Here is a 57,671-nt window from a genome sequence, read left to right on the forward strand (position 1 = left end):
AAGAATAAATGGCATCCTTAAACACGAATACCTGAACCAATACAGAATCAACAATATAACAGATGCAAGAGAGTGCCTGCGATCTTCAGTCGAACTATACAACAATGAAAGACCGCACTTTAGCATTGGCCTGCTAACACCAGAACTTGTACATTCACAAGAACTGAATGTTGAAAGATTATGGAAAAACTATTATACAAAAAATACTAAAATTGTAAACCCATTACAGGACAATGAAAAAACTGTAAATCAATATCAGGATTAAATAAAAAACTGTAAACTTTTTTTAGGACGATACAACTCATCTCTGTAGTTACGTCATTCCCGTGCATACGGGAATCGTAATGCGATGGGAAGGAACGAGGATTAATAATAACTGTGCAATCGCATTACGATGCCCTCCCGATAGCTATCGGGACAAGCTGAGCATGACGAACTAGATGTGTTAGGGAACTTTGCACCCCCTATTTTTACAAAAAACATAAAAAACTAATCCCCAATAAAAATTAGATTTGCCCTGTACCCGATTATGGCAAAGAAAATAAATACAATACCCGTAGAAAACATTACGTTTAAGGAACGACTCTCCTCCTTGAGGAATTTGCCAAGTCTATTTAAACTCGTTTGGCAAAGCAGTCCAAGTAAAACCATCATCAGTTTTACATTGAGGATCTTACGTTCGGCCATGCCTGTTGCCTTGCTCTATGTAGGTAAACTGATTATAGATGAGGTTGTGGTATTGCATACCAGCGCCTCAGGAGGTAACATGAACAGACTTTGGGAATTGGTAGGCCTTCAGTTCTTTCTAGCGATCATGAACGATGCGCTGAGCAGGATGATTAACCTGACAGATAGCCTTTTGGGAGATCAGTTTTCAAATTATACCTCCATAAAAATAATGGAGCATGCCGCTACCCTCGACCTAGAGCAATTTGAAGATTCTGTATTTTATGATAAGCTGGAACGTGCCAGGCAACAGACCGTTGGTAGAAGTGTGATGCTTTCGCAAGTGATGAGCCAAATACAAGACTTAATCTCAATGGCCTTTCTGTTAACAGGCTTAATTGCCTTTAACCCCTGGTTGATTCTTTTATTGGTGCTTGCCATTATTCCTTCATTCTTGGGCGAATCTTATTTTAACAGCAAGAATTATGCTTTGTCTCGTAGCCAGACCCCAGAACGCAGGGAACTTGACTATGTACGCTATTTGGGTGCTAGCGACGAAACGGCAAAGGAAGTGAAGATTTTTGGCCTTTCAGATTTCATTGTAAACAGGTTTAAGACCCTGTCGGGTAAATTTTATAGGGATAATAGCAAATTGGCCATACGTAGATCAATTTGGGGCACATTTTTTTCCATCTTAGGCACCATAGGCTATTACGCAGCATACGGATTTATTGTATACGAAACCGTTACCGGGAAATCAACCGTTGGTAACTTGACCTTTTTGGCAGGTTCATTTCGTCAATTGAGCAGCCTGATGGAGACTATGCTTTCTAGGTTTACGATGGTTTCTCAAGGTGCCATTTACCTGCAAGATTTTATTGATTTTTTTGAGATACAGCCAAAGATCACTAAACCAAAAGATGCCTTGCCTTTCCCAAATCCCATCAAATCGGGATTTGTATTCGAAAATGTAGGTTTCCAATACCACAATAGTGAGAGGTGGGCCAACAGGAATTTAAGCTTTGAACTAAAACCTGGAGAGAAGTTGGCCCTTGTAGGCGAGAATGGTGCAGGTAAAACTACTTTGGTCAAACTCCTTGCCCGCTTGTATGATCCAAACGAGGGTCGTATTTTGCTAGACGGAAAGGATTTAAAGTCTTATGATTTAGATGACCTGAGGCATAACCTTGGTATCATCTTCCAAGATTACATCCGCTACCAGATGACTTTTTATCAAAACATAGCTGTGGGCAATATCAAGGAAATTGATAACGAGGAATTAGTTAAGGCTGCAGCTGAATTGAGCTTGGCAGATGAGCTTGCCCAAAAACTACCAGGTGCTTACCAGCAATGGTTGGGCAGGAAATTTAATGATGGAATTGAGCTTTCTGGTGGCGAATGGCAAAAGGTTGCCTTGGCTAGGGCATACATGAAGGATGCACAGGTATTGATTTTAGATGAGCCTACTTCGGCACTTGATGCCAGGGCAGAGTACGAGGTTTTTCAACGTTTTGCACAACTCACCACTGGAAAATCTGCTGTTTTGATCTCGCATCGCTTCTCTACCGCACGCTTGGCTGATCGGATTTTAGTTTTGGAAAAGGGAACACTATTGGAATCGGGAACACATGAGCAACTCTTAGCAGCCGGTGGCAAATACGCGGAGCTATTTAACCTACAGGCAAAAGGTTATAAATAGTTTGCCAATAGCTGTGCAATCGCATTACGATGCCCTCCCGATAGCTATCGGGACGAGCTGAGCATTGTATCGATCCCTCTTTAGTTCACGTCATTCCCACGCAGGTGGGAATCGTAATGCAATAGAAAGGAGCGCAAAGTTAATAAATAGCTGTGCAGACGCATTACGATGCCCTCCCGATAGCTATCGGGACGAGCTGAGCATGACGACTCTCGCTTGACCTAAATTAATCCCCAAGCACTTTTTCCATTTCAATCAAACTAATAGCCTCCACCTTAGGATCACCGAACCTGCCTTCTATCTCATCAAATGCAATGGAACCTCCAGTGGGCAAATAGCCATGGCGACCGTACCAGTTAATCAGTTCAACTCGGGTGCTGATGACAGAAATGACAATCTTAGCGCAATTATTTTCGAGCGCATGATCCTCTGCTGCCATTAAAAGCGACTTGCCCATGCCATTGCCCTGAGAAAGTGGTGATACGGCAAACATACCAAGGTGCAGCTCGTTTGGTTCTACCTCCAAGCAAACCGTACCCAGGATCTTACCATTGCCATCGATAACCTTTAGGATCGTTAACCCTGGCTTTGCCAACATAATCTCCAATGCCTTTTCATCGATCCTAATCCCATCAAGTATTTCGGCCTCGGTTGTCCAGCCCTTTTTTGAATCCTCGCCACGGTAGGCAGAGTTTACCAGTTTGTCTAGTTCCTTAACGTCGGCAAGGTTAGCTCGGGTTATTTCCATCTGATTGTTTGAGTGGCAAAAATAAGAAATTAGCTTTACCTTACAATGCGACGTTGAGTTTGTTTGTCGTTTTCATTGGGTAAAACAACCAAGACGGTGGGCGATGGACAAGCTTAGGCACAAGTCACGCTTCGCTTAAGACTTGCACTAGACAGGGCACTGAACCAGCCATTTTGCTAAACTGCTATTATATCTGATGCATTTTTAAAACATTCTTAGTGCCTTGTCAGCACCTGCTTTTATACCCTTACTTTCCATTTTACCTATCAATTCCTTCATTTCTTTTCGCTCTTTCTCTAGATTAAAAGGTTGCCTATTTTTATCCAATATTTTCCCGCCTAAGCGTGTTTGACAATACTCAACTGCTTTAAACATGAGTTCAAATACATGCTGTGGGTCGGCACTTCTAGGGACAGAGAAGCCAAAAACCAAATCATTAGGATTCATGTTCCCGTTCTTAACTTCTTCTGGCAAGAAGTATCCCGGCTCAGTGCTAGTCCAAACACTAAAATGTTGGTCGTCCCCATAATCTTTATGGTTACTCCAATGAAACAAGTCGCCATCTCCCCAATTTAATCCAACACTTTGCAGCGCATCCCACATTTTAATGCCGTTAAATTGCTTATCGCTCTGTAATACAATTATAGCATCTTGGTTAAATTCATGATACAATTGTACAAGAACTTTAGCCTTCTGAATAGCTTTCTCAATAGACTCCTGATGTGCAAGCCTTATTTTAGCAGGGTATTTTTTGATTCTTTTTTCAAGTTCAATGAGATATCGCTCCAGTTTTTTCGGGTCGTAATTAGGCTTTTCATCATTAAATACATCTTGAACATCAATTGCAACCTGAAGCTTACTGTATAGATCCGGAGCGTCTCCCGCATCAGCAAATGTCCATCTGTTTTCTTCAATTGAAAACCCGTATATGGTCGATTCGAAATTACTTCTCCAGTCGTAATCAAACATTTTGGAAATATCGTCCTTTTTGAAATTCTCGCCATTTACAGGTATCAAATCAATAACCCAATCTTTGTCGGGATCAGCCTGGTATGCCGCATTTGCAGTTTCTCTTTTTAGGTTTGGAAATGATAGTTTAGTGGTATCCAATAGATAGGAAGCATCTTCAGAAGCTTTGTCGAGACCCAAATTTTGTATCCTTTCATTGCTTTCAGATTGGGTAGAGATAAAATAGTTTGCTGTAGACGAAGGCTGTTTCAGCCTAAATAATAAATAGGCCACAAGACCAACCATTAAAAGTCCTGCAACGATGTATATTGTCATTCTGTTCATGTTTGTTCGGCTTCTGCTTTGTATTACAATGTTTTTTCGGCTTGGTGACGGGATGGGGATTCTTTAACAACAATCTCTTAAGCTACCGCTAAATTTATTCAAAGCCAAAAAGTTTCTTTAACCATGTCTGTCTAGCTTTTGGCAAGGTGCTTTGAGCGACTGGGCTTTCTTCTTTGTTTGCATTGTATTCAAGCCTATGCCTGATAAAGTCATTAAGTAGGCTCAGTTCCTCTGGATCCGTTGATTTTGATTTTAGTTGATCAAAATAAGCTAATAATTCTTTTGCAGTTTGCGTTGAAATTGTCAGTATCCCTGACCTCATTCCTGTGTCCATTGAATGAGAAGCACCACGAATATAGTCAAGCAAATAGTCTGTTCCGCCACGTTTCAAAAGTTCGTCTGCAAAAAGATGAAATTTTAAGTAAACACCAAATGTCATTGGTGAAGTTTTGCCTGTCTCACAATATAAATCACGAATCAAGCCAAGTTTTACCTTCTCAATTTGCGGAACAACAAACTCGCAAACTTGTATACGGAAATCGTAATTGTCGTCTATAAAATCTTGCCCATACTTGCCATTCCAAATAAGTTTAATTCGGTCAAAGTCTACCGTTGAATAGTTGTCAATAAATACCTGCAATTCTTCGTCTGTCATAGTTTTGGGTCTTGCCATCAAATCTTAAATATACGTAAGTTTTTCATCGCTTCTAGGTATTACTTGGTTCGCCACTGAGTCGTATCTGAATCGCTACTGCGTCGTAACAGAAATGCAATGAGTCCAATATGAGTCCAATATAAGTCCAATATGTGTCCAACTATTTACATAAAAACTTGGACTTGCTATACTTATATTTTAGATTCATTATTTTAACATTACGATTCTGTTACGACACAGAACTTAACCAGTAGCGATGACGTCTACACTGTGTTACGAACAATAGACAAAGGAAAAGGGAACGATAAAGGGAAAATGGGTAGAAGATCTGATACGAGTTTTCCTTTACAGAAACTAATGCCTCCCCCCTGCCTACCGGCAGGCAGGCTTACCCCTCCGAATGGTCGGAGCAGGCTCTCGGAGAGGGTGACAGCATAGTTCAAGAACAGCAGGATGTAAAACCAATAAGAAAATAAATTGTGCTACTTGATATCAACCAAAAAAAGCCCCACATGAAGTGGGGCCTTTCTATTTTATAATTTGAATATAGACAAGAGCAAGTAGCTTAGTTTGCTGTCTTGATATCGATCACAACTGTTCTGTTATAAAAACGTTCCTCAGGTTTTCCGTTTCCAAAAGGAGAACGATCTTCGGCTTCTCCCAAACCAGTGGTTTCAAACTTAACATTCCTTTTCCCAGCTTTTGCAAGTGCAGCTTCTAGAATTTGTTGTGTCTCTTGAGCTCTCCTTTTAGATAGCTCTAAATTGTACGTTTCGCTGCCAATTATATCTGTATGACCATGAATGTTAACTGTCGAATTTTCGCTGATTAAAGGAGCTACTTCTTCTGTAAGGAATTTGGCATAGGTTGCAATGGTATTGGCTTTGTTAAAGTTGTATAGAATGCTATAACGTGTACCATTTTCTGTTTGCTCTTGCGTAGCAACAATGTCTACTGTGCTTTCTTTTTTAATGGTATTACCCATTTTTGTAGTACCAGTCATCACTACCTTATAGCTACCAGGGGTACCATTACCTAAAATGGTGTTTCCTGCAATGTGTTCTTCATTTTTAGTAAATGGACCATATTGTTTTGTTACCCCGTTTGGACTAGTTACATCAATCATATAAGAACTTAACACTTCATTTGCTTTGCCTACGTAGAAAATAACATCACCATCAGTACCATTTGACTGTGTGGTGTTAATGTATACAGGTTTCATGATTCCAGATCCAAGTTCCATCATTAGTGCGTTAGAATTACTTAGGATATCTACCCTGCGGTCACCTTCTCTCAATAGATTTAGCTCTTTTTTGCCACCTTTTTGTTCTGAAGGATTGATTGGCTTGATTCTTCCGTTTGTTGCAATTCTATTTTCGTTGATGTTAAATACATTTACTAAATACTTTTTAATTTCTGTAGCAAATAGGTTTCCTTCTTTAGCACCAGCTAATGATGCTCCAGATAAAGTAATATCTACCGCGGGATTTGCCCTCATTCTATCGCCTAAAATGTTAAGTACATTATAATACACATTCAATTGTCTTTGAGAGCGGATGTTCATGCTCTCAGCAGGTTCTTGTTGTAAATCTTCTTGTTTAAATGTAGCTGCCTGAGAAGGAGATAACATGACATACCTTGATGGTATTGCTGTTGAACCCTCATCAAAGAATACATAATTAAGCAATGGTAAGGTTTCATTTACTTTACGTTTCATTACCACAGCTTTTGGTGCCCTAACACTAAAGCTAACTTCTGCTAATGGTATAGGTGTTGATGTGGTTTCTTGCTTAGCTATAAGCTTAGCCTTACCAAATTTTAATGCAACACCCACTCTAACGGTTGACATAGACCAGCTCTCAATTTCCCTAACATCTTGTCCAAAATAAGGATGAAATGATACAAAAGGAGAAACAACAAATTTACTGGTACTTGTAGGTGCCGACATGTCGATATCGTAACCTGCACCTACTTGTGCAGAGATTACACTTTTACGCACCTCACTTAATTCACCTGAAGTATTTGGCTGCTTAAGTTGTGTGTAGTCGAAATCTTTTTGCAGGTTAAAGGCAAACCTAGGGCCTGTAAAAAAATACAGGTTACCACCCCAAGGGTTTACACGTAATGTAGGTTCGATTGTGATATAACTTACATTAGTAGCCAAGGTTGCAGGGCAATCACATGGTGCAATTACATCATCAAATTTTCCGCCCCTGCCATCATAGCCAATGTTAAGTGAACCACCCCATATTGGTGTAGGGCGATATTCTACTAGCACAGATCCGAATGGACGAATCCCCTTACCTTTATGGAATGCACTAGGCACAATCAATCCATTATTTAGGCGCTGTGTTGTACCATCAAAAAAGTTAGCATTAGCTCCTGCGGCTGCACCAAACCACCATTTAGGTGATGTGGTTTGAGCCGAGGTTGTGGTTTGCAAAAACAGTAGTATTAAGCAACACCCTACTGTTTTTTGGATTATTTTATTTAGAGATAACATAGTTTTATTTTTAATTGATAAATTAATTTGAGTATCCGTTTTTACCGGTGATAGGATAACTACCATTATTGCGGTACATTAATCGTAGTGTTAACCATTGTAACCGATGCAACTAAAGAAATTGCTCTGCCGTTAAGGACAGTTTGCACTGCATTACCTGCTGTAGAGAAAGTTATTCCAGCGGTAGAGATAATGTTACCTGTCATGATACCACCACCAGCAGCATTGATTGTTGCCGAACTACCCACATACCAATATACATTTTTAGCCAAGCCGCCATTGATCAGGGTTACGCTTCTAGCACCTGCTGGGCCCGCAACACCTACTGTTAAGCCTGCGGCAGTCTGGAAAATCCACTCTGCATTAGGATTGCCTTGTGCATCTAATGTTAGATTGCCATTTGTGATTTTAAATGTACCACTTGCCGATTTATAAATACCTGGAGCTAAAGTTAAGCCACCAAGTTCTCCAGCACCTGGATCAGATCCTCCTGGTTTAGCAGCAGGCGAAATGCTATTATAGGCAACAGTTGCATCAGCAAGCCCTTGAGTGGCCATGGCAAATGAGATTGCGTTTCCTGGTGCAGGTGGCGCCGTGTAAATCCTACCTGTAACATTACCTTTATTTAATGGTGTTTCGGTATAGATATCAGCAGTAGTACCATCATGAAAACCAGTTATTAAAGTAGAGGCGGCAGTTGTGCCAATACTTCCGTTGTTAATTACCGTATTTAAGCCCATATTGGTGATACCAGCGTTACCGCCAAATGCACCAAATAAACTTACACTACCTAAAATATTAAGAGGAACAATAGCTGTAAAATTAGCCGTAATATTTTTATTTGCCGTCATTAAAACGGTTAATGGATTGGTAGAACCAGTTGCATCACCTGTCCATGATGAAAATACATAACCTGGGTTGGCAACAGCAGTAAGCACAACGGTAGACCCATGATTATAAGTTGCTGTATTTGGAGTTTTAACAACTGTTCCGTTAACAGCAGTAACGTTTAAGGTATAGGTATTGAGAATGAAATTTGCTATAAAACTTCTATTTGCAGCTAAGGCAAATGTATAGCTTGCACTGGTAGAAACAATCGTTCCATTGGCTTTATCGATCCAGTTAACAAAGGTATAACCTATGTTTCTAGTAGCAGAAATTGTTACCGAAGTTCCGCTTGGATATGATCCTTCGCCATCGGTAGTACCTCCACTTAATGGATTTGATGCCAGTGTTACTGCAAATTGAGAAGCAGGAACCGCCCTATAATTTGCTACCAATGATCTGCTAGCCGTTACCACAAGTTGGAAACTAGCACTTGTAGATACAATATTTCCATTTTCTGTCCAGTTCAAGAAGGTGTATCCAGTATTTGCCGCAGCAGTTACCGTAACAACCGAACCTGCTACATAAGATCCAGAACCACTGTTTATTCCACCTGCTGCAGGGTTTGATGATAAATTAACAGCAAAGCTGCCTGGGGGAATGGGAGCAAAATTAGCAATCAATGTTTTATTTCCAGCAACTACAAACTGATAACTTGAGCTTGTAGAAACAACTACACCGTTTTCTGTCCAATTGGCAAAGGTGAAACCCGTACTTGGTGTTGCTGAAACAGTTGTTGTAGATGACTGTGCAAATTGCCCAGCACCCGCCACTGTTCCACCAACTGTTGGGTTAGCCGATAATGTAATTAATGGGATGGTTGTAAACGACCAAGTAAAGTCTTTCACCATGGCCGTATTAAATGTATCCTTTACAGCAGCTGTAATCGTGCCTGTATAAACCGCAAAAGGGTTAAGGGGTACATCTGGCTTAAAAGTATAGACCTTTAAATCTGCAGTAGCAGCTATTTTTCCTGAAATTAACGTTCCGGCCTGTTTGATGGTAAAGGTAGAGGCATTAATGGAAGTAGCATCCATGTTGGTGTTAAAAGTAATGGTGATCAATTTATCCAATACCACATCTACAGCTTTATCCATGGGATCTGTGGAGGTAACTACTGGACAAAGACCAACGAGTTCGTCTTTAAAGTCATCTTTTTTACAGCCTAGCATTGACATTGCAATCAATACAATAGCTAAGGAGAGATAACTGATGCTTTTAACATAGCGCAGGGATGGGCGCAACAGGGTAATGCCCTCTGTTGGAGTAGATTTTTTCATGATAAATATTGTTTAATTGGGATAGATGAGGCCTAACAATAACAGTTTATTGTTGATATAATTAGAATTTTATAATTAAGCCATAAGTTACCACCTAACTTGCAAAGCAAGTGCCACCAAATAAAACGTACCAAAACTAAAGGTTTGGGATTCCAGTTGATAACATTAATATTACATTTAAGGAGTAGCGATGCCTTTTAATTAAAAAATCAAGTCGGAAAAGGCATTGAAATTAAAAAAAATCAGGAAATACCTTAATGCTCTGTTTAAAGGATTTATTGTAAGATTTTAACTAAAAAGCAAAATACCCATAGGTATCTCAGCCTAACTTGACTTATGGAAAAGCCTAATGATGCCCCTAAAACATACACTCGTCAGTGGCTAACCAAGGCAAGCTATGAGCGTGGGAAGTAGACATCATAAAACACAAAATAGCTATCAACTCGCTCCCGAAGATCCCGATAGCTATCGGGACGGGACAGGTGCACTACGTTCATTGTCACGCCATTCTGCACTAACCATAAATACTAAGTAAGATAAGCCATGTAACAAAACCTACTGGCACCAGTACAGCCGCACTTATAAAAAAGGATTTAACCAACTCTCGCCTACCCATTATTAATAAGACAATACCAACAACTACGTTCAGCATGACTTGTATAAAGATGCATAAGCCCATACCAATGGCAATACTAAAGCCCATATTTGCCATGGAGGTGTTTAGGATAATGAGCAAGCCATAGATCACAAATACTAACAGATTTATACCTAAGATTTTTAACATCGCTTAAATTTTAATGAGTATGGAATTTTTGAAGCTATACCATGATAATAAGTTCAAAACCGTTGAAAAAGTTTTGATAATTCATCTATTTTATAGTACAAGTCTTTAGAGCACCCCCTGCTTGTAACGCTTTATTTATTTTAACCCCAAGTCGCTTCTGTCTCAAACACCTCTTTTTTTGTCCCAACAAGTCCTTACAGCTATTGGCGTAATCATTTATATTTGATTAACAAAACTACCATTATGAGAAATGTAATTTATGGGATGAACATCAGTATTGATGGCAATTGCGACCATACCAAAGCTAATCCTGATGAGGAGCTTTATGATTATTTTACCCATCAAATGGATGATGTTGACTTGATTGTTTATGGGCGTAAAACCTATGAGTTGATGGTGCCTTACTGGCCAGATGTGGCAAAAGCACAATCGGGTACAAAAGCAGCCAATGAATTTGCAGAAAGACACAATGCCATCAACAAGATTGTTTTTTCCCGAACCTTAAAAAACGCTGATGGAAATACAAGGATCATTCGCAATAACCTCGAGGCTGAGATCATGAAACTGAAGCAAGAACCTGGTAAAAAGATTTCTATCGGGGGGGTAAGCCTACGTTCGCAGTTAATGGCATTAGGCTTAATAGATGAGTATTATTTTGTGGTACATCCCATTATTGCGGGTAATGGAAAACGCTTGTTGGAAGATATTACCCTCCAAGAAAACATCAACTTAAAACTGGTTAACGTGAAGGTTTTTAAATCGGGATGTGTGGGTTTGCATTATTTGAAAGAGGAGTTGGGATTATAGATTGGTACATGATGAATCATATCGTGCGGACAAAAATTCGAAAATCTGTCGTCATTCCCGTGCAAACGGGAACCTTAAATCGCTATACCTACCAATTCGACTTTCTACAGCATTAGGATTGCCTTCCGATAGCTATCGGAACGAGCTGGCAATGACGACCTAAATGCGGAGAAAAAAGACCACAACCGAAACGACTTGATCCATCTGCTGTCAAAGCCTATTCGATTTATCTTCCGCTAACCCTGTCTGCCGGCAGGCAGGCAAGGCAAGCTGGAGCGTGGGGCAAATGCAATGATGAAAAAACAGATATCTCCTCGCTGCGCTTCGTTCGACATGACGGTTCTTCTCGAGTTCACGTCATTCCCACGCAGGTGGGAATCGTAAAGCAAAGGGAAGGTGCGAAGATTTAACAAACAGCTGTGCAGTCGAGCTGAGCATGACGAACGTTGAGTGATAGAGTTCACGTCATTCCCACGCAGGTGGGAACCCCGAAGGGCTCAGCACAGCTAATCGTAATGCAAAGGGAAGGTGCGAAGATTTAACAAACAGCTGTGCAGTCGAGCTGAGCATGACGAACGTTGAGTGATAGAGTTCACGTCATTCCCACGCAGGTGGGAACCCCGAAGGGCTCAGCACAGCTAATCGTAATGCAAAGGGAAGGTGCGAAGATTTAACAAACAGCTGTGCAATCGCATTAGGATGCCCTCCCGATAGCTATCTGGACGAACTGAGCATGACGACTCCCGTTTAAAACCAACGAAAACTTAACCTTTACCGAGATTACAATTAACATCCACTTAATATCACTACCCTAATTTTGGAACATGATCAGAAGAGATTTTTTCAAAAAAGGTTCATTGGCCGTATTAGGCACTTCCCTATTAAGCCCATTAAGTTCGGCCGCAGAAATACTTACGCCAACAGAAGAAAAAGCATGGGGTACTGCCACAAACATTATTTTCATGGTAAGCGACGGCATGAGTACAGGCACCTTGAACATGGCAAACTTACTTTTAGAAAGGAAAGAAGGTCGTGAGAGCAAATGGATTTCCTTATACAGGGAAAACAAAGTGGTAAGAGCTTTTATGGATACCGCTTCTGCAAATGCCATGGTAACCGATTCAGCTGCCTCAAGCTCTGCCTGGGGAGGTGGTGTAAGGGTTAATAATGGGAAACTCAATGCCAATGCTGATGGTAGTTTTAACACCCCTATTTTACAGAAATTTAAAAACGCAGGTAAAAAAGTAGGTTGTGTTACCACGGTTCCAATTACTCACGCCACACCTGCCGGCTTTTGTATCACCAACAATTCAAGGGGCGACCAAAGCGAAATAGCCTTACAATATTTACCCCTTCAGTTTGATGTGATGATGGGTGGTGGCAACCAATATTTTAACCCCACAAAAAGAAAGGATAAAGTTGATGTATACGCCAAATTTGAGGAGGCAGGTTATCAACTGGTACGCACAAAAGCAGAAATGCTTAAACTAAGCAACAAAAAACCAATTCTTGGCGTGTTTGATGATGATGCTCTTCCTTTTAGTGTTGACCATGCAAATGATGTTGCACTTCAAGATCGCGTACCAACCTTGGCAGAGATGACAGTTAAGGCAATAGACCTGATGAAAGACAGCAAGAATGGCTTTGTTTTGCAAGTAGAAGGCGGAAAAGTAGATTGGGCAGCACACTCAAACGATGCACCAGGATTGCTTTACGATCAAATTGCATTCGACTTAGCTGTAGAAAAAGCAATTGCATTTGCAGAGACTGATAAAAATACATTGGTTATCGTTACAACAGACCATGGCAATGGTAATCCCGGACTTTTTGGAGACACCGATAGCAACAAAAAGTTCGACACGCTACAGCATTTCAAGCATAGCAATGATTGGGTGCTCAATTCAATCAAACCAGGTTTCAGTACAACGAAGCTAATAGATGTGATAGCTGCAGCACAGGGTTATGTAATTACAGCTGATGAGGCTAAAAGTTTACTGGCACATTATGAAAAACTAGATGGTGGCGGCATTTATAATAACCGTAAACTCCCATTCGAATTATTGGGACAGCTACAGGAAAACTATACCGCTATTGGTTGGGGTTCCATGGAACACTCGGCAGATTATGTAGAACTGGCGGCTTACGGGCCAGGCAGCACTTTAATGAAACCATTTGTTCGCAATACAGAACTGCACAACCTGATGTTAAATGCTACTGGGGTTAAAGTTTAAATAGAGAAAATTCCTTTTTAAACCCAAAGGCCTAACAAGCACATATTACGCTTTACGATTAGCTTTGCTGAGCCCTTCTGGGTTTCTCCGAAGTCGGATCCTATGTCCGTAAAATTTGCAAAAAGGAGGTCACCACAACCAACGCAAGATTGGGATCGCACTGACACATCGTTTGTAGAAATTTGAGGCTTAGTTGTGTATAAAGCTACCTGATCAATTGCCCATATATTTTTAAACCCAAGATCAAAGGTTTATCTTTTTCATTTACTTAGTGTATAAAAGGAAGTATTTTTTGGTTGAGTCAAGATATCTTTTAAACCTTAGTTATAAGACAAGTTAAAATCGTGCATCTTCTTGTTAATCTCTTTTATGGCTATATTATTTATTGATGCAAAAATAACATATGGGTATCATTAGGTAAAAACAAAGAACGAACAAGGCTGACTTAGTGTTTATTTCTTAACAGACATTAAAGTGTAAAATAAGTTTTACCAGTGTGTGGTATTGATCTTGCCAATGAGGGTTGTATTTAACCCCCATTCAATGAAAAAGGTATGCTTAATAGGTTGTCTCCTTATGCTAAGTATTTTAACAAAGGCGCAAACTCCTGGATGCTTGTATGGTAATGAGTTGTATACTACGTTGGCGCCTGGTGGCAAATATGGAAACAATTCTTCTTATGGCGCAAAGATCACGCCGTCTGCCGATCAATGTTTTTATACCACAAACCCCTCTCCAAATGCGTGTACCATATGTGTGTATGGGGTAAATCCAGCTGGTAACTGTAGGTCTGGGCTGGCACCAGTTGCCTATAGCGGCCTGGAGGCAAGCTATGCTTTGGTGTCTTGTCCAATTGATGATTATATTCCTTTTTTAACCATCCTTATAAGTGGAATGGGTTTTTTCTACTTACGTAAACGGATGACAGGTTTTTGTCATGCCTAGTTTGATGCGGGTAGAAATCTTATCTTTCAATCCCGCTAAAGGTTATTCTTTGCAATAACGCTCCAGTCGTCTGTACCATGCCCTTTTGCAATCCAATTGTCCATCTCTGCAGCTACAGCAGGCAATACAGTTAGCTTAATTCCTTTTTCACTGGCAGCGTCCATCATCAATCCCGCATCCTTACGGGCCATGTCTAATTCCCATGATGGCTTGCTGAACTCACCAGCCCTTAACTTATCCAATCTTGCAGGTGCACCTGCTCCCGGGTTCCATGAAGCAAACAGTTCTGCAATATTTGCAGCATCAATGCTTAACGCCTTTGCCAGTGCAAGTGCGTCTGACAAGCCCGCAGTCATCGAGATTAAAAAAAGGTTACCAATCAGTTTTATGCCTGCGGCTTTGCCTTCTTCTGAGCCAAAGTTGATCAGCTTGCCGGTCATCTTAGCCAATTCTGCTTCTACGCTTTTGATTACTTGCTGATCACCAGACACCAGCATGTTACCGCTACTTTCTAGCGCATTAGGTGGCCCCATGAATACTGGTGCGTGTAGATAGGTAAATCCCATGGCCTTCCATTTGGCAGTTCTTTCCACTGCGCCATCGGCAGAGGTGGTGGTATGGTCAATGATCGTTACCCCGGGTTCAAACCCCGAACTTGCAGCGGCTAATACCTCATTTACTGCAGCATCGTCTTTTAACGTCAAGTGGATCAGCTTCGCTCCCCTTACTGCGTCAATTATGTTTTCGAACGCTTTTGCGCCATCAGTTTCAAGCGCCTTGGCCTTTGATGCCGTTCTGTTCCATACCTGAACCTGATCTCCCCTACGGAGCATCGCTTTTACAAAATTAGCGCCCAAAAGGCCTGTTCCTACAAATGCTTTCATGAAATGATTTTATAATTTAAAGGTAAGGATCAGACAGCGTGTTTCGCAACAAAAGAAATAGGCCAAACAAGCTCTTCTCAGCTCAGCTAAAGGTTTGATTCTATTAACAGTTTAAAAGCCAACAGGCGATCTAGCAAAGGTTGGTTAATGCTTGTGATGGGGGTATCTCGCAGTGGAGAGAAATGACTTTCGAGAAAATAGTTTACGTCATTAATTTTTGTGGCTGGGTTTAAATATAAGGGTGCAGCTGGAAGTTCTACACTTTTAAACCATTGCTCTAGTTCTGGGATTGTCATGGCACAAAATTAAGGATTTATTGAAGCACTAGGAACTAAATCTATTAACAAGAAGCAAAAAGGCTCTTTGTCAATCTGATATATTTAAGCCGCCAAGTTGTACTGGTCGAACAATTCCGCATCATCAGTTTCATGTTCCCTACCCATTGTTCTAATGGTATGCCTAACGTGGTAAAAACGAAATCGCTAAAGCTAATAACCCCATCAATACCATAGCAATAATTAATTCGCACCAAGGGGAAATTGCCTTGTTTTCTTTTGAAACTAGCAGAGAGAACATGGTTAATGTATTTTTTAATTTTAATAAAAGCAATTAATACCCCTATGTTAACTACAGCAGGTAGCGGTGCAGTGGGCAAAAGTTAACCATGACCATGACTTTCATAAAAGTGCTTACAAAAAAGATGCTACCAAAAAAACAAGCCCAAATAGCATTGCATCTAAAACCAATTCGTTCAAGTTACTTAGTCCATTTTGATTGGGTACAAGTGGAGAAAAAATGTCTGATAAGGCGTCCTTTAGTTTATGCATTTGATTGTATTTGGTTTTTATGGGCAATAAAGGCCATCAGCCTTCGCAAAGAAGAAATTTCCAGTAATAACAAGACAACACGATTATTGTAATTCTGATAATTAGATGCGACCAACCATAAATATTCCTGTATTGCTTGGGCAATAGCAAGGCATAAATATTAGTGAGTGTATTCATCAACCGTTTCATATTAATCGTTGCTTATCTTTTAAACAATAGGGATGATTAAAATATGCCTATCCATATCCCGATCATTAATTGTGAAGAGGATAATACAACAGCAGTGCCGATTCTTTAAAAAAGTGTAAATGACTTAATTATTAACAAGTTAAGCCACCACATCAATACCAAATGCACATATAGGTAAACCTGCACCTAATGCACCATTGGCAATAACAGTATTTAATGGAATCATTATGCGCAGCAATCTCAACAAAACGAGCTATTTTTACCCAACTTCCCCAATCCGATAATGCCCATTCATGGGCTTTACTAAGTATTAACCCTTTGGTACGATATTTCTAATAACGATAGCTTAAACTAACCATTTATTATAAAAATTAACCATGGGTAAATTTGTAATCACAAAAAGGAAAAACGGAGAGTTCCAATTTAACCTTAAGGCCGGTAATGGCCAAGTAATTTTAGCTAGCGAGGGCTATAAAACAAAGGCTAGCTGCGAAAATGGCATTTCATCTGTTAGCAACAATGCAGCCGACCTTGACAAATACGAACGTAATACTTCAAAAAATGGCAAGGCTTATTTTAACTTAAAGGCTAGCAATGGGCAAATTATTGGCACAAGTGAAATGTATGAAAGTGAAGCAGCTAGAGATAAGGGTATTGAGTCTGTAAAGAACAATGCACCTGATGCCACTATAGAAGACGAAACGATTTAGTAATTGTTCGTAATTATTGGGTGGGTTTAGTTCGTGTGTACCTAACCTGCCCAAATTTATGGCCTACACCTTAATAATTTTAGGCGCCTATCCTTGTTCATTTTTATAAGCAATAAGATTAAATAATTTTGGCAAAGAAGCCAAAAACCCATAAAATTTACGTTAATGCAGCATTTTTAATAAAGCACTCTTTTTTTCTCAAACGCTCTAAAACAATCAGTTATTTGGCAGGTGGCATATATGTTGCAATAAACCAAGTGACAATAAATATTTAGCAGTGGCCCATGAGACAGAAAATTTTAATTATTGAAGACGAGTTTTTGATGTTGTCATTTTTACAACAGCGCTTACAGAAAGAAGATTTAGCCGTATCAATAGCTAGTGATGGCGACCAAGCAATGGAGCTCATCAACACAAACAAGTACGATTGTATCTTAGTTGACCTTATGCTGCCATTTATTTCTGGTTTTGAGCTCATTTCTCATATAAGAGCAAACACAATAAACCAAGCCACACCCATCATCGTACTTTCTGCATTGGGTAATGAAAAAACAATTGTAGAAGCCATTTCAATTGGCGCTAACGATTTCCTAAAAAAACCATTTGCCTTAAATGTTTTGGTAATTAAGTTGAAACTGTTACTTAAAGGGCACTTTATTTCACATACCGCGTAATGTTAGCTCAAGATCAAAATGTATTGTTTTTATTTGATCGATCGTTCGATCATTTCCCTCTATTTATTCAAATAGCTATCATGATCATTTTACTATCGGTGTTTTTATTTCTGACAGGCATTAGCTATTTATTTCTAAACCGCACCATATCAAAACACGTAGAACTAAGGTTAAAGAGCATAAGGGATTTAGTTGCAGGGCAATTAATGGTCGACTTGCTTAATGACAAAGAGTTATCAACCCATGAGTTAAATAGTTGGGCAAGTAAAATCATATCGCTATCGCGAAAAAAAAGGGGGTATAATCAAATTTTGATTGACCAGATTATTTTTTATCATCACAACTTTACGGGTCATACCACGATAATGCTTAAAAGCCTTTTCAATAAACTCAAGCTTGCAGCGTATGCTGAGCGAAAGTTAAAGAAAAATAATTGGGTACTGAAAGCAAAAGGTTTAAGGGAGATACAAGAAATGACACCTATAACTAAAGAAGATATGCTGAAACCCTTAATCAATCATAAAAACGATGACCTGAGGATAGAGGCACAAGCCACATACATCAGGCTAAACCAAACAAATCCGTTTGATTTTTTTGAGCATATTAACGAGGAACTCTCGGTATGGCATCAAATTCTATTATTTGAAACCGTAACCAATACGCCAAATTTAGCAATACCTAGATTTAGCCAATTCTTAGGTGTAAAAAATCCTTCGCTAGTTTCCTTTTATTTAAAATTAATAGCCCATTACCATCAGCTAGATGCCGTAATGGCCCTCATCAATTTACTAAATCTATCAAGTGCACTGAGGTTTTCGAATTTAGCATAAGAACTGTCTAAATATTTAATGGCAATATTTCCTTTTCCAGAATTTAACATTCCATTATATTGCGCAAGCATGGTGTTAACATCAAGCCTTAGTTTAGATGTTCCATTATCTTTCTTTTGCTTACAGGCAGCAAATAAAGCTATTGCAATGAATATGTGAATTAAATAAGTTATATGTATGCGTTTCTGCATCTAAAAGGGATCAAATAATACTTTGCAATATATAGAGGAGCTCATGATAAGCTAAAACCATTAGGTTTCTTTTAATGCTTATATATTAATTACAAATTAAATATAATGTTTTGCTGTTGCAACTCATATAAAATATTAGTTAAATGGTGAATGATCAAAAATAAATTGCCACATCCAAATGAGCAAGTAGACTGAACACGATAATGAGACAAGGGATAAGCTCACTTTCAAAAACCCCTAAAGCCATGAGTATTGAAAATAGATTCTTTCCAGAAGATTCGGGGTCTATGGCGTGCATAATTCGAGCCATTTTATTGACTAATTGATTGAAATTTTGAGGTTTACGAAAATTTAAACGAATAGCATGCACTTGAGTATTGTATCTATTTACTGATAACCAGTCTATACGGTATTACAAATTTCATCACATTTATCCCACATTCTGTCACATTTCCCATTTCACTTCATCCATCCAGACTATATTGCTTCACATTCAAAAATTAATAATAACAAGGGATAAAATTCCTTAAATTAAAACGATGAAATTATATTTATTTATTTCCTTCTTCTGTTTAAGTAGCAGATTATTTGGTCAAACCGATCCTGATTCTACTCAAGTAACAGAATTCACCACAGAAAATGTCAAGTTTAAAAGTGCTGGTATCATCCTTAGCGGAACCATCTTCAAACCTAAACATCCCGAGGCATCTTTAGTGCTGGTACATGGCTCTGGTCAGGAAAAAAGAATGACAAAAATGGCTACTCTTTTAGCTGCGAGGGGCATTGCTGTATTAACTTATGATAAACGAGGTGTTGGGGAGTCAGGTGGGATTTATGCCGGGCCTGAAGTTGGCACAAACAACATTGATTCAGCAAACTTGAACCTATTGGCTTTAGATGCGAGTGAAGCATGTAATACACTATTGGCACACTTGTCAGGCAAACATGGTAAAATAGGGCTAATGGGATTTAGCCAGGCAGGATGGGTAATTCCTCTCGCCGCAGCAAAAAACCAAAAAATTAAATTTATGTTGATATTTAGCGGACCAGTGGTGTCTACGCTTGAACAACTCCGTTTCCAGTTTTATACTCAAGGTAATTCAAAGTTCTGGGAGACCCACACTGAAGCCGAGGCTCGAGCACACATGCGTAACGACCCAGACAAGTACAAATTTGAACCTACCGACCCTCGAGATGCGCTTTCAAAGCTATCCATCCCAGGTCTATGGATCTTTGGAGGAAGAGATATTCAGGCTCCAGTAGGCCTGTCAATTGAACATCTTGATGAACTTAAAGCGAAGGGCAAGCCTTATGCGCACCAATTGTTTCCAGAGTTTGGACATAATACTGCGTTTTCAAAATCACCCGAACCCGTCAATTTTGCTGTCCGATGGATAAAAACTTCTGCTAGCCAAAAGAAACGAAAATAATTTAAAATCCTTAAAGGCAATAGCGGTGGGTGTGAACGCATTGATTGAAATAGGAGGTTTTTTTCGAAAATTTTGGAAGAATAACAACCAACATATAATTGAAAGAAAGAATGCAGTTTGGTACCGATTAACGGTTATAGTTAAAGATTTTTCCCATAGAATATTGTAAGTTTTTTTACGATTTGAGATACATATTCTGGAGTATCATACAGTGCCACATGTGTAGCTCCTTCAATAGTATATAGTTCTTTCGGTTCCTGGGCCTGAGCATATGCCTGCTGACTGTAATAATAGGTATCTGCTATACTTCCGGCAATGAGTAATAGCGGGCGTGGAGAGATTAGTTCAACATGGTCAAGAGCTGTAAAGCCAATGAGTTTATCCAGACTTGTAAAAAGATATTTATTGGTTGAGTTGGGATGCTGTCCTCTTTTTGTGCGGTAATACTCATAACCTTCCTGATACATAACAGGAGCGTTAGCAGGAATATCCTGAAGAGAGTTTGGAACATAATTCATGTACCTTATTTCTCCACCATTCGCTTCCTTAGTTCGTTGTTTGGCTACGTCATCCAAACGTTGCTGAACCTGGGCTTTCATTGTCCCATTAAGACCATCCCTGCGAAGCTGCCCAAGATCAGCCATGCTAATGGTTGCCACTGCCTTGAGGCGATGTTCGGTTTCGGCTGCCTTTATAGCGAAACCTCCTCCTGCACAGATACCCAGTAAACCAATTTTAGTCGGATCAACAGAAGGATGGATACTTAGGTAATCCGTAGCGGCACGGAAATCTTCTACACGTACGGCAGGATCTTCCAAAAATCGGGGTTCTCCCCCACTCTCACCCTGATAGGATGCGTCAAATGCCAGTGCAATATATCCTTGTTCTGCTAGTTTTTGTGCATACAATCCGGCAGTTTGCTCTTTTACACCTCCAGCCGGATGCCCGACCAATATGGTGGGATACTTTTTATTCTTATCAAATGCTTTCGGCAAATAAAGATTTCCAACAAGGATAACGTTTCTATTGGGAAAGGTTACCCTTTGTATCGTTGTTACTGATGTACTGGAAGTATTTGCTTCTGTGTTGGTTTGGCTTTTGGCTGTATGGCAGCAAACAAATAATGCCATCGAGATACAGACTGATTTTATCTTTAGATTTTTCATTTAAATTAATTTTTGGTTATTAATCTGTGTGTGATTGAATTAAGGAGATTAGCGATCGATAGTGTCCATGCTCGCCTCATTATGACGTTCGCCAGAAGCTGGAGTAAGATTGTTTAATCGTTGTAGTTGGGCAAAACTTAAATCAATATTATCTGCAGCAATATTCTCCTCAACACGGGCCACACGCCTGGTACCAGGTATAGGTGCAATATCATTTCCCTGCGCAAGCAACCAAGCAAGTGCAATCTGAGCCATTGTTGCTTCGAGTTCATCTGCAATAACTTTTACTTCCTCTACAATACTTAAGTTACGCTGAAAATTTTCACCTATGAAGCGCGGATTGGTCTTGCGCCAGTCGTTGTCTGCGAGCTGATCTGGTGACTTGATATGCCCAGTTAGGAAACCATGGCCAAGCGGAGAGTAAGGCACAAACCCGATTCCTAGTTCACGTAGCAATGGAAGCAGTTCAGCTTCCGGATCACGTGTCCATAATGAATATTCTGTCTGGAGGGCTGTTATAGGATGCACAACGTGAGCCCGGCGGATCGTTTCTACTCCTGCCTCCGAAAGTCCGATATATTTTATTTTACCTTCTTTCACAAGTTCAGCTAATGCGCCTACAGTATCTTCGATTGGTGCATTACGGTCTACCCTATGCTGATAATAAAGATCAATGTAGTCAGTACCCAATCTTGTTAATGACCCTTCAACCGCTTTACGGATGTTTGCAGGACTGCTGTCTATTACACCTGGACCCCCACCTGTATGGGAAACGAAACCAAATTTTGTAGCGAGTACTACCTGGTCACGGCGTCCTTTGATCGCCCGTCCCACGAGTTCTTCATTGATATACGGACCATAAATCTCCGCAGTATCAATATGAGTAACACCCAGTTCAAGTGCTCGGTGGATTGTACGCATTGATTCTCCATCGCTTCCAGAACCTATGTCATAAAAACCAGACATAGACATTGCGCCGAGTCCTAGACGTGAAACTTCAAGTTCTCCAATTTTAATGTATTTCATAACTGAATATATTTTTATGTGCTAAATTGTTAGTTAACAGTACAAAATTCCACTTAAAATTGAACATTTGATTTATACAGATTACTGTATTACTTACCAGTTTAACTGGTATGACCATGCGATACATGTAGCCTTTAAAAGAATTCTTAAATTTGTTTAGTTATTATATAAAAGATGGAAAATACGTTCAACTTTAACACCGTATCCCAATACAATGATTTTAATAATCATGAAACCCTGCACCCTATGGTAAGCGTATTGGATTTTTCAAAAGCTGTTCAAAGGAACGGTGGCCGTATGACTTTTGGGATATATGCCATTTTTTTAAAAGAAGTAGAATGTGGAGACTTAAAATATGGGCGTGAGGTTTACGATTATCAGGACCGTACTTTGGTATTTCTTGCACCTGGACAGGTAATTGAGGTAGACAGTAATGGTAGTTATTATCAGCCAAAGGGCCAGGGTTTGATATTTCATCAAGATTTAATATTAGGTACTTCACTCGCTAAAAAAATGGATCAGTACCATTTCTTTAGTTATCATTCCAATGAAGCGTTGCATTTATCTACACGTGAAAAAAAGCTTGTTTTGGATTGTTTCTCAAAAATCGAATACGAACTACAACAGTCTATTGACAGACATAGCAAAGAGATTATGGTTTCTAATATTGAGCTTTTTTTAAACTATTGTATCCGTTTCTACGACCGCCAGTTCATCACCAGGGAGCATATTAACAAAGGTATTCTGGCAAAATTCGAAGAATTATTGAACAGCTATTTCAATTCTGCCAGACCAAAAGAAAAAGGATTGCCTTCGGTCTCCTATTTTGCAGAACAATTGCACCTTTCTGCTAACTATTTTGGTGACCTTATTAAAAAGGATACTGGAAAATCTGCCAAGGAATATGTACAGACCAAAATCATAGAAATAGCCAAGGAAAAAATATATGACCGAAATAGATCATTGAGTGAAATTTCGTATGATCTGGGCTTTAAATATCCGCAGCATTTTACAAGGTTATTCAAACAAAAAACAGGATTTACCCCCAATGAATATCGGGGTCTAAATTGAAGATCGCCGATAGCGCTTTAGATTAACTGTATTAGTTATTACCAACCTGAACAACTACCTAAACAAAAAAGGTTCAAATCTTGCGAAATGAACTTTAATATAATTTATCTCATGACATCATTTACCGTTTGGCTATCTACAAACTGCTCAAAGCTGATTATTTTTCCGTCCTTCAATTTCCAAATATGGGCCACTCTTGCTTCAAATGGCTTGCCTGTAATTTTGTAGGTTCCATTATAGGTTCCATAGGCCACCACCGTGTCCTGGCTGGCTACATAATCTTCCGGCGTAAATTTGTAATCAATCCATTCGCTCATTCCCAAAATCGACATTTCGGCAACCAGTGACATATCGGTAATTTCCAAAGCCTATTCAGACAATAAAAACCTGTAAATCAGATATATAAAAAAAGGCACACCAATGGTAGGGTAACAATTAGAATTGACAATTAAACCTAAACAATCATGAATGCTAAAAAAATTATCTATTTGATACTCTTTTTGCTTTGGGCAGCTTCAACCTTTGCAAGCACTCAAAAAAGATCAAAAAAAACAGAAAAACAAAACAACGTAACTGCGGTAAATGCAAAAACACAGTTTATCCAAGCTGGCAACAATAAGATTGCCTATCGTACTATAGGGAGCGGAAGTCCATTAATCCTATGCAATCGCCTTCGTGGGATACTGGATACCTGGGACCCTTTATTCTTGGACAACTTAGCGAAAACCAACAAGGTCATCATTTTCGACTACCCTGGCATAGGCCTATCATCGGGCCGATTGGCACCCACCATGCTTGGGGTTGCAACTGATGTGAAACAATTTGCTGCTGCACTTAAATTATCAAAATTTAGGCTGTTGGGATGGTCTTACGGTGGCGCAGTTGCGCAAAGTTTTGCTGCTCATTTTCCCGAAATGGTGTCTCATCTTATCCTTATAGGAGCAAATCCCCCAGGAAAAAATGACACTCCTTATGAACAAGCATTTTTAGATGCAGCCTTTAAACCTGTAAACGATCTACAGGATGAAGAGATTTTATTTTTTGAACCTAGCTCTGCAAAAAGCAGGGCCGCAGCTAAGGCTTCTAATCTAAGGATTGCCGCCAGAAAAACAGACCGAAGCATAATGGTAACTCCTGAAAAATTCGGGGACTACTTTAAAGGAGTTGCCGACTATCAGAAAGACGAGTTCAATTCAAGAGAAAAACTTGCAGGAACCAAGGTGCCAATCCTGGTCATCATGGGCGATCATGATCCAAGCTGTCCGGTTGAAAACTGGTTTCCATTAAGCAAAAAATGGAAAACGATGCAACTGATAGTTATACCTAGTTCAGGCCACGGTGTACAGCATGAGTTTCCAAAATACATTGCATCACAGATTGAGCTTTTCGTAACGGCAACTTAAGCCTATTTCTAAGCCGAATGGCTGACCTCCAAAAAAAATATTTTTCTTGTCCTAGTTCAATGCACAGGTTTTTTAAACACCGCAACTTTGAGTTGTAAAAAGAAAACAAAATAACCTTTTAAAAAAATAACAAAATGAAAAAATTAATTCTATCGGCATTAGTTGCCATCGCCTCATTAAACAGTTTTGCACAAAAACCAAGTCCATTATTACTAACACCCACCAACCATACACTGGTTATGATTGATTATGAAAGCCAGATGGCCTTTCCTGTTCAAAGCATCACTGTTGACCAACTTAGAAACAACACTGCAATTGTAGCTGGTGCATCAAAAATCTTTAAGGTTCCAACAGTGGTAACCACCGTTGCAGAAAAATCATTCAGTGGCCCGGTTTTCCCTGAGCTACTGGAATTTTATCCTAAAGCAAGTTCTAATTATATAGACCGCACCACCATGAACACCTGGGAAGATGTAAATGCACACAAAGCCATCACAGCTAAGGGAAAGAAAACATTGGTAATGGGTGGTTTATGGACAAGTGTATGTATCGTTGGCCCAGTACTTTCAGCAATTAATGAAGGGTATACCGTATATGTAATTACTGATGCAAGTGGAGACGTTTCTAAAGAGGCACATGACCAAGCGGTAACTCGTATGGTTCAAGCTGGCGCACATCCAATCACATCAATTCAATATTTACTAGAATTACAACGTGATTGGGCAAGAGGAGAAACTTACAAACCTGTAACAGACCTTGTTAAAAAATATGGAGGTGCTTATGGTATCGGGATTCAATATGCTCATGAGATGTTAGCACACTAAGAAAAAAAGCAGGGCACGCAAGCCCTGCTTTTTTTTCCATAACAAATTCCCCATTCTAAAGAATAAATCATGAAATCACGTTTTACACTAATTTTGATTTTTATATTGTTCGCAAATTTTGCAATAGCGCAGCAAAAGGCAGATATAATTATCAGTAATGCGAAAATCATTACGCTAGATGACTCCAAAAAAGCAGCTCAGGCCGTAGCCATAGCAGGCAATAAAATTATCGCCGTTGGCAATAATAATGAAGTATTAAAATTAAAGTCCAAAAATACTAAGCTGATAGATGCGATGGGTAATACCCTAATCCCAGGCTTATATGATTCACATCTACACGTAATAAGGGGCGGAAGGTTTTACAATACCGAATTACGCTGGGATGGGGTTAAAACACTCGCAAGAGCATTAGAAATGCTGAAAGAACAAGCAGCCAGAACACCTGAAGGACAATGGGTTAGAGTGGTAGGTGGATGGTCTGAATACCAGTTTGCAGAAAAAAGACTTCCTACACTTAAAGAAATTAACGATGCTACGGGTAAAACACCTGCATTTGTACTTCATTTATACGGTCAGGCATTTTTAAACAAAGCAGGACTAGAAAAATTAGGCCTTGATGAAAATACGCCAAATCCAAATGGGGGCTTAATCCAGAAAGACATGCACGGGCAACCAACTGGCTTACTGGTTGCAGAACCTAATGCGCTTATCTTATATTCTACCTTGGCAAAACTGCCTGAGTTAAGTCAACAGGAAAAGATAAACTCTACCAAACTGTTCATGTCAGAACTTAACTCGCTTGGGGTAACCAGTGTGATAGATGCAGGTGGAGGTTTCCAAAACTTCCCTGATGATTATGCCATTACTGATTTGCTAACTAAAACTGGAGAATTAACAGTTAGGCTCCCCTACTATCTCTTCGCCCAAAAGCCAGGGTCAGAGTTACAAGATTATCAAAAATGGATCAACATGGTTGATATTACTGACCAGCATAACCATGCTACAGAATACCATGTACAAGGTGGTGGCGAGAATTTGGTAGCCGCTGCTGGAGATTTTGAGAACTTTACTAAGCCTCGTCCAGAATTGGTAAATGCCATGGAGCCGCAATTAAAGGCGGTGATTGGCACTTTGGTTAAAAATCGTTGGCCATTCCGTTTGCATGCCACCTATAACGAAAGCATTACCAGATTTTTAAATGTAATTGAGGAAGTAAACAAAGAAACTCCCTTAGCTAACTTAAACTGGTTTTTTGACCACGCAGAAACCGTTTCCATTGAAAACCTACAAAGAATTAAAGCGCTTGGAGGTGGTATTGCCATACAGGATAGGATGGTTTTTCAGGCGGAGACATTTATTGGTAGGTATGGAAAAAAGGCAGCATTAAATACACCTCCAATAAAACAGATGATAGACATGGGGATTAAATTAGGTGGTGGTACCGACGGGACCAGAGTTTCTAGCTATAACCCATGGGTTGGTATTTATTGGTTGGTTACCGGAGAGTCTATTGGGGGATTAGAATTTGCCGCCAAGGAAAATCAGTTGGACAGGACAACAGCCCTTAAAATTTATACCCAAGGCAGTGCATCATTAATTAACCAGAATACAGACAGGGGTATGATCAGGCCTGGTTTCTTAGCAGATATGGTCATCTTATCTGCAGATTACCTAAACATAAATCCCGAAGAGATAAAGGACATAAGAGCTAAACTTACCATCTTAAATGGGAAACCTGTTTATGGCGATGTTGACTTCAGTCAATATGCACCAATTATTCCAAAGGCAATTCCAGCGTGGAGCCCTGTAAATTTTTACGGAGGCTATCAGTACAAATAATAAACATAAGCGTTTTCTTGTCCTAGTTCAATGCACAGGTTTTAAAAACACCTCAAATTTGTTTGTAAACAAAGAAGATAAACTATAAAAAACAAAATCATGAACAATCAGATATTAGGCATCCATCACATTACAGCGATCGCTGGCAACGCAAAAAGAAATTTCGACTTTTACACTAAAGTAATCGGACTTCGTTTCATTAAAAAAACAGTCAACTTTGACGATCCACACACCTACCACTTCTATTTTGGGGATGAAAAAGGAAGTGCAGGCACTATTTTAACTTTTTTCCCTTGGGGAGATGAAATCGCTCAAGGTAGAAAGGGTGCTGGAATGGCAACAGAAATTGGCTATTCAGTACCTGAGGGCAGCTTAGAAAAATGGATAACCCGTTTCGAGGAACATAACGTAACCTATAACAAACCAGCTGTTAAATTTGGCGAGAAGTACCTTACGTTTCTTGATCCAGATGGACTTAAACTCGAATTAACCGAAGTTAAAAATGATGATAGAAAACCTTGGGAAACTGACCAGGTTAAAGCAGATATCGCTACTAAGGGCTTTCATCACATTACCTTAACCTTAAATAACATTGCTGCAACAGCAAAGATATTAACTGAAATATTTGGTTACGAACTAAGTGCAAAAGAGGGTAATAGAACAAGATATATTACTAAGGCAGTAACAAATGCAGCAATTGTTGATTTGGTAGAAATTGAAAGCGAGAAAAGAGGTTTTAATGCAAATGGAACCATTCACCATGTGGCATTTAGGGTTAAAAACGATGAAGTATTAATGGAATTCCGCAAAAAAATTGTGGAGCTTGGTTTAGGCATCACTCCTCAGATAGACAGGAATTATTTCCACTCTCTATATTTCAGGGAACCGGGAGGTGTATTGTTCGAAATCGCAACCGAAAACCCAGGTTTCACCGTTGATGAACCACTTGAAGAACTTGGCAAAAACTTAAAATTACCAATCCAATATGAAGAACAACGTGATGAAATTATTAAACAACTCGTAGCCTTAGATTAACTAACATGGAATATCAATCATTAAAATACATTTACCAAGCAGCTCCAATACAACCCGCAGCGACACTTTTATTGTTGCATGGAACTGGAGGCAATGAAACAGACTTATTGCCATTAGCATCAAACTTTGGTAATAACATCAATATACTTTCGGTAAGGGGAAACGTTACAGAACATGGAATGCCAAGGTTTTTTAAACGCTTGGGAATGGGAATATTTGATGAAAAAGATTTATCATTTAGAACCCAAGAGTTAATTCATTTTTTAAGGGAAACTTCTAAAAAAGAAAACTTCGATATTAACAAGGTAATTGCATTGGGTTATTCTAATGGGGCAAACATAGCGGGCGCTGTATTAATAGACGAACCTGGACTTTTAGCGGGTGCTATTTTATTCAGGCCAATGCAACCCTATAAACAATTGCCAGCTTTCAAAGCAGTTAACCAAGCTCCTGTATTGTTAACTTTAGGTCAATTTGACACAACCATAGATCCGGATGCAACAAATGCCTATGTTACTGCCTTGCAAAACAATGGCTTTGCAACTACTGCCATGAACTTAAGCACAGGCCACAACCTTATCCAAGAAGACATTTCACTTGCCCTAGATTGGTACCATAAAAACTTTAGCAATGGAAACATTTAAAATTACCAGGATATTTCCAGATGCCAAGGGAGATAGTCATTTTCAAGACTTAGAAATCCCTATGGCAGCAAATGGAGAAATTGGTTTTCTTTCGGAAGCACAAAAAGTTGGGAATATTATCTTTAGAAAAGTGAAGCCTGATTACGACTACGATTTTCATCAGGCACCTGCCAAACAATACATTATCTTATTGGATGGCACTATAGAAATAGAAACTTCTACTGGTGCAAAACGAACATTTTTAAGTGGCGATGTACTATTACTTGAAGACACCTGGGGAAAGGGCCATCGCACCAAAAACATCACCAAGCAAATTCGGTCTAGCATATTTATTACACTATAGTTTTTTTTCATGTTTTTCGTTAGGCAACCCCAATAACATGTGGTTGCCTTTTTTCGGTTCACAGTAGCTAGCAATCCAAAGTCCTTTAATGGCGCTATGTCACAAAACAATGTCGAAAATTGGCGTAATACCATTGCTGACTCAATTCTTAAGCAATTTAACTAATTGATTATCAAAATTTTAAAAATATGGCTTGAAATTTATGAAAGAGAAGTAGCCTTTAAACAATAACTAATATGAAAACTCAATTTCCACCTAAACTTAACACCAATCACAACATTACCAAATGGATCATCGAGCTCCATGAACAAGGGTATCACATGGACTTCCAGTACCATGATCGTAAAAAAATTATCTGCATACAAGACAATTTTCATTTCGAGATACATGAACTATCCATCAATCTAGTCGATCAGGTCTTCGATCAATTTACCAAAAGCTTTAAGTACATACATAGCGTGGAAACTACTTCAGGCTATAAGGGAGTACTTTTATGTGACACCGTCTTTACAACTCCAATTAGACAATTCGAGGCACTTAAGCTACAAAAAGATACTTTCCCCCATAAATTCGTCGATTGATGGAGTAGCGAGAATGAAAGGTTTACACCATTGAGATTTAAGCACTAATTAATACCTGAAACCCAATGACACATATGGGTACCACCCTTCATTGGAATGGCTAGCCATAACCCTTAAAACCGTTAGTGATGCTGGTGCAAAATAAAATCCACCGCCAAAGCCTTGATGTAATGAATTACTTTTTTCATTTGGCACCCATACCCTGCCAACATCATAAAGCCCCAGTAAGCCAATTTCACCTGGAATGATGTAATTAACAAAGTTACCTAACCTAAGGCGTATTTCTAGATTGTTGTAAACAATATGCTTACCTGCAAATCTGTACTGCCTAAAACCCGAAAGATTTCCTTGGCCTCCCAAAAACTGCGACTGGAAAAAAGCTGGCCTGCCAGCCGTAATTCCACCACCTATTCTTTCGGCAATAGTCAAATTGCCGCTCGGCCCTATTTTTTGATAAAAAGAAAAATCGATGTTCAGCTGTGCAAAAGACTCAGCATAACGATTTAGTCCCTTATGACCTTGTAATTTCAACTCCAACAAAGCTCCAGTTTTTGGCAGGATGGAATTATCTCGGCTATCAAATATCAAGTCAGTAGTCAATCCAGCATAAACCTTGTCCTTTGCAATTGTTAAACTATCATTGGAATGGAGTAACTCGCTGTTTGTGATGAATCTTCCCAGGTTATCATCAACATTATAGCGGTAATAGCTTAACGATGGTCCAAATTTTACAGCTATCTTATCGTTTTGATAGCTCAAAGAAGGATCAAAATGATAACGATCAAACCTTGTCCGGTAATAGCTTATCCCATCAACTGAATCGTCAAACTTTGTTTGGTTGCCAAAGCCAAAGAAATTCTGCGTATTGCTTGGCGCATTTGCCTCTGCATCAATCAAAAAGTCGAGATTTCCTAGCAGCTTATTCCACTGCCCTTTGTAGTTAAACTTAAATGCAGAGGTGGCAAAGGAATGTAAGAAGGAGAATGTTTGGCTATCTCTATAGGGGCTCTTTCTAAAACCTGGATGCTTGATTCGGTAAGACATGCCAAGCAGCAATCCATCATCAGGGTTATAGCCTGCATTTAAGAAGGTGAACTTCCTTTTGTAGAGATCCTTTGCCACATAGGCAACATTTGCGCTATCATCAGCTAAACTTTTGGTTAGCTTTCTAATAGCGGCCCCTTTGTAAGTTGCATTAGTTGTTTTACCGTACAGTAATATTGCTCGATGAGACTGCTCTATTTGATAAAGTTTATTTCCCTCTCCCCCTATAATCCTAATTTTAACGGGAGAGGTCTTATTGTTAATGAGTAAGCTATCATTACCGTTATGGGTGTAAATCCTAATCTCTTTTGTTAATCCAGGATCAAAGACCTTATCAAATATAATGGCATTTCCTTGCTTTGCTTTTGTGACTTTAACATACAAGGCCTTGTTCCCAGTATCACTAACTTCTATCTTTTCATCTTTGTTGGTAACCTCTATGTCTATGATTTTATGGTAAAAATGGTAGTATTTGGTCATCATTTCAGGCAATGCTTTTCGTCTTCGTTTCAATTGTTCCAGAAATCCATATTGAAGTTGGCTGTTACTGATTGGCAGTTTCATCAACGACCTTTCTAACACTTGATCGGTTATCTCCGAACAGAAACCTTCAATTGTTGCATTCCATTCCTGCTCACTCATATTCGCAAAAAACCTGCTATTCAGCTCTCTTCCCTCCCATAAGAACCAATTAATGTCTTTAATATCTCGTTCATACCCTTGCATCATAGGTAATAACCAAGATGATTGTGCTAATTTTTGTATCAAACCATCCGATCTAAAAAACACCTGATCTCTGTCTCTCGGAATAGGAACATAAACTGTTCCTTGCTTTCCTTTAAGTTGCTTCCACCTCCACTGATCTTCGTGCCTATCCCAATCACCAATCAGTACATCGAGCGCCTTAGCCTTAAGGTATAAATTGGCATCGAATAAAATATCATTATCGTTGTTTAACTTGACATACATTTTCTCTGTATTGTCCGAGTTACCCAATGGCTCACGCAATTCCAACAGGCACAAAGAGTTGGCAAAATCACTCGAAAATTCGCCTAAGTTTGGGTCTGCAACAACCCAACCTATCACTGGAGTACTATGTGGAACACCAACTGCGGCTGCAAGTTCTGCAACCACCAATGCTGAAAAAGGATGCTGTGACACCATATTGTCCTTAATGATGTCTTTGGCAACGGTATTTCTGAAGGATGGGGGCAATAGCACTTCTGGATATTTTTCTACACTTCTTAATACCCATTCAGCTCCATTCTTATCTACCAGCCTTAAAGACCTTGACTGGTTCCCGCCTCCTTTCTCGGTTGCCATTAACCCTCCGTGAAGCTGCGACATTCTCAGTACGGGCACCTTGGTAGCCATTGCGTATTCCTTACGGTAATTTTCTCCAAAGACTTTACGATGAAACTTACTTACGCTGTCATAACTTGGCTTAACCCTAATCCAAAGGCTATCAACAACATTTGCCTGTTGTCCATAAATCAAATTTGCCAATAACAGCAGTAAAATTGTACCTATTAAGTTTCGAATTATTTGCATTTTCCCCATAAAGTATCATTGGTAAACAATTCGCATACCATAAAACAATAACCTAAAAATCAAGCAATTACAGCAAAAACCTAAAAACTAAATACCGATATATCGATAATATTTAACGTGGTTAACGACATATGGTAATTTAGCTAAAATATGAACTCGGCCTTAATTTGCTTGATATGGAAATTTTTAACACAAGAAGATATTCAAGAATGACTTCCCCTTTTCGCTAACTTTTTCCTCACTTTACTTAAAAATTCGGCCGACATACCCAAATAAGATGCTATGTGATGCTGGGCAACACGTTGTGGAATGCTAGGATAATTTTCTAGGAAATCAAGATATTTCTCCTCCGCAGTCTTGGAGATACTAAAGTGCAAGCGATTGTGCAGCAAAGATACATTCCGCTCTACCAATTTGCGGTAAAACCTTTCAAACTTTGGCACACGTGACAACAACTCTTCCTTGCTTTGCGGATTGAGGTAGAGTATAGATGATTCCTCCAGTGTTTCAATAAACAGCTTACCTGGTTGTTGATTAGAAAAACTTGCAATATCGCTGATCCAATTATTTTCTACAGCAAACTGGATGATTACCTCTTGCCCATTCTCATCTATATAGTACTTTCGCAAACATCCTTTAACCACAAAGCCTTCGAAATTACAAACCTCATCGGCTCGCAACAAAAAATGCTTCTTTGGAATTGTCCTATGTTTTAAGAGCTGATTAAATATTTGCAGTTCTTCTGGATTAAAGGCAATATAATTGCTTACACTCGTATTGATCTGTTCGAACACTTTTTGATATAGATTTAAACCTTAAATATAGCTTAAAATCATAACATTTGTAGCTGTACCTTTAAATCCTTGTTTTTACACCTGATTCAAGAAACAAAGTTTTATCTCTAAAATGCGTGTCGTCTTTAATAATAAGCTCTAAGTCCGATTCCTTTTCCTTAAAGTGTGTCCAGCCTTCTCTATGAATAGGAATTACCAACCTTGGCTTCATTAATCCAGCCGCTTTTAGCAAGCCTTTGGCATCCATTGTATACATGCCCAAACCCGTCAAATACCTAAATTGTACTGATCCCACATGAAAAATACCAACATCTATCTTAAATTGTTTTGCCACCTCAACCAAGCCATCAAAATATACAGTATCCCCAGAGATATAAATTACGCCATTTTCCTGTCCATCAAATTCGATGATAAAACCAATTACCTTTCCTGATACAAACTCCGGAATCCACCATGGCCGATGTTGTGCTGGCGTTGCAGTTATCTTGAGGTTTTTTAACCGATCCGTTTTCACCTCAAAACTTTCCCAATCATCTAGGCCTTTCACGCCATCCATTTCTTTTGCAGCAGCCTTTGTTGAAATTATATTCCCATTTTTAAAGGCAAAAGCTTTACCCTTAATATCAAAATTATCTTTATGCTGGTGGTGGCTTAATATTATCAAATCAACATCTTCCAGTTCAGACTCTGCAACTGCAGGGCTGCTTGTCTTACTGGAAAAGGCACCGAATCCATGGTAATAGGTCCCACCAGCCCCATCCAATGTAGGGTCAGTAAGAATTTTATAACCATTAATTTCCAACAGTACACAAGCAGTATCTATGTGTGTAATATTAATTTCCATGATATTGATTAAAAACTAAGCCAATCTAAGATATAATCTGCATCTTCTCTCCAAGTTGACTGACTTAATGAATAATGGTTTCGACCAGCAAAGACCTTATATTCTGTAATGGAATTTTTATCCTTATATCGTTTAAAATTCTTCCTGTTCAATGATGATGGAATGATATGGTCCTTATCGCCCGACACAAATAATAAAGGCACATGTGGTTTCTTGAAATCAACTTTACCTTCTTTTGTTAGTGCGCCCTTTGCCGCTCTCTTTGATTCTGGGATAACCAATCTATCATAAGATTCTTGTTGCTCTTGCAAGCTCATCCCATTGGTAAAAGTATATTGCCATTGTTTAAAGGTCATTAAATAGGTTTTATCTTTTGAAGTAAATAAGCCAAGCGCAGGTGTCACAGATTTAATGAAAGACCATCTTGTAGAAATTACTCCTTTTGGGGCAACAGAATGATAAATGATCCCCGCCTCTGCTAGATTTCGCTGTACTAGTAATTGAGTAATCAAACCACCAAAAGAATGTCCCATTACAATCGGTTTTTCTGGTAGCTTGCTAATAATCGAAGCATAATGATCAACAACCTGCGTTAAGGTTAAAGCGGCAATTGCACTATCTGGGTGTTTTTGACGCAAGGCAGAAGGAACCCCTTCTTTATTTGGCCAGGCTGGCGCAATGGTTTTATAACCCCTTTCTTTAAAATATTGTTCCCATTCTGCCCAGCATTCATTGCTTACAAAGGCCCCAGTTACAAATACAATCGTTTTAGATTTTAAAGACTTAGCATCAAAATTTGTTTGCGCATTTAGCCTAGGAATATATAGGATGGCGAATAAGCAAGTCAAAACGAATATCAATCGTTGACTGCTTCTTGTTTGCGTTAAATTGTTCATTTTTTTTTATTAAAGTATTTAAAAAATTTATCTGAGATTAAATGACCGGTTTTAAATAAGCTTTTAGCTCTGCGGCGGCGTGCAAGAAAAGGGACTTGGCCTGAGCAGTATGCGCCAACGGATTCAATAACCCAAAATCGTGAATGGCACCAGCATACACCATAGTGGTAACGTTAACACCCGCCTCATCCAATTTTCTACCATAAGCTAAACACTCATCATAAAATATGTCTGCTTCGCCTACCTGAATCAATGTTGGAGGTAACCCCCTTAACTTCTCAATTGGCGCAAGTAATGGAGCGGCATAGATTTCTTTCCTGGTCTCGTGGCCAGGAATGTAGTTGTCGTACATCCATTTGATCAATGGAGTGGTTAAAAATCGCTCCTTTCCATACCTTTGATAAGAGGACGTTTCGAAATCGCTGTTTACCGTAGGCCAGAAAAGGATTTGAAGTTTAATTTCAGGTCCATTATGCTCCAGTGCCTTAATTGCCGTTACGGTAGCCATATTTCCTCCAGCGCTATTACCAACCAAAGCGATATTCTTGCCGTCTATACCAAATTGACTGCCATTTTCAGCTATCCATTTGGTTACTGCATAAATCTCATTGGTTTGTGTGGGATATTGTTTATCCGGAGCAGGTGTATAGTTTACAAAAATCCCCACCGTACCTGAAAGAACAACCAAATCCCTTACCATCCTACGGTGCGTGGGATAATCTCCCAATACCCAACCACCACCATGGATGAAAATAAATGCTGGTAGAACACCAACTGTGCCTGTAGGCTTAACAATGTTTAGCTTAACAGAGTAGCCATCTGCAATTACAATATTTTCGGTTTCCGTAATCCCTGAAGTGTCAACCTCCACTGAGGACTGTGCGCCTACCAATACTTTTCTTGCCGCTATTGGTGCCATAGATTCAATTGGCTCACCTCCACTATTGTTCAGGGCGGTTAAAAAATGCTTGGTTTCACTTGATAATGCTGGATCATCGCCTACCGAGGGAACCATAATTGCTTTTAGAGGTTTTGTTGCTTCCATATATTTTAATCTTATTGTTTTATAGAACTGAGTTCCTGGTTTAATGATATCATCTTAATTACTAATGATATGCCATTAAATCAATCAATTGATTATCAAATAATTAATAACAAAAAAACAGTAAGACCCTATCGACATTTCGTTATTGTACGTGATATCGATAATTGCGATTGTCAGGGAACTTAATTTTAGATGGCTTAAAAACAGAGACAAAAAGCTCCAACGAGTCAAGCAGATTATCGACAATTAGTTAACTCTCGATATTTCGGCAAACCTGAAAAACATAAACAACTGATATTCAAAAGCTTAATATTTGGTCTGATAGTAGTATTTCAACATTCAAATAAAAAATGAATATGAAACTAACCTACTATGGACACTCTTGCTTCGCTGTTGAGCTGGGTGGAAAAAAAATACTTTTCGACCCTTTTATAACAGGCAACGAACTAGCGAAGGATGTTGATGTGAAATCAATAGCCTGCGATTACATTTTTATTTCCCATGGCCATTTTGATCACATTTTGGATGCAGTTGACATTGCCATACACACTGGTGCAACAGTAGTTGCCAATTGGGAAATAAGGGACTGGCTTACAAAGAAAGGAGTAAAAAATACACATCCCATGAATCCAGGAGGTCAATGGCAGTTTGAATTTGGTAAAGTGAAGTGTGTAACCGCCGTGCATTCGAGCAGTATGCCCGATGGTAGTTATGGCGGTGCGCCGAGTGGCTTCGTATTTAAAACCAATAAAGGTAGTTTTTATTACAGTGGCGATACAGCACTTACCAAAGACATGGAATTGATCAAGGCTTGGAGTTCAATAGATTTAGCCATACTTCCCATTGGCGATGATCTTACCATTGGTGCTGAAGATGCAATACTGGCTTGTAAAATGGTAGGCGCAACAAAAGCAATGGGCGTTCATTACGACACCTTTGCCTTGATCGTAATCGACCACCAAAAGACTATCGAACAATTTGCCAAGGAAGGCATCGAGCTCTTGCTCCCAAAAATTGGACAGACCATCGAATGCTGAGTTAAACCATCAAAATTAATAAATCATGTCAATTTCATTAAAAGCTGCAATCACAGCACCAAATTTATTCATCGCTACGGCTAGTGGAAAAATTGCCTATCGCACAATAGGCAAAGGAAAGCCTCTTTTATTGTGCAATCGTTTTAGAGGAACGCTAGACACCTGGGACCCTAAATTCTTGGCCCATCTGGCCAAGAGGTTTCAGGTAATCACATTTGATTATCCAGGTATTGGTTTATCAGAAGGCAAGCATCAGGTTACTACTGAGCTACTATCAAAGGACATTCAGCTTTTTATAGACGTCCTTGGTCTCCATAAAGTAATTATCGGTGGCTGGTCTTATGGAGGTCTTGTGGTACAATCATTTGCAGCAATGTATCCAAAATTGGTATCCCATGTCATTATCATTGGATCCAATCCCCTCGGCGAAAACCCGGTTGCACCAGAACAAATATTTTTTGATTCTGCCTTAAAGCCTGTTTATGATTTTAACGACGAGCTGATTTTATTTTTCGAGCCTTTATCAAAAGAAAGTATAGCCATGGCGAAAAAATCTCACGAGCGTTTAGCACTGAGAAAATCAGATCTAGACCTTCCAGTAAAACCAGAGCAATTCGAAAATTACTTTCAAGGTGGAGTTAGTTTCAGGGAAGATAAATTTAACGCTAAAGAGAAATTATACCAGTCGAGCATTCCCATTCTGGTTTTAATGGGTGATCATGATCCAAGCTTTGCTGTAGAAAATTGGTTCCCATTAGTCAAAAACGTGAAAGCAATGCAACTGATTATCTTTTCAAAAGCTGGTCACGGCCCTCAACATCAACACCCAAAGTTGTGCGCAGATTACATCAAGAAATTCACTTCCAACACTAAATAATCAATTCATTAATAATAAAAAATCAATATGAAAACTTTAATTATCAGTGCTCTTTTTTTTCTGTGCGCTACAAATGCAGCCATCGCTTGCGAAAAATGCAGTGCCTATGCCAACTCTGAAGACTTCAACATAAAGGCAGCAAGGATTACCCAAAACAAGTTAAACAATACACTCGAGTTCGAGATCACAGTAGGTGGCAAGGCAGGAGAAACAAAGCCCAAGGCTATCTGGAAATTTGACATGGCACCTGTACTTGGCTATGTATTCCCAACTACACTTAAACCCGAAGACATTGGTTTCAGCAGTACCCAAGGAATTGTTGCCTTGGCACTTACCTCACATCCTGATTTTGATGACACACCACTTTGGGACGAAAACAATGATAGAAACTTTGCCAATGATGGAATCCTCTGGCATCCGCATTGGGTAATCCTGATCAAGGATGATCGCGTGGGTGGCGGGCTTTCCGTAAAGGAGCATAAAAAGGCCGATTTAGTCACAAAACCAAAAACTGCACCAGAAATGAACATGTATATGGATTCTCCTGGTTATCCCGTGGCAACGGTAGGTAAGGTAATCAGGGTATCAGTTCCATTGTTCCATGTCAATAATCAAACAAAATTCAAATTCGATGCGGTTGCCTGCTACATGGAAATCAGTGCGCCCGATGGAAAGGAAATGGAAAAAAAAATGGATAAACCCATGTTGGGCGTATATAACGTATTCAGCATATTATCCAAAAACCTCTCTCTGCCATTTGAAGTAAAATAAAACATTTCAACCCTATTAAACTTAACATCATGGAAACAAAAAAAACAGCCTTCGTATTGATCGATCCATTCAACGATTTTTTAGCCGAGGGCGGAAAACTCTGGGAACAGACCAAGACAACAGTAACAGAAAGCAACATGATTGCCAATCTACAGCAGCTCCTTTCCCTGTCTAGGGCAAAGGGAATCAAGGTAATCTATGCACCGCATCACCACACCACAATAAATGACTACCAGCAATGGAAATTCCTCTCCCCATCTCACCTTGGCAGCAAAAACCTAATGCTTTTTGAAAAGGGAAGCTGGGGCGCAGAATTCCACCCAGATCTAGCGCCACAAGAAGGTGACCTTGTTGCTCAAAATCATTGGACGGCAAGCGGTTTTGCTAACACAGATCTTGATTTTTTATTGAAACAGCATGACATAGATTCGGTAATCATCGCTGGTATGCGTGCCAATACCTGTATCGATTCTACAGCACGTTATGCCGTTGAACTGGGCTACCATGTAACCTTGGTTAGCGATGGTATCGCAGCCTTTGCTTGGGAAGAAGTAAATGCCGTGACCGGTATCACCTTTCCAAATTATGGGCATTCCCTTAAAACAACAGCAGAGCTTATTAAAGTGATCTCCATATGAAAATCATTGCAGAAAGCACATCTAGGGCAAACATAAAGGCTCCTTTTGATGAAATCAACCTTACCGAATGGCTGTTTAGTCTTAAAAACCATGAATATCAGGCCTGCTCAAGTTCACACATCGCAAGTGGCATATCGTTTAACGAGAATGGCAAACGCGTGTCTATCAATGTAGAGCTCATTGCGGGCAATCTGCTCGTACAGCATTACCAGGAGGATATTTCCAAGCCAAGCCACTGTAGGGTCAATTCCATCTCCGATTCCATTTCAGGTCTAGGAAACACCAAGCTGGGCATCACTTGGGAACTGGTACTACATCGCCTCACTGCAAGCACTTGCGAATTGGAAAACCATGTGGTAGTTTCCTTTACCGACCAATTCCTCGAACTGCTCAAAAAGGCAGGGATAACCGACCTTGAAGCAGTTAAGGCCGGGATGGCCGAGAACCTGGCTGCGCATAACCTTGAAGAAACACCTTTATTTGCCATTGATATTGAAAAAAAGGCAAGATTGGGTCTGTGGGTTTAAAAAAAATAAACAATCATATCCATACAAAGACAGGGCTCAATTCTTTGCCCATCATACCTAATCGAACCATTGGACATTGCCGCTCAACAATACAAAAACTTGAACGGTTTTAGTTTCAAAACATTCCCAAAAAAACATTTAAACACCTATATTAGAGGAACATAAACCAATAAAAAAAGCAATATACATTTTATTGATTTCATTAAACGCTCATTGCATGAAATTTAAATTATTGATTTTGGCCCTATCCTTATGTGTGGCTACAAAGACTTTCGCACAACAGATTTATCCTATGCTCACACCAATCGAGCTTAAACATACACGCTTAAAGCTCGCACAGACAAGTTCAAATATCGAACGTACCCAACTATTACTTAAACTCAGCTACCACTACATTATCAAAGGTGGAGAATATAATTCTGATCTGGACAGTGCATCTTTTTTTTTAAATAGAGCGCAAAAACTGAGTAAAAAATTTAATCTCGTAAGGGATCAGATCCACGGCACGATGCTATTTGGTCTTTTGAGAAATGAAAAAGGGGAGTATGATAAATTCCGTGAAATTCTATATGAGGTGATATCCGAGGCAGACAGTAGAAAACTGTTTCATGAAAAAGGCGAAGCACTATACTTTCTTGGTTGTTTCGATCGTACGAATGAGCTCGAACAATACAAAAGAGCATTATCGTGCTTTCAGTCATCAAAAAGCCTAAAAGAGGAAGCCTACGTGCACTTTAGCATATCAAAACTATATACAAGAACGAGTAATGGAAACAAGGAACTTTCCTTGCAGTCTGCAATCAAGTCACTAGCATTATATAAAAAAACAAAAGGCACTGACCTGCAGTATCTATACCATCATATATCAAATGTAAGTGGGTCACTCAATAATTGGCCAGACCGTGTTGGCTATCTTTTATTGGCAATAGATGAGGTGAAAAGAACGGGTAATTCAACTCAGATAGGTCGATATTATTCAGATCTTGGCGGCACCTATCAGGGGCTAAAACAACACTCAGATGCGTTAAAATACCTTTTGCTCGCTCAGAATAGATTTGAAGCTCAGGGTGACCAGAATTACATATACTACAATGCCAATATGATTTGTAATGTCTTTAGTACCTTGAATCAAAAAAATAAGGCTATTGAATTTTACAAAAGTGTAATTAAAAAATTCCCACCTACCACTTCAGAACACTCAATAAGAATTGCGAGCCACCTTGCAACTTACTACACGCAAATGAAGCGCTTTGACTTGGCGGAGCCGTACGTAAAAGAAATGTTAGGTATGGAGGCAAAGATTGGTCGAAAAAACTTTGCCACTATTTTATCCTATTCAGTTGCGGTTAATTTTTACCTCGCCGTAAAGGACCTAGCAAAAGCAGAATTCTACCTTAATGAAGTGTCAAAAAATAATGCAACAAACCCTACTTCCTATATAAGTTGGACTTATCTAAATCACTTTAGGCTAGATTCGGCTAGGGGTAATTTTTTAAGTGCAATACAATATTACCAAAAATATAAGTTGTTGAATGATAGCGTCCTTAATGAAGGTAAACTTAAACAGATCGCTGAACTACAGATACAATATGAAACGAAAAAGAAGGAAGCAGACCTACTAATCAAGGATAAAAACATCTTTGCTCTTAACGAGCGTACCTTATTTTTAGATCAGGAAGCAAAAAACCGACAAACACTATTGGATAAGGCATTACTGCAATCACAAAAATCAGATCTTCTTCGAAAAAATAAGGATGCTGAACTAGCAATCAGGTTAAAAAACATCAAATTGTTAAAGCAACAATCCGAACTTCAAAAAAGCCAATTGAACCAAGCCTATCTCACAAGGACGATAGTTATCTGCTTTTCTGTGTTATTGATTACTTTATTGGCGCTATTATTTAGACAATTTCGCCTTAAACAGTCAGCGAATCAAATCATAGCACAAAAAAACGACCGACTGCAAAGCTTGGTCACGGAAAAAAACTGGCTCCTGAAAGAAGTGCACCACAGGGTAAAAAACAACCTACAAACAGTAATTAGCCTTTTAGAATCCCAGGCCTTTTATTTAAAGGATGATGCCTACAAGGCCATGCAAAATTGCCAGCACAGGATCTATGTCATGTCTCTTATCCACCAAAAACTCTATCAGTCAGATGAAGTGAAGTCGATACTGATGCCACTTTACATTTCCGAATTTGTAAGTTACCTATCCGAAAGCCTCGAAGTAAGGCAGAACATTAGTTTTCAGCAAGACATAGACGAGATTGAACTAAACATTAACCAAGCAGTTCCATTGGCATTGATCATTAATGAAGCCGTAACCAATTCAATCAAATATGCATTTCCAAATAGACAATTCGGTATAATCCACTTATCGCTTAAGAGGATTGCAGACCAAATCTTCTTGTGCATTAGTGATAATGGAATCGGTATAACAAATTCTAATCTCAATCAAAATACAGATACCTTAGGCCTAAAACTGATGAAGGGACTATGCCAAGACCTGAATGCGGACATCAAGATCGATAACACCAATGGCACCTCGATCATGATTAATTTTGAGATTATAATTCCTTACCAAATAGAGCTTCTAGATGCCGTTTAAATAAGTACGCAAATAAGTTTTTTTGCCTAAATTAGATTTTACATCCACCTTATTAGATATCTATCAATTCATTTTTATTATCATGTTAAAAGCATTAACGCTCTTATGGTTGCTGCTAACTATAAATTCATATGGATTTGGTCAAGTAAAGGTTGGCGCAAATGGCAACTACTCTTCGCTGTCAAATCTAAGTGGAGGCAAACCAGACCTCGCTAGGGTTAAATCATTGTTGAATTTGAGCCAACAATCTATTGATAAACCTGGTGAGGTTAAAGAGGACCTGGACAAGGCGGTTCAATGGGCTATCGAGGCCCAAAGCCTAAGCAAGCAAATCAGCTACCAAGCAGGAATCCAGCAATCGCTGTATCTCCTTGGGCTGGCAAACTTAGAAGAGCGAAAAATTATCGCTGCGAAAACTATACTTCCTCTATTAAGTGATACCTTAAAAATTAAGTTATTGAATAAACTTTATGCCCATTATCGATATTTTGGATCTCGAGAATCTAAGGCCAATGATGCCTTGTTAGATACTGCACTTCGTTATGTGAAAGAGTCATTTCAGCTCAGTGTGGCCCTAAAAAGAACCAGCTTTGCTAAAGCTTCATTTGATGATTTTTATTGGATCTCTTACTTATATAAAAACAGTGGAAACTACAAAACTGCAAGAGATATACTGCTTTATGCGATTGATAGAGCCAAACTCGTACCAGAGTTTTCTCCTACACCTTTATTTATCGACCTTAGCAATACCTACATTGGTCTTTCGGAATATACCATCGCACTCGAGTGTCTGATTAAAGCTGAAAAAATCATTAAGCCTTATGAGATTAGCGCTTATTTAAAAATCATTTATTCTGGCATTTCACAGGTTTATCGGTTCAATTCCAATTATCAAAAAAGCATGGATTATGCCATGATGGCACTCGATGTACCAATGGGCAATAATAAATCTGGCTCTCTATGGATATTTGTAGAAGTAATCACACTTAACTATCTGCAGCTTAAAAAACCAAAAGAGGCAAAAGCCTTTATCGAAAAAATGCGACCTAAACTTGGTGTAAATAACGACCTTGACTACCTGTTCTATCATAAATGCATGGCCATGGCATCTTTTGCGTTTAATCAACCTACAGATGCTATTCAACATTACTTATCCGCAATTGAGTATAAAATAAAAACCAAAGAAAATCCAGCTGGCATATATACTGACCTTGGTAATGTTTATTCTTCAATCGGAGATTATAAAAATGCTGCCTATTACCTAAATAAGGCACAATCCTTATCCTTCCAATTTTCTAAAAATTCACTCGCACAATTACACTATAATTTATACAAGTTGGAATTTGCAAATGGTGATTATAAATCAGCGGTCAACCATTTATTAATCAATAAAAATTTAAACGATTCCATTAATAATATCAAAAAGAATAATCAACTGCAACAACTTACAATTCAGTACGAAACGGCGAAGAAAGATGCTCAACTTTTATTAAAAGAAAAGAATATCATTAACCTAGGCCAACAAGCCAAATTGTTAGACCAAGCCAATAAATTGCAGCAAAATCAACTGGAAAAAGCAAGTATCGAAACTCAAAGAGCAACATTGCTTGTTAAACAAAAAGACAATGATTTCCAACTTCAACAAAAAGATATTCGGCTACTTAAACAGAATGTGTTGTTGCAACATAATAATTTGGAAAGATCAAATTTAATTCGGCAGGCCATTACCTGTATTATTGTTCTCTTGGCTATACTTTTGATCTTGGTTTTTAGGCAAATGAAGTTGAAACAGAAATCCAATCAGGTCATCGGTCAAAAAAACGAACTTTTAAGCAAACTGCTGATTGAAAAAAATTGGTTATTGAAAGAAGTGCATCACAGGGTAAAGAACAACCTACAAACGGTAATCAGCCTTCTAGAATCTCAGGCTTTTTATTTAAAGGACGATGCATACACGGCCATGCAGAATTGCCAGCACAGGATCTATGTCATGTCACTCATCCATCAAAAGCTTTACCAATCTGAGGAAGTCAAATCTATAGCTATGCCCCTCTATATAGCAGAATTTATCAGCTATCTATCAGAAAGCCTTGAAGTGAGGCAAAGTATCCACTTCGAACAAAAGATTGACCCAATAGAACTCAATGTTAGTCAAGCAGTTCCACTGGCCCTGATCATTAATGAAGCGGTAACCAATTCTATTAAATATGCCTTTCCAAACAGCCCATTTGGGATGATCAGCATTTCCTTGAAGCAGGTTTCGAACAAAATCTATTTAGAGATCTCCGACAATGGAATCGGAATTCCCATTACAAAATTGAACCAGAACACCGACACACTTGGCCTAAAATTAATGAGGGGACTATCTTGCGATTTAAATGGCATAATCGAAATTAGCAATAGTAACGGAACATCAATCAAGGTAAATTTCGAAATAAACGAGCCTTATCAGGTAACGCTATTAAACGCCGTTTAATCCTTATAAATCATTTCCTTGGTAATCCCATATTTTTTAATCCTTGAAGTAAGGGTCGAATAAGGTAAATCGAGCATTTCCGCAGCTCCACCCGGCCCAGAGATTTTGCCTTTGCAGATTTTTAGAACGGTTATGATGTGATCAATTTCGTTTTCTCTGATAGTCTTTATCCTATTGGCTTCATTAACATCAATAACAGAGCTTCCTTCTGTTAATGGCAAGAAAACTTCTGCAATCTGATCTCCCTTGTTCAGTAGCACGCTGCGTTCCATAAGGTGTTCAAGCTCTCTAATGTTCCCAGGCCATGAATAGTTCTCCATCTGCTCCATTGCACGGGCCGAAATTGAACTGAACTTTTTGTTATTGATTCTTGAATACTGTCCCAAAAAATGTTGCGCTAATAATGGGATATCTTCCTTGCGTTGCCTTAATGCGGGCAAATGAATTGGGAAAACATTGATCCGGTAATAAAGATCTATCCTAAACCTCCCTTCTGCAACCTCCCTTTCTAGGTTTCTATTGGTGGCAGCTACAAATCTAACATTTACCTTGATAGAGGACCTGCCTCCTATCCGTTCTATTTCCTTTTCCTGCAGTACCCGAAGCAATTTTGATTGCAAATCCAGTGGGAGTTCGCCTATTTCATCTAAAAATATCGTCCCTCCTTGCGCCTGCTCAAATTTGCCTACCCTGGTTTCATGTGCCCCAGAAAAAGACCCTTTTTCAAAACCAAACAACTCCGATTCAATCAACGTAGCGGGTAAAACCGCGCAGTTTACCTTTACCAGTGGTTTATTCCTTCTTTCAGAATTTTCGTGGATACACTCTAATACCCGTTCTTTACCTGTGCCACTTTCCCCTGTAATCAGTACCGAGGTATCTGTGGGTGCCACTATCCTCATCAGATCAAGAACCTTAGCTAATTGTGGGCTTTTGCCAACTATGCCTGTAAACTGGGCAACTTCCTTAACCTTGCTCAAACGATCCTCTTGTCTGTGGATCGCCAATTTTTGTTCATGCAAATACTGGGCAATATCCAGTGTTGCCAACACATCCTTCTCCCTGAAAGGCTTTACCAAAAAACCATAAGGTTCAGTTTTTTTAGCGGCCGCGAATATTTCTTTATTTGAATTTGCTGATAAATAAACAAATGCAATGCTTTTCTTGCGCAACACATGGGCCAGGTCTATACCAGTCTGTTTTCCTTTCAGGAAGATATCCAACAAAACAAGTTCCGGTTTTTCATTTTCAACGATCTCAATTGCCAATGCAACGGAATTAGCAACGGTGCATACCTTATATCCATTTCTCTCCAAGATCATCCTGAGGTTATTGGCCTCTATGAATTCGTCCTCAACAATAAGTATCCGTTTTTCCATTTTTTATGAGATTAAGATTTTTTTGCGATCAAAAATCAAGCTGCTTCACGCCTAGCAAAAACCTGCCCAATCTTATGGTTTGATTGAACATTTCCTATTTAGGGCTCAAATTAATAAAAATGCTGCTAAATACAATGAAATCACACCATTGTACGGTCGTAGATTTAATCAAATTGCCGATATATCGGCAATTCAGATATAGAGTTGCCAAATATCGACAGCACAAAGGATCTCCAGTAGTTAACCCACTATCCATAGTCAACAATACCCGGCATCCTCAGTTCACACTGATCAATCAATCGAAGTTACAGCATATCGAAAATCATCCCAGCTAATCAGCAAATTGTGATATATCGATAATATCAACCTCCGCAAACAAGCACAACATACTGTTTATCAAGTAAATAAAACTTAGGCACTCGTTTTGAAAAGTATAGCGCAAGCACATATTATTTGTTGCCAGATAAAAAACAAATCAAAACTATTAACCTAGCTCAAAATGAAAAAAATTCAACAACAACTGCTTATTCAAACGAAAAAACTGTTAACTGCAATCATAATGCTTTTACTATTGTTAACAGGATACCAGTCTATGGCGCAAGTTAAGAACTGGGCAACTGACGACCGTATTAGCACCGGCACCAAGGCTTTTCTTAAAATGCTAAACACAGGTGGTCCTGGGCTCGAAACCTTACCTACAGCGCAAATGAGATTGGTATTGGTTAATGCACAAAAAGCCATGAAAGTTGATCTTTCTGGAGTAATGGTAACCCGAAAGACAATAAATGCCGATGGCCACAAGATCATCATCGACATCATGAAACCAATTGGTGCAAAAAAGAGCCTACCAGTATTCATGTTTACACATGGTGGAGGCTGGATCCTTGGTGATTTTCCAACACACCAACGAATGGTAAGAGACCTGGTGGTTCGTTCTGGGGTGGCAGCGGTATTTATCAATTATACCAGAACTCCAGAAGCAAAATATCCACAAGCATTAAATGAGTGTTATGCTGCCACAAAATGGGTTGCAGCACATGGTGCCGAAATTGGGGTAAACGGAAAAAACCTTGCAATTGTTGGCAATAGCGCAGGTGGCAATTTAGCAACTGCAACCGCCTTGATGGCTAAAGCTAAAAATGGCCCAAACATCAAACTCCAAATCCTAATGTGGCCAACAATCGATACAGACTACAGTCGTGAATCTTATCAACAGTTTGGAACTGATCGTTTCCTTACCGCCTCTGTGATGAAGTTCATGTACAATTTATACAGTACAGATCCTGCAGACCGTAGGGAAATCTATTTTTCACCTTTAAAAGCCTCAATAGAACAATTGAAAGGCCTGCCCCCGACGTTGATCCAGGTTGCTGAAAATGATATTTTAAGAGATGAAGGTGAGGCTTATGGTCGCAAGCTAGATGCAGCTGGTGTAAAGGTTACCACCTTAAGATATGACGGCATGATCCATGACTTTGGATTATTAAATGGCTTGGCAAATCTAACCCAAACAAAGGCGCTGTTCGACCATGCGGCTTTAGCACTTAAACAGTATTTAAAATAACCTAATGAGAAATATCATGGAAAAACTTACAACGGCTTCTGGAATCCCCTATTTTAACCACGAAGACACATTAAGTGTTGGTGCAAGGGGTCCATTATTACTCGAAGATTTTATCCTGCATGAAAAGCTGGCCCATTTTAATAGAGAGAGAATTCCAGAGCGGGTGGTTCATGCAAAGGGCTCAGGGGCTTTTGGAACATTTACAGTAACTCAAAATATAACTCAGTTTACTAAGGCTAAACTATTCAATGAAGTTGAAAAAAAAACAAATCTATTTTTAAGGTTTAGTACGGTTGGTGGCGAAAAAGGTAGTGCAGATACGGAAAGGGATCCAAGAGGTTTTGCAGTGAAATTTTACACAGAAGATGGAAATTGGGATTTAGTGGGCAACAATACGCCTATCTTTTTCCTGAAGGATCCAAAAAAATTTCCAGATTTTATCCATACTCAAAAAAGAGATCCATATACCAATTGCAAAAACCCTACGATGGTTTGGGATTTTTTCAGCCTCAATCCTGAAACCTTACATCAGGTCATGTTTTTAATGAGTGATAGAGGCACACCGTATGGTTACCGTTATATGCATGGTTTTGCTAGTCATACCTATACGTTACTCAATGATAAAAATGAAGTGACCTATGTAAAGTTTCACTTCAAATCACAACAAGGTATTAAAAATTTAACAGCCAATGAGGCTAATAAAATGAAAGCAGAAGATCCTGATTTCGGACAACGTGATCTGGTTAATGCCATAGATAGTGGAGATTTCCCCAAGTGGACCTTAAAAATGCAGTTAATGGGTAAGGATCAAGCTAGAAATCATCATTTTAATCCTTTCGACCTAACCAAAACATGGAGCCAGAAAGAGTTTCCGTTGATGGAAATTGGTGTTTTAGAACTCAATGAAAATCCAACCAACTATTTTGCAACCGTAGAGCAAGCTGCTTTTTCCCCTTCTAGAATAGTAGATGGAATTGGATTTTCGCCAGACAAAATGCTCCAGGGAAGGATTTTGTCTTATCCAGACGCTCAACGTTATAGACTGGGAACCAACTACGAGCAGATACCAATAAACACTTGCCCTTTTATGTCTCATAATTATCAAAGAGATGGACAGATGACGGTAAACGCAAATGGAGGCAAAGCTGTCAATTATTACCCGAACAGCTTTCAGCAAATCGAACCGGACCCTAGCTATATGCGTCCAGCTACGGCTTTAGATTCTAATATTGCCGATTGGTATAATAGAAATGCACCAGGAGAAGACGATCATTTTACACAGCCAGGGCTTTTCTTTAGAGATGTATTAACCGACATAGAAAAATTGAGCTTGATAGGCAACATCGTTGATTCGATGAAAGGGATTGCGGGCGATTTGAAGGAGACCATTATCAATAGGCAACTTTGTCATTTCTTCAGGGCAGATCTCAATCTTGGAATTGCCATCGCAAATGGGCTTGATATTGAAGTTGGTGATAAAATAAAACATTAATGAAATAAAAATACGATCCACTAAAAGATCGACAACGTTTAGAGAAATAACTGCTTAAATAATTTGTATAAACTGTAAAAACATTAATCAAACAATTAAACCTAAAAACATGAAAATAGTTAAACCTAAAACGATCGTACTCATTACGGGTGCCTTTGTAAGTTATGCCGGTTGGGAAGAATGGAAAACATTCTTTGAAGAGAACGGCTACACGGTTATTGTTCCGTCTGGACCCCATAAAGAAGCTCCTGCGCCAGTGCTCAGACAGCGGCATCCTGATGCTGCAATAGCATCTTTAACAATGGCCCAGCTTCTCGACTATTATCAGAACATCATTACGCAATTACCAGAAAAACCAATTCTTATTGGCCATTCGCTCGGCGGTCTAGTTACCCAGTTATTGGTACAACGAGGTTTGGCAACAATGGGTGTGTGCTATCATTCGGTTGCCCCTGCAGGAGTATTGTCATTTGCATGGTCCTTCTTAAAATCGGTTACCCCTGCATTAGGCATCTTTTCATCTACAAAAAAAACCTACTTAATGTCCTTCAAACATTGGCAATATACCTTTACCAATGGGATGTCCCTTGCAGATCAACAAGACAGTTATAATAAATCTGTTATTCCAGAATCGAGAAACCTGATGCGAGATGGGCTAAGAAGTATTTCAAAAGTTGATTTCAATAGACCGCATGTACCATTGCTATTTGTCTCTGGCGACATTGATCATATCATGCCTGCATCGCTTAACCTTACCAATTTTAAAAAGTACAAGCATAAAAATTCAGTAACCGAATACAAAGAGTTCAAAGGGCGCAATCACTACGCCATGTCGCAGCCAACCTGGAAAGAAGACATCAACTTTATTCTAAATTGGATTAGAGAACGTTAAGAAAAAGCCCATCAAATTACAAGCCCCCAAAAAGTTAATTAACTATTGGGGGCATTTTTTGGAGAAAAACAGGAGACTAAAAAATATCAATTCAAATCTTTTAACTCGACTAAAGTTTCACCTATAAATTCAACGATTAGCGTCGTCCCCTCTGCTGATGTCATGGTCAGTTCAGCTCCAAGATCCCTACTCAGTCCAGTGATTAAACTAAGTCCCAGCGAATTTGTATGGGCATTGTCCATCTGTGGAGGCACGCCTTTACCATTATCACTAATTACCAAACATAAACTGTCCATCGGCTGTTTTTTAAAAGAAACGGTAACCGTGCCCATCTTATCACTATCAAAGGCATGCTTAATGGAATTTGTAATTGCCTCGTTCACGATCAAGCCAATAGAGATGGCCTGCGAAACATTAAGCTCTACCTGATCAAAATCCGTACAAAAAACAATATAAGGCCTATCAAAACTATCCTTTAACGATCCTACGAGCTCCTGTAAATAAATATCCATCCGGATTGCGCTACTATCATTATTCATGTACAGTTTCTGGTGTATCAAGGCCATCGCCTGTATCCTATTCTGACTATTCTGAACGGCCGACAAGGCATCGTCTCGAAGGTAAGCAGCCTGAGATTCAAGTAAGCTCATGACCGTATGTAAATTATTTTTTACCCGATGATGGATCTCATTTACCAACATTTCCTTCTCTTTCACTAAGCGTTCCAAATTCTGGTTCTTTTTATTGATAACCTCATTGGTTTGTTGTTTAATCCGATACCTATTATAGAACAGACCTCCTGTTAATAACAACATACAAAAGCCCGCTAAGGTCATGTTCCTGGTCGATCTGGATTGTTCCAGTTCATTATCCTTCAACCTGTTTTCACTCCGCAACAGCCTGTTATCCTTCTCTCTGTTCGCAGACTGGGCCTCTTGTAGGGTAAACCTTGACCGCATGAGCTGCAACACACGCTCACGGTCCATGGCTTCATATTCCTTTAATTTGTACCTATTGGCCAATAGCTGCAGTCGTTGTGCCCTATTTGCAGATTCGGCCATTTGCAGGTTCAGCTTCCCAGCAAGTATCAAATTGTCTTTTTCTTTTTTGGCAGTTTCATATTGTATCGCATATTCCCCTATGCTCATCCTTGTCCTATAGTCGGCCAATGAATCACGATACCGATAAAAATCCCGCATCTTTGATAATGCAGAAAGGTAGTTACCCTTTGCAGAATCTATGTAATACAACATCCTGTTTGCTTCCTTTTGGTTGCGAAAGGTAAGTTTGCCTCTTCCTGTATCAACTGCTTTTTTTACATAATACGCTGCCCTTTCATAATTCTTAGCTCTTATATTAGCTTCGCTAAGTTCTATATAGGTATTAACAATATTGGTAATACTCTTGTCATCATAAAACTTAGCTGCAGTGGCAAAATACTGCTCTGCCTTGGCTGGCGATTCTAGTGTTGCATATAAAGAAGCAACTCCTCGGTAATAAATATATTTATCATAGTTATTGTAGTATGGAGAATTGATCTTGAACTTAACCAAGAGATGTAACGGCTCCATATTTCCTCGATTTGCCCAGAGTGAAGAAACAACATAATATTTCAAGAAATCGGTCTCCATTGGACGATTAAATTTTTCGCATGAATGGATATAAGCTTTATAGTTTTGATCAGAATGCTTCCAATTATTTTCAGAATAATAGATTCTACCCAATAGTTTATGAATAAGCCCTATCGCAATCCCGTCACCAGACTCATCGGCTTTTGTCCTAGCCTTTATTACATTCGCCATTGCTCTGGTATAATCGTCAGCTTCAATATCTATTTTGGCCAATAGATAATAAGGTTCATATCCGTTTTCATACTTCCTTAAACCTTGTAATGCAATTAACTTATTGGCCTCGCTTTTCGCAAGTTCCAATCTATCTTTTGAAAGATAATAATAGCCAAGCTGCAAGCCAATTTTACACTGTAGCCCTACATTTTTATCAAGTATGGCCAGTTTTTCGCTTTTCTCAAGTGCTATTAAGTATTTATTCTCATATACTGGCTTGAGCAATATAGTTTCTGAAAAATAGTTAAAGGAAAAATAGCTGGTTCTTAACATGCTAACGGCAAAGGCATACCAAGCATTTGCCTCTGCACCCTTTTTTTCCGAGGTTGCAAATCTCCCTATGATCTTTTTAAACAGTTCCTCCCCTTTTTTCAAATCGCCCCTTTTAATTTCCAATTTAGCCAATAGCAAATCGGAACGATCCTCCAGCTCCCTGTTTTTCAACTGTTTACTTAGCTGCAACGCCAGCTGAAGGTAATTTGCCGCAGTGTCCAGTTTCTTAATCGTTGATGAAGGTTTATGAATATAATAATCGCCAATTTGAAGCATCGTGACAACTTTATCCCTGTTTGTCTTATCTACCTTAAGCTGGTTAAATAATTGATCAGGTGGCTTAGTGAGATCTTGCGCAAAATTTATTTTCGCAAACAACAAAAGGATAATCAAGAGGTAAGTTTTGCCAAGCATCGAATTTTCTACAAAGGCTTAAAAATAATTATTTGTTCATAAAAAGAGAACATTTACAGTATAGCCCCTGCAAGAGACGTACCATCAGGCAAGAACCTGTTAAACAGTCAACTAGGCAACGGCAAATTATACAGTTGTCGATATTTCGCTAAGCATCCACGCAATTGTCGACATATCGTTCTCAAAATTATTGAATAACCATCCTATACCATTTTCATGCATATATAATAAACATAAGCTATCTATAAATTTTGTAACTGATTTATTGCAACAAGTTGCATTTCCTTATCTTTTCCCCTAAGTTTTATACAACCCAGCATCAAAGAATGATAACGGTCATTAAGTTCAAGTTCTTCCATCAAGGTGATCGAAACGACCATCTCCTGATTGAACTCTTTACACATCTGCTGAATTCTAGAAGTCGTGTTCAAAACATCCCCCGAGTAGGTGATGTCCCTCTTGATTACACCAACTTCACCTGCGATTACAGTACCACAGTGTATCCCGGCTTTAAACGTTGGTAATAAATGATATTTTTGATGATACTTATCCCTTAAGGTATAAAGTTGAGATTTGATATCAAAAAAGCAGTTGATACACTTGTTATTTTTCAATCCATCAAGATATCTCCAGGCAACCACCACCTCATCACCCACATACTGATAAATTTCACCTTTATTTTCAAGTATCGGGTTGGTTATATCCTGAAAAATATCTTTAAGAAGCTGATGATAGGTCTTGTCTCCTAGGCTTTCGGCAATTGTTGTTGAAGAGTTTAAATCAAGAAACATGAATATTCGCTTTTCCTCTTTGGGTGTATTATATTTTCCGCGAATAATATCCCAAAAAATCCCCTGTCCAAACTTACTATTTACTTGAAGTAAAAGCTGTGTCAGAGAAACCACCACTGCCCATACTAAACCGTTTTTATAAAATCGGAATTTATCACCATATGAGAAAGCATTTAACACTTCATTAACCAACAGAATAACACATAGAAAAGATAGGGCAACAATTAAAAGTGTATATCCATAAGGTTTATCATTATACCTTACGTTAACAAAAAATACCAAGAAACTGCCACCAAGCAAAGCGCCAGAAAACCCAATGCCCATATTTAAGGCAATGGATGAAAGCAATGAATACCTTTCTACGGGTCCCAATGAATTTTGAGTGTGAAGCACAAGGTGTTCAAAAATGGCAATTACAGCTCCAGTAAACATCCAACATAATGCAATTACTATTAACTGTTGAAGTTTCTGATTTGTTCGTCGATTAGGTTTCAAAAAACTCATAGGCATCTAATTCAACTAAGGAGAAAACGATATAAGCCAAGATAATAAAAATTGAATATTAAAATCATCTTTAAGAAAACTTCTTAAGCCTTTAGTGTGGACTAAAAGCATGACTTGATTTTTTGGCTTTTTCTCTGAAATACCCACAAAAACTTTGCAAAATATATCTATAACATAGATTTAGAAACGGCTGAAAAGGTTATAGAACTAATGTATGACCTATCTGAACTTTCCGTAAAAACAGAAATAGAAGTTGTGCTAAAGAATGAAAGGTGTTCGAGAAGCACCATAAAGGGGGACAATGGGGCTCGAACTCTAAAAGTGAGATAATACACTCAATAATAAGGTTTTTGAAAACCTTGAGTTTTTAAGTAAGATCTAGTATCAGTTATCTAACACTGGCAAAAGCCACTTGACAGTATAAAAAAAGGCCGTGCAGAATTCGAACCATTTTGTGGACGAATTGATTGAAATAGGCGGTTTTTCGAAAATTTCGAAAGAATAATTACTGATAATCCGTTGATACCTATTTTAAGTAGGCCGATACCGTATGGAACTTGATTTTGTCTTGCTCGAAAACAAATGTATCACTACCATAAGGGATTTCTGCCGTACTAGATTTGCTTGACCATATAATATGTGCTACATTGAAAACAACGTTCATCTGCTTCATTTCAAATTCTGATCCTGAGGGAATCATTCGAAACATTTCTATAAAGAACTCCCGAATGGCTGAGATACCTGAAACAACTCCTGTTTCTGAAAAAACGATTGATTCTTCTGTGTAGTCTTTTATGATTTCATCAAGGTCATTATTGCCAAAGGCACTGAGGTGATGGGAAAGGATCTGGTCTGCTGTCATATATTTAAAGCTTCAAAATTTTTATTTGGATTTATTATACATATAACGTGCAATTTTCCATTGCCCATTTACCCTTTTAAGAATGAAGGTTTCCCTAAAATCATCTTCGTTTTTTTGGTTACTTGATTTTATTACAAATGAACCCTTTGAAGTTGATGCTACAAATGCATAGTCGCCCTCTACGGTTAAGTCGGCGATGGCAAACGCAAGAGTATACGTGAAATTGTCGAACACATACTTAAATGTACCTTTCAATTGCTCGGTACCTGTGGCTGTTGGAGCACCGGGGGCTAATAAAACTCCTTCAGCGGTGAAATAGGATACTACTTTGTTAACGTCCGATGCATTTAAGGCATCAAAATAATTTTGAACTACTGTTTTAACCGAAGCCTGATCTTTAGACTGGGCATTAATGGTTGTAGCAAAAAATAAAACTGTTAGGAAGGTCATAAGACCTGTTATTGATTTTTTCATATTGATTTGTGTTATTGTTAATAATTTACTTGTTACTATTTTCTTTCAAAAATGGTCCCATACTCGCCCAAACTGCAGCAAAGTTGACCAAGAAAACAGGATGCGGCGCTTTCGGTATAATACTTAATTGGCTATTGGGCATCATTTGATACGCAGCAAAAATTGTCGCCAGGGGTGCATTCATATCCCGTTCGCCTGCAACAACCAACACCGGACATTTGATGGTTGCAAATAATTCCTTGCTCGCAATCATTGTATTATAAAATGATGCCATATTTGTCCAATATTCCTGAAGCCTATTTGGCTGGGGCATTAAAGCTAATTGCTGATCATAATATAATTTGTCATAATTCGATGCTTCTTTTATGTCTAAAATTAGTTTTCGCAAACCTGGCACCTGTTCTCCTGCTCCAATTGCGATCACCTTCTCAACCCTTTCAGGATACATACTGGCTATTTTATAGGAGGTATATGCTCCATCGCTAAAGCCGAGGATATTTACTTTATCTTTTGTGACCTTGTTGATGACCGATATAACATCGTTGGCACGTTGCTCGTAGGTGACTGGATCTTTCCCAATTTCTGACTTGCCGTGACCTCTTGTTGAAATAGCTATCACCTGATAGTTTTTCGAAAGGCTGTCAATTAACTGGTGCATTTCATAGATCGAGCCATAACCGCCACCGTGTAGCACAACAAATGGTTTCCCTTTCCCATAGATTTCATAATAGATTCTCGCATCTCCTGCATTTGCATAATTGCCAGCAATGGCATTATTACCATATTGTATGGCCTTCGAAGATGATGGCTCTCCCTGCAAAAAATAACGGAGCGGTTTAGTTTGGCTATTTTGGGCAAAACTCTGCAGGCCAAAGAGAACGGATAATACTAACACTATTATTTTCATTTGATTTAAAGGTTAAAGGTGGATAGTTCTCTTAAATTTTTGCTTTTGCGCCCGTAACATTTACTGGTTTACCGATAGCGCCAAACTCGTGTAGATCGCCAAAAACCTCTATTCGAATAGACTGTTCTAAGCCGCCAACTTTCAAAGCATCAAATCCGCTTTCGGCTATCAATTCCTCCACAACATTATCAATTCTACTATCGTCTGTTGCATAAAATAGAACTACTTTTTCTCCCGTTTGTGAAGACGCATTTTCCAAAGAGGCTGCCCCCAATGTCCCGAATGCTTTTGCCAATTTCGCTCCGTGTGGTAATATCGCCGCATTCAGCTGTCCAGCAGATTCATTCTCCCCTATAATTTTCTTAAAACCTCCATTTTCGTCTGGAGCGATGGGATTGGAAGGGTCGATGATGATCTTGCCCTGAAGTTCGGTAGCATACGTTTTGAAAAACTCCTGTATGGTATTGAACCACACTGAAAGGATTACAACATCTGCCTGCTTGATTGCCTCGGCAGTTTCCAAAGCAGTTGCAAGGCTTCCCAATTCTTGCGCCATTGCATTTGCATCTGCTAAGTTTCTGCTGGCTACAATTACAGGTTGGTTTCCATTCACTAAATTTTTGGCAACTACTTTGCCAATGTTTCCTAAGCCGATAATGGCTACTTTCAATAATGTTTTCATGTTATTTCTATTTATCGTTAATGATTAATTTAATAACACAAAGTTGCGGTTTCATCAGAGCTTCCTCCAATGAACTGCATCAAGAAATAACATTGATCTGGTTTAAGATTTTGCCTTTACCTGCTTATTGCGCAGTCGGCTCAAGAACTCTGGCGAAATGCCAATAAACGCCGCCATCTGCACCTGTGGCAGCCGATTGGTAAGATGGGAATAGCTTTGCATAAAAGAAAGATAGCGTTCTTCTGCTGTAGAGCTAATATTCTGCAACAGTCTTTTCTGGAGCGAAACGAAACTATTTTCAATCAGTACACGGAATATGAGA

General features: G+C 39.0%; 51 protein-coding genes (1 of these 51 running past the window's edge). 26 read left to right on the top strand and 25 right to left on the bottom strand.

Annotated elements, in window-relative coordinates; all coding sequences use genetic code 11:
* The coding region (locus EZ428_RS17740; RefSeq protein ID WP_165501808.1) for an integrase core domain-containing protein at positions 1 to 265 on the top strand (265 nt) is incomplete at its 5' end.
* 264 nt (positions 266 to 529) lie between these two features.
* Positions 530 to 2,365, top strand: a complete 1,836-nt coding sequence (locus EZ428_RS17745; RefSeq protein ID WP_131554546.1) for an ABC transporter ATP-binding protein — start codon at positions 530 to 532, stop codon at positions 2,363 to 2,365.
* Between the two features lie 226 nt (positions 2,366 to 2,591).
* Here EZ428_RS17745 and EZ428_RS17750 read toward each other — a convergent pair whose 3' ends face one another.
* The 6 genes from EZ428_RS17750 to EZ428_RS17775 form a co-directional block, all read right to left on the bottom strand.
* Positions 2,592 to 3,113, bottom strand: coding sequence for a GNAT family N-acetyltransferase (locus tag EZ428_RS17750; protein ID WP_131554547.1), 522 nt, complete (start codon positions 3,111 to 3,113; stop codon positions 2,592 to 2,594).
* Between the two features lie 204 nt (positions 3,114 to 3,317).
* A complete protein-coding gene (locus EZ428_RS17755; protein ID WP_165501809.1) occupies positions 3,318 to 4,397 on the bottom strand; it encodes a cell division protein ZipA C-terminal FtsZ-binding domain-containing protein in 1,080 nt (359 codons plus the stop codon).
* A gap of 103 nt (positions 4,398 to 4,500) precedes the next feature.
* Positions 4,501 to 5,061 (bottom strand): hypothetical protein, encoded by a 561-nt coding sequence (locus tag EZ428_RS17760; RefSeq protein ID WP_131554549.1) that lies wholly within the window; start codon positions 5,059 to 5,061, stop codon positions 4,501 to 4,503.
* 565 nt (positions 5,062 to 5,626) lie between these two features.
* Positions 5,627 to 7,504, bottom strand: coding sequence for an OmpA family protein (locus EZ428_RS17765; RefSeq protein WP_225871087.1), 1,878 nt, complete (start codon positions 7,502 to 7,504; stop codon positions 5,627 to 5,629).
* Positions 7,505 to 7,629: 125 nt separating this feature from the next.
* A complete protein-coding gene (locus tag EZ428_RS17770; RefSeq protein WP_131554551.1) occupies positions 7,630 to 9,729 on the bottom strand; it encodes an InlB B-repeat-containing protein in 2,100 nt (699 codons plus the stop codon).
* A gap of 514 nt (positions 9,730 to 10,243) precedes the next feature.
* A complete protein-coding gene (locus EZ428_RS17775) occupies positions 10,244 to 10,513 on the bottom strand; it encodes a hypothetical protein (protein WP_131554553.1) in 270 nt (89 codons plus the stop codon).
* A gap of 243 nt (positions 10,514 to 10,756) precedes the next feature.
* Between EZ428_RS17775 and EZ428_RS17780 the strand changes: the two genes are divergently transcribed.
* The 3 genes from EZ428_RS17780 to EZ428_RS17790 all read left to right on the top strand — a co-directional run bounded on the left by EZ428_RS17780 (position 10,757) and on the right by EZ428_RS17790 (position 14,496).
* A complete protein-coding gene (locus tag EZ428_RS17780) occupies positions 10,757 to 11,320 on the top strand; it encodes a dihydrofolate reductase family protein (protein WP_131554554.1) in 564 nt (187 codons plus the stop codon).
* 824 nt (positions 11,321 to 12,144) lie between these two features.
* The gene (locus EZ428_RS17785) at positions 12,145 to 13,551 is read left to right on the top strand and encodes an alkaline phosphatase (RefSeq protein WP_131554555.1); all 1,407 of its coding nucleotides are present in this window, start codon (positions 12,145 to 12,147) and stop codon (positions 13,549 to 13,551) included.
* 543 nt (positions 13,552 to 14,094) lie between these two features.
* On the top strand, positions 14,095 to 14,496 hold the full coding sequence (locus tag EZ428_RS17790; protein WP_131554556.1) for a hypothetical protein: 402 nt from the start codon (positions 14,095 to 14,097) through the stop codon (positions 14,494 to 14,496).
* A gap of 35 nt (positions 14,497 to 14,531) precedes the next feature.
* Here the strand turns inward: EZ428_RS17790 and EZ428_RS17795 are convergent, their stop codons facing one another.
* From EZ428_RS17795 to EZ428_RS24020, 3 genes are all read right to left on the bottom strand, one after another.
* Entirely contained in the window at positions 14,532 to 15,380 is an 849-nt protein-coding gene (locus EZ428_RS17795) for an NAD(P)-dependent oxidoreductase (RefSeq protein WP_131554557.1), read from the bottom strand.
* An 86-nt stretch (positions 15,381 to 15,466) separates the two neighbouring features.
* Positions 15,467 to 15,676 carry a DUF6965 family protein gene (locus EZ428_RS17800; RefSeq protein ID WP_131554558.1) on the bottom strand — a complete coding sequence of 70 codons (210 nt, stop codon included), beginning with the start codon at positions 15,674 to 15,676 and terminating at the stop codon, positions 15,467 to 15,469.
* 393 nt (positions 15,677 to 16,069) lie between these two features.
* On the bottom strand, positions 16,070 to 16,207 hold the full coding sequence (locus EZ428_RS24020; protein ID WP_165501810.1) for a hypothetical protein: 138 nt from the start codon (positions 16,205 to 16,207) through the stop codon (positions 16,070 to 16,072).
* A gap of 566 nt (positions 16,208 to 16,773) precedes the next feature.
* On the opposite strand from EZ428_RS24020, the gene EZ428_RS17805 reads away from it, so the two are divergent.
* From EZ428_RS17805 to EZ428_RS17820, 4 genes are all read left to right on the top strand, one after another.
* Positions 16,774 to 17,106: a YegP family protein gene (locus EZ428_RS17805; protein WP_131554559.1), complete on the top strand. Its 333-nt coding sequence runs from the start codon at positions 16,774 to 16,776 to the stop codon at positions 17,104 to 17,106.
* Positions 17,107 to 17,390: 284 nt separating this feature from the next.
* The gene (locus EZ428_RS17810) at positions 17,391 to 17,780 is read left to right on the top strand and encodes a response regulator transcription factor (protein ID WP_131554560.1); all 390 of its coding nucleotides are present in this window, start codon (positions 17,391 to 17,393) and stop codon (positions 17,778 to 17,780) included.
* 80 nt (positions 17,781 to 17,860) lie between these two features.
* Positions 17,861 to 18,610: a hypothetical protein gene (locus tag EZ428_RS17815; RefSeq protein ID WP_131554561.1), complete on the top strand. Its 750-nt coding sequence runs from the start codon at positions 17,861 to 17,863 to the stop codon at positions 18,608 to 18,610.
* Positions 18,611 to 19,340: 730 nt separating this feature from the next.
* The gene (locus EZ428_RS17820) at positions 19,341 to 20,231 is read left to right on the top strand and encodes an alpha/beta hydrolase family protein (protein WP_131554562.1); all 891 of its coding nucleotides are present in this window, start codon (positions 19,341 to 19,343) and stop codon (positions 20,229 to 20,231) included.
* 140 nt (positions 20,232 to 20,371) lie between these two features.
* Here EZ428_RS17820 and EZ428_RS17825 read toward each other — a convergent pair whose 3' ends face one another.
* Positions 20,372 to 21,397 (bottom strand): alpha/beta hydrolase, encoded by a 1,026-nt coding sequence (locus EZ428_RS17825; RefSeq protein ID WP_205945749.1) that lies wholly within the window; start codon positions 21,395 to 21,397, stop codon positions 20,372 to 20,374.
* A 48-nt stretch (positions 21,398 to 21,445) separates the two neighbouring features.
* Positions 21,446 to 22,423 carry an aldo/keto reductase gene (locus EZ428_RS17830; protein WP_131554563.1) on the bottom strand — a complete coding sequence of 326 codons (978 nt, stop codon included), beginning with the start codon at positions 22,421 to 22,423 and terminating at the stop codon, positions 21,446 to 21,448.
* 174 nt (positions 22,424 to 22,597) lie between these two features.
* Between EZ428_RS17830 and EZ428_RS17835 the strand changes: the two genes are divergently transcribed.
* On the top strand, positions 22,598 to 23,494 hold the full coding sequence (locus tag EZ428_RS17835) for a helix-turn-helix domain-containing protein (RefSeq protein WP_131554564.1): 897 nt from the start codon (positions 22,598 to 22,600) through the stop codon (positions 23,492 to 23,494).
* A 104-nt stretch (positions 23,495 to 23,598) separates the two neighbouring features.
* On the opposite strand, the gene EZ428_RS17840 is transcribed toward EZ428_RS17835, so the two are convergent.
* Complete coding sequence (locus tag EZ428_RS17840) at positions 23,599 to 23,844, bottom strand: nuclear transport factor 2 family protein (RefSeq protein WP_131554565.1); 246 nt, start codon at positions 23,842 to 23,844, stop codon at positions 23,599 to 23,601.
* 114 nt (positions 23,845 to 23,958) lie between these two features.
* Between EZ428_RS17840 and EZ428_RS17845 the strand changes: the two genes are divergently transcribed.
* The 6 genes from EZ428_RS17845 (at position 23,959) to EZ428_RS17870 (ending at position 29,582) form a co-directional block, all read left to right on the top strand.
* Entirely contained in the window at positions 23,959 to 24,897 is a 939-nt protein-coding gene (locus tag EZ428_RS17845; protein ID WP_131554566.1) for an alpha/beta fold hydrolase, read from the top strand.
* Positions 24,898 to 25,031: 134 nt separating this feature from the next.
* The gene (locus EZ428_RS17850; protein WP_131554567.1) at positions 25,032 to 25,721 is read left to right on the top strand and encodes a hydrolase; all 690 of its coding nucleotides are present in this window, start codon (positions 25,032 to 25,034) and stop codon (positions 25,719 to 25,721) included.
* A 69-nt stretch (positions 25,722 to 25,790) separates the two neighbouring features.
* Entirely contained in the window at positions 25,791 to 27,560 is a 1,770-nt protein-coding gene (locus EZ428_RS17855; protein ID WP_131554568.1) for an amidohydrolase, read from the top strand.
* A 99-nt stretch (positions 27,561 to 27,659) separates the two neighbouring features.
* Positions 27,660 to 28,595 carry a ring-cleaving dioxygenase gene (locus tag EZ428_RS17860; RefSeq protein WP_131554569.1) on the top strand — a complete coding sequence of 312 codons (936 nt, stop codon included), beginning with the start codon at positions 27,660 to 27,662 and terminating at the stop codon, positions 28,593 to 28,595.
* 5 nt (positions 28,596 to 28,600) lie between these two features.
* A complete protein-coding gene (locus EZ428_RS17865) occupies positions 28,601 to 29,239 on the top strand; it encodes an alpha/beta hydrolase (RefSeq protein ID WP_131554570.1) in 639 nt (212 codons plus the stop codon).
* On the top strand, positions 29,226 to 29,582 hold the full coding sequence (locus tag EZ428_RS17870; RefSeq protein WP_131554571.1) for a cupin domain-containing protein: 357 nt from the start codon (positions 29,226 to 29,228) through the stop codon (positions 29,580 to 29,582). Before EZ428_RS17865 ends, EZ428_RS17870 begins: the two co-directional genes overlap by 14 nt.
* A gap of 629 nt (positions 29,583 to 30,211) precedes the next feature.
* On the opposite strand, the gene EZ428_RS17875 is transcribed toward EZ428_RS17870, so the two are convergent.
* From EZ428_RS17875 to EZ428_RS17895, 5 genes are all read right to left on the bottom strand, one after another.
* Positions 30,212 to 32,758: a BamA/TamA family outer membrane protein gene (locus EZ428_RS17875; protein ID WP_131554572.1), complete on the bottom strand. Its 2,547-nt coding sequence runs from the start codon at positions 32,756 to 32,758 to the stop codon at positions 30,212 to 30,214.
* A 203-nt stretch (positions 32,759 to 32,961) separates the two neighbouring features.
* Entirely contained in the window at positions 32,962 to 33,552 is a 591-nt protein-coding gene (locus EZ428_RS17880; protein ID WP_131554573.1) for a Crp/Fnr family transcriptional regulator, read from the bottom strand.
* 61 nt (positions 33,553 to 33,613) lie between these two features.
* Positions 33,614 to 34,396 (bottom strand): MBL fold metallo-hydrolase, encoded by a 783-nt coding sequence (locus EZ428_RS17885; protein WP_131554574.1) that lies wholly within the window; start codon positions 34,394 to 34,396, stop codon positions 33,614 to 33,616.
* 8 nt (positions 34,397 to 34,404) lie between these two features.
* Positions 34,405 to 35,292 (bottom strand): alpha/beta hydrolase, encoded by an 888-nt coding sequence (locus EZ428_RS17890; RefSeq protein WP_131554575.1) that lies wholly within the window; start codon positions 35,290 to 35,292, stop codon positions 34,405 to 34,407.
* 37 nt (positions 35,293 to 35,329) lie between these two features.
* Positions 35,330 to 36,337, bottom strand: a complete 1,008-nt coding sequence (locus tag EZ428_RS17895; protein WP_225871088.1) for an alpha/beta hydrolase — start codon at positions 36,335 to 36,337, stop codon at positions 35,330 to 35,332.
* A 356-nt stretch (positions 36,338 to 36,693) separates the two neighbouring features.
* Between EZ428_RS17895 and EZ428_RS17900 the strand changes: the two genes are divergently transcribed.
* The 7 genes from EZ428_RS17900 (at position 36,694) to EZ428_RS17930 (ending at position 45,271) form a co-directional block, all read left to right on the top strand.
* Positions 36,694 to 37,374 (top strand): metal-dependent hydrolase, encoded by a 681-nt coding sequence (locus tag EZ428_RS17900; protein WP_131554576.1) that lies wholly within the window; start codon positions 36,694 to 36,696, stop codon positions 37,372 to 37,374.
* Between the two features lie 25 nt (positions 37,375 to 37,399).
* On the top strand, positions 37,400 to 38,251 hold the full coding sequence (locus tag EZ428_RS17905) for an alpha/beta fold hydrolase (protein ID WP_131554577.1): 852 nt from the start codon (positions 37,400 to 37,402) through the stop codon (positions 38,249 to 38,251).
* Positions 38,252 to 38,278: 27 nt separating this feature from the next.
* A complete protein-coding gene (locus EZ428_RS17910; RefSeq protein WP_131554578.1) occupies positions 38,279 to 39,022 on the top strand; it encodes a hypothetical protein in 744 nt (247 codons plus the stop codon).
* A 29-nt stretch (positions 39,023 to 39,051) separates the two neighbouring features.
* Positions 39,052 to 39,660 (top strand): isochorismatase family cysteine hydrolase, encoded by a 609-nt coding sequence (locus EZ428_RS17915; RefSeq protein ID WP_131554579.1) that lies wholly within the window; start codon positions 39,052 to 39,054, stop codon positions 39,658 to 39,660.
* Positions 39,657 to 40,187, top strand: coding sequence for a hypothetical protein (locus tag EZ428_RS17920; protein WP_131554580.1), 531 nt, complete (start codon positions 39,657 to 39,659; stop codon positions 40,185 to 40,187). Before EZ428_RS17915 ends, EZ428_RS17920 begins: the two co-directional genes overlap by 4 nt.
* 217 nt (positions 40,188 to 40,404) lie before the next feature.
* Entirely contained in the window at positions 40,405 to 42,795 is a 2,391-nt protein-coding gene (locus tag EZ428_RS17925; protein WP_131554581.1) for a sensor histidine kinase, read from the top strand.
* An 82-nt stretch (positions 42,796 to 42,877) separates the two neighbouring features.
* Complete coding sequence (locus EZ428_RS17930; RefSeq protein WP_165501811.1) at positions 42,878 to 45,271, top strand: sensor histidine kinase; 2,394 nt, start codon at positions 42,878 to 42,880, stop codon at positions 45,269 to 45,271.
* Here EZ428_RS17930 and EZ428_RS17935 read toward each other — a convergent pair.
* On the bottom strand, positions 45,268 to 46,650 hold the full coding sequence (locus tag EZ428_RS17935; protein ID WP_131554583.1) for a sigma-54-dependent transcriptional regulator: 1,383 nt from the start codon (positions 46,648 to 46,650) through the stop codon (positions 45,268 to 45,270). The genes EZ428_RS17930 and EZ428_RS17935 overlap by 4 nt on opposite strands.
* A gap of 499 nt (positions 46,651 to 47,149) precedes the next feature.
* Between EZ428_RS17935 and EZ428_RS17940 the strand changes: the two genes are divergently transcribed.
* The 3 genes from EZ428_RS17940 (at position 47,150) to EZ428_RS17950 (ending at position 50,598) form a co-directional block, all read left to right on the top strand.
* Positions 47,150 to 48,214, top strand: a complete 1,065-nt coding sequence (locus EZ428_RS17940) for an alpha/beta hydrolase (protein ID WP_225871089.1) — start codon at positions 47,150 to 47,152, stop codon at positions 48,212 to 48,214.
* A 4-nt stretch (positions 48,215 to 48,218) separates the two neighbouring features.
* Positions 48,219 to 49,706 (top strand): catalase, encoded by a 1,488-nt coding sequence (locus tag EZ428_RS17945; RefSeq protein WP_225871090.1) that lies wholly within the window; start codon positions 48,219 to 48,221, stop codon positions 49,704 to 49,706.
* A 109-nt stretch (positions 49,707 to 49,815) separates the two neighbouring features.
* Positions 49,816 to 50,598, top strand: coding sequence for an alpha/beta hydrolase (locus EZ428_RS17950; protein WP_131554584.1), 783 nt, complete (start codon positions 49,816 to 49,818; stop codon positions 50,596 to 50,598).
* Positions 50,599 to 50,684: 86 nt separating this feature from the next.
* Here the strand turns inward: EZ428_RS17950 and EZ428_RS17955 are convergent, their stop codons facing one another.
* From EZ428_RS17955 to EZ428_RS17985, 7 genes are all read right to left on the bottom strand, one after another.
* Positions 50,685 to 53,129, bottom strand: a complete 2,445-nt coding sequence (locus EZ428_RS17955; RefSeq protein WP_131554585.1) for a tetratricopeptide repeat-containing sensor histidine kinase — start codon at positions 53,127 to 53,129, stop codon at positions 50,685 to 50,687.
* Between the two features lie 242 nt (positions 53,130 to 53,371).
* Positions 53,372 to 54,424, bottom strand: coding sequence for an adenylate/guanylate cyclase domain-containing protein (locus EZ428_RS17960; protein WP_131554586.1), 1,053 nt, complete (start codon positions 54,422 to 54,424; stop codon positions 53,372 to 53,374).
* Between the two features lie 526 nt (positions 54,425 to 54,950).
* A complete protein-coding gene (locus EZ428_RS17965; protein ID WP_131554587.1) occupies positions 54,951 to 55,286 on the bottom strand; it encodes a nuclear transport factor 2-like protein in 336 nt (111 codons plus the stop codon).
* 21 nt (positions 55,287 to 55,307) lie between these two features.
* Complete coding sequence (locus EZ428_RS17970) at positions 55,308 to 55,760, bottom strand: YybH family protein (protein ID WP_131554588.1); 453 nt, start codon at positions 55,758 to 55,760, stop codon at positions 55,308 to 55,310.
* Positions 55,761 to 55,785: 25 nt separating this feature from the next.
* Positions 55,786 to 56,667, bottom strand: a complete 882-nt coding sequence (locus EZ428_RS17975) for an alpha/beta fold hydrolase (RefSeq protein ID WP_131554589.1) — start codon at positions 56,665 to 56,667, stop codon at positions 55,786 to 55,788.
* A gap of 31 nt (positions 56,668 to 56,698) precedes the next feature.
* Positions 56,699 to 57,349 carry an NADPH-dependent F420 reductase gene (locus EZ428_RS17980; protein WP_131554590.1) on the bottom strand — a complete coding sequence of 217 codons (651 nt, stop codon included), beginning with the start codon at positions 57,347 to 57,349 and terminating at the stop codon, positions 56,699 to 56,701.
* A 102-nt stretch (positions 57,350 to 57,451) separates the two neighbouring features.
* Positions 57,452 to 57,671, bottom strand: the final stretch of a protein-coding gene (locus EZ428_RS17985) for a Crp/Fnr family transcriptional regulator (protein ID WP_131554591.1). It continues 389 nt past the right edge of the window; only the last 220 of its 609 coding nucleotides appear in the window; the start codon falls outside the window, past its right edge; its stop codon occupies positions 57,452 to 57,454.

Origin of the sequence: Pedobacter frigiditerrae, from assembly GCF_004331645.1 — a bacterium.
Classification (GTDB): domain Bacteria; phylum Bacteroidota; class Bacteroidia; order Sphingobacteriales; family Sphingobacteriaceae; genus Pedobacter; species Pedobacter frigiditerrae.

What these genes read in the sequence shown, in the direction of transcription:
- EZ428_RS17745 (WP_131554546.1), top strand. Translation starts at nt 530, where the DNA reads ATGGCAAAGAAAATAAATACAATACCCGTAGAAAACATTACGTTTAAG.
- EZ428_RS17750 (WP_131554547.1), bottom strand. Translation starts at nt 3,113, where the DNA reads ATGGAAATAACCCGAGCTAACCTTGCCGACGTTAAGGAACTAGACAAA.
- EZ428_RS17755 (WP_165501809.1), bottom strand. Translation starts at nt 4,397, where the DNA reads ATGACAATATACATCGTTGCAGGACTTTTAATGGTTGGTCTTGTGGCC.
- EZ428_RS17760 (WP_131554549.1), bottom strand. Translation starts at nt 5,061, where the DNA reads ATGACAGACGAAGAATTGCAGGTATTTATTGACAACTATTCAACGGTA.
- EZ428_RS17770 (WP_131554551.1), bottom strand. Translation starts at nt 9,729, where the DNA reads ATGAAAAAATCTACTCCAACAGAGGGCATTACCCTGTTGCGCCCATCC.
- EZ428_RS17775 (WP_131554553.1), bottom strand. Translation starts at nt 10,513, where the DNA reads ATGTTAAAAATCTTAGGTATAAATCTGTTAGTATTTGTGATCTATGGC.
- EZ428_RS17780 (WP_131554554.1), top strand. Translation starts at nt 10,757, where the DNA reads ATGAGAAATGTAATTTATGGGATGAACATCAGTATTGATGGCAATTGC.
- EZ428_RS17785 (WP_131554555.1), top strand. Translation starts at nt 12,145, where the DNA reads ATGATCAGAAGAGATTTTTTCAAAAAAGGTTCATTGGCCGTATTAGGC.
- EZ428_RS17790 (WP_131554556.1), top strand. Translation starts at nt 14,095, where the DNA reads ATGAAAAAGGTATGCTTAATAGGTTGTCTCCTTATGCTAAGTATTTTA.
- EZ428_RS17795 (WP_131554557.1), bottom strand. Translation starts at nt 15,380, where the DNA reads ATGAAAGCATTTGTAGGAACAGGCCTTTTGGGCGCTAATTTTGTAAAA.
- EZ428_RS17800 (WP_131554558.1), bottom strand. Translation starts at nt 15,676, where the DNA reads ATGACAATCCCAGAACTAGAGCAATGGTTTAAAAGTGTAGAACTTCCA.
- EZ428_RS24020 (WP_165501810.1), bottom strand. Translation starts at nt 16,207, where the DNA reads ATGCATAAACTAAAGGACGCCTTATCAGACATTTTTTCTCCACTTGTA.
- EZ428_RS17805 (WP_131554559.1), top strand. Translation starts at nt 16,774, where the DNA reads ATGGGTAAATTTGTAATCACAAAAAGGAAAAACGGAGAGTTCCAATTT.
- EZ428_RS17810 (WP_131554560.1), top strand. Translation starts at nt 17,391, where the DNA reads ATGAGACAGAAAATTTTAATTATTGAAGACGAGTTTTTGATGTTGTCA.
- EZ428_RS17815 (WP_131554561.1), top strand. Translation starts at nt 17,861, where the DNA reads ATGATCATTTTACTATCGGTGTTTTTATTTCTGACAGGCATTAGCTAT.
- EZ428_RS17820 (WP_131554562.1), top strand. Translation starts at nt 19,341, where the DNA reads ATGAAATTATATTTATTTATTTCCTTCTTCTGTTTAAGTAGCAGATTA.
- EZ428_RS17825 (WP_205945749.1), bottom strand. Translation starts at nt 21,397, where the DNA reads ATGAAAAATCTAAAGATAAAATCAGTCTGTATCTCGATGGCATTATTT.
- EZ428_RS17830 (WP_131554563.1), bottom strand. Translation starts at nt 22,423, where the DNA reads ATGAAATACATTAAAATTGGAGAACTTGAAGTTTCACGTCTAGGACTC.
- EZ428_RS17835 (WP_131554564.1), top strand. Translation starts at nt 22,598, where the DNA reads ATGGAAAATACGTTCAACTTTAACACCGTATCCCAATACAATGATTTT.
- EZ428_RS17840 (WP_131554565.1), bottom strand. Translation starts at nt 23,844, where the DNA reads ATGTCACTGGTTGCCGAAATGTCGATTTTGGGAATGAGCGAATGGATT.
- EZ428_RS17845 (WP_131554566.1), top strand. Translation starts at nt 23,959, where the DNA reads ATGAATGCTAAAAAAATTATCTATTTGATACTCTTTTTGCTTTGGGCA.
- EZ428_RS17850 (WP_131554567.1), top strand. Translation starts at nt 25,032, where the DNA reads ATGAAAAAATTAATTCTATCGGCATTAGTTGCCATCGCCTCATTAAAC.
- EZ428_RS17855 (WP_131554568.1), top strand. Translation starts at nt 25,791, where the DNA reads ATGAAATCACGTTTTACACTAATTTTGATTTTTATATTGTTCGCAAAT.
- EZ428_RS17860 (WP_131554569.1), top strand. Translation starts at nt 27,660, where the DNA reads ATGAACAATCAGATATTAGGCATCCATCACATTACAGCGATCGCTGGC.
- EZ428_RS17865 (WP_131554570.1), top strand. Translation starts at nt 28,601, where the DNA reads ATGGAATATCAATCATTAAAATACATTTACCAAGCAGCTCCAATACAA.
- EZ428_RS17870 (WP_131554571.1), top strand. Translation starts at nt 29,226, where the DNA reads ATGGAAACATTTAAAATTACCAGGATATTTCCAGATGCCAAGGGAGAT.
- EZ428_RS17875 (WP_131554572.1), bottom strand. Translation starts at nt 32,758, where the DNA reads ATGCAAATAATTCGAAACTTAATAGGTACAATTTTACTGCTGTTATTG.
- EZ428_RS17885 (WP_131554574.1), bottom strand. Translation starts at nt 34,396, where the DNA reads ATGGAAATTAATATTACACACATAGATACTGCTTGTGTACTGTTGGAA.
- EZ428_RS17890 (WP_131554575.1), bottom strand. Translation starts at nt 35,292, where the DNA reads ATGAACAATTTAACGCAAACAAGAAGCAGTCAACGATTGATATTCGTT.
- EZ428_RS17895 (WP_225871088.1), bottom strand. Translation starts at nt 36,337, where the DNA reads ATGGAAGCAACAAAACCTCTAAAAGCAATTATGGTTCCCTCGGTAGGC.
- EZ428_RS17900 (WP_131554576.1), top strand. Translation starts at nt 36,694, where the DNA reads ATGAAACTAACCTACTATGGACACTCTTGCTTCGCTGTTGAGCTGGGT.
- EZ428_RS17905 (WP_131554577.1), top strand. Translation starts at nt 37,400, where the DNA reads ATGTCAATTTCATTAAAAGCTGCAATCACAGCACCAAATTTATTCATC.
- EZ428_RS17910 (WP_131554578.1), top strand. Translation starts at nt 38,279, where the DNA reads ATGAAAACTTTAATTATCAGTGCTCTTTTTTTTCTGTGCGCTACAAAT.
- EZ428_RS17915 (WP_131554579.1), top strand. Translation starts at nt 39,052, where the DNA reads ATGGAAACAAAAAAAACAGCCTTCGTATTGATCGATCCATTCAACGAT.
- EZ428_RS17920 (WP_131554580.1), top strand. Translation starts at nt 39,657, where the DNA reads ATGAAAATCATTGCAGAAAGCACATCTAGGGCAAACATAAAGGCTCCT.
- EZ428_RS17925 (WP_131554581.1), top strand. Translation starts at nt 40,405, where the DNA reads ATGAAATTTAAATTATTGATTTTGGCCCTATCCTTATGTGTGGCTACA.
- EZ428_RS17930 (WP_165501811.1), top strand. Translation starts at nt 42,878, where the DNA reads ATGTTAAAAGCATTAACGCTCTTATGGTTGCTGCTAACTATAAATTCA.
- EZ428_RS17935 (WP_131554583.1), bottom strand. Translation starts at nt 46,650, where the DNA reads ATGGAAAAACGGATACTTATTGTTGAGGACGAATTCATAGAGGCCAAT.
- EZ428_RS17940 (WP_225871089.1), top strand. Translation starts at nt 47,150, where the DNA reads ATGAAAAAAATTCAACAACAACTGCTTATTCAAACGAAAAAACTGTTA.
- EZ428_RS17945 (WP_225871090.1), top strand. Translation starts at nt 48,219, where the DNA reads ATGAGAAATATCATGGAAAAACTTACAACGGCTTCTGGAATCCCCTAT.
- EZ428_RS17950 (WP_131554584.1), top strand. Translation starts at nt 49,816, where the DNA reads ATGAAAATAGTTAAACCTAAAACGATCGTACTCATTACGGGTGCCTTT.
- EZ428_RS17955 (WP_131554585.1), bottom strand. Translation starts at nt 53,129, where the DNA reads ATGCTTGGCAAAACTTACCTCTTGATTATCCTTTTGTTGTTTGCGAAA.
- EZ428_RS17960 (WP_131554586.1), bottom strand. Translation starts at nt 54,424, where the DNA reads ATGAGTTTTTTGAAACCTAATCGACGAACAAATCAGAAACTTCAACAG.
- EZ428_RS17965 (WP_131554587.1), bottom strand. Translation starts at nt 55,286, where the DNA reads ATGACAGCAGACCAGATCCTTTCCCATCACCTCAGTGCCTTTGGCAAT.
- EZ428_RS17970 (WP_131554588.1), bottom strand. Translation starts at nt 55,760, where the DNA reads ATGAAAAAATCAATAACAGGTCTTATGACCTTCCTAACAGTTTTATTT.
- EZ428_RS17975 (WP_131554589.1), bottom strand. Translation starts at nt 56,667, where the DNA reads ATGAAAATAATAGTGTTAGTATTATCCGTTCTCTTTGGCCTGCAGAGT.
- EZ428_RS17980 (WP_131554590.1), bottom strand. Translation starts at nt 57,349, where the DNA reads ATGAAAACATTATTGAAAGTAGCCATTATCGGCTTAGGAAACATTGGC.